The sequence below is a fragment of the Nonomuraea sp. NPDC001684 genome, assembly GCF_053596515.1.
This window is the reverse complement of the sequence record NZ_JBSFGJ010000040.1, coordinates 1-40553: the sequence shown is the minus strand read 5'-3', so window position 1 is coordinate 40553 and position 40553 is coordinate 1. Positions and strand designations below refer to the sequence as shown.

34 protein-coding genes are annotated in these 40553 nt (G+C 71.6%); 14 read left to right on the top strand and 20 right to left on the bottom strand.

Going from position 1 to position 40553, the window contains the following annotated elements:
- Nucleotides 1–101: 101 nt before the first annotated feature.
- On the top strand, nucleotides 102–1376 hold the full coding sequence (locus ACWCSD_RS11285) for a PTS transporter subunit EIIC (RefSeq protein ID WP_397164982.1): 1275 nt from the start codon (nucleotides 102–104) through the stop codon (nucleotides 1374–1376).
- A gap of 81 nt (nucleotides 1377–1457) precedes the next feature.
- Here the strand turns inward: ACWCSD_RS11285 and secA are convergent, their stop codons facing one another.
- Complete coding sequence (gene secA / locus ACWCSD_RS11280; RefSeq protein ID WP_358282774.1) at nucleotides 1458–4247, bottom strand: preprotein translocase subunit SecA; 2790 nt, start codon at nucleotides 4245–4247, stop codon at nucleotides 1458–1460.
- 225 nt (nucleotides 4248–4472) lie between these two features.
- On the opposite strand from secA, the gene ACWCSD_RS11275 reads away from it, so the two are divergent.
- Complete coding sequence (locus ACWCSD_RS11275) at nucleotides 4473–4733, top strand: HGxxPAAW family protein (protein ID WP_357970282.1); 261 nt, start codon at nucleotides 4473–4475, stop codon at nucleotides 4731–4733.
- A 262-nt stretch (nucleotides 4734–4995) separates the two neighbouring features.
- A complete protein-coding gene (locus tag ACWCSD_RS11270; RefSeq protein ID WP_364325729.1) occupies nucleotides 4996–6189 on the top strand; it encodes a winged helix-turn-helix domain-containing protein in 1194 nt (397 codons plus the stop codon).
- A gap of 149 nt (nucleotides 6190–6338) precedes the next feature.
- On the opposite strand, the gene ACWCSD_RS11265 is transcribed toward ACWCSD_RS11270, so the two are convergent.
- The 6 genes from ACWCSD_RS11265 to mtrA all read right to left on the bottom strand — a co-directional run bounded on the left by ACWCSD_RS11265 (nucleotide 6339) and on the right by mtrA (nucleotide 13591).
- Entirely contained in the window at nucleotides 6339–7037 is a 699-nt protein-coding gene (locus ACWCSD_RS11265) for a response regulator transcription factor (RefSeq protein ID WP_352326269.1), read from the bottom strand.
- Between the two features lie 264 nt (nucleotides 7038–7301).
- Nucleotides 7302–7967, bottom strand: a complete 666-nt coding sequence (gene hpf, locus ACWCSD_RS11260) for a ribosome hibernation-promoting factor, HPF/YfiA family (protein WP_358282772.1) — start codon at nucleotides 7965–7967, stop codon at nucleotides 7302–7304.
- A gap of 627 nt (nucleotides 7968–8594) precedes the next feature.
- Nucleotides 8595–9275 (bottom strand): ComF family protein, encoded by a 681-nt coding sequence (locus ACWCSD_RS11255; RefSeq protein WP_449914151.1) that lies wholly within the window; start codon nucleotides 9273–9275, stop codon nucleotides 8595–8597.
- 172 nt (nucleotides 9276–9447) lie between these two features.
- Complete coding sequence (locus ACWCSD_RS11250; RefSeq protein WP_397164988.1) at nucleotides 9448–11172, bottom strand: LpqB family beta-propeller domain-containing protein; 1725 nt, start codon at nucleotides 11170–11172, stop codon at nucleotides 9448–9450.
- On the bottom strand, nucleotides 11159–12895 hold the full coding sequence (mtrB, locus tag ACWCSD_RS11245; RefSeq protein ID WP_397164989.1) for an MtrAB system histidine kinase MtrB: 1737 nt from the start codon (nucleotides 12893–12895) through the stop codon (nucleotides 11159–11161). The genes ACWCSD_RS11250 and mtrB overlap by 14 nt, the downstream gene beginning before the upstream one ends.
- A gap of 18 nt (nucleotides 12896–12913) precedes the next feature.
- Entirely contained in the window at nucleotides 12914–13591 is a 678-nt protein-coding gene (gene mtrA, locus ACWCSD_RS11240; protein ID WP_043620615.1) for an MtrAB system response regulator MtrA, read from the bottom strand.
- A gap of 268 nt (nucleotides 13592–13859) precedes the next feature.
- Here mtrA and ACWCSD_RS11235 point away from each other — a divergent pair, with 268 nt between their 5' ends.
- Genes ACWCSD_RS11235 through ACWCSD_RS11215 form a run of 5 tightly spaced genes read left to right on the top strand, consistent with a single transcriptional unit; the run spans nucleotide 13860 to nucleotide 19526 of the window.
- Complete coding sequence (locus ACWCSD_RS11235; protein WP_449914149.1) at nucleotides 13860–15242, top strand: glycerophosphoryl diester phosphodiesterase membrane domain-containing protein; 1383 nt, start codon at nucleotides 13860–13862, stop codon at nucleotides 15240–15242.
- On the top strand, nucleotides 15239–15865 hold the full coding sequence (locus ACWCSD_RS11230) for a DUF4129 domain-containing protein (protein ID WP_397164992.1): 627 nt from the start codon (nucleotides 15239–15241) through the stop codon (nucleotides 15863–15865). Before ACWCSD_RS11235 ends, ACWCSD_RS11230 begins: the two co-directional genes overlap by 4 nt.
- Nucleotides 15862–17127: a DUF4350 domain-containing protein gene (locus ACWCSD_RS11225; protein ID WP_449914148.1), complete on the top strand. Its 1266-nt coding sequence runs from the start codon at nucleotides 15862–15864 to the stop codon at nucleotides 17125–17127. The genes ACWCSD_RS11230 and ACWCSD_RS11225 overlap by 4 nt, the downstream gene beginning before the upstream one ends.
- Nucleotides 17128–17140: 13 nt before the next feature.
- A complete protein-coding gene (locus ACWCSD_RS11220; RefSeq protein WP_358282759.1) occupies nucleotides 17141–18097 on the top strand; it encodes an AAA family ATPase in 957 nt (318 codons plus the stop codon).
- Nucleotides 18098–18152: 55 nt separating this feature from the next.
- The gene (locus ACWCSD_RS11215) at nucleotides 18153–19526 is read left to right on the top strand and encodes a DUF58 domain-containing protein (RefSeq protein WP_352349265.1); all 1374 of its coding nucleotides are present in this window, start codon (nucleotides 18153–18155) and stop codon (nucleotides 19524–19526) included.
- Nucleotides 19527–19537: 11 nt separating this feature from the next.
- Here the strand turns inward: ACWCSD_RS11215 and ACWCSD_RS11210 are convergent, their stop codons facing one another.
- Nucleotides 19538–20530 carry a stage II sporulation protein M gene (locus ACWCSD_RS11210; protein WP_358282754.1) on the bottom strand — a complete coding sequence of 331 codons (993 nt, stop codon included), beginning with the start codon at nucleotides 20528–20530 and terminating at the stop codon, nucleotides 19538–19540.
- 51 nt (nucleotides 20531–20581) lie between these two features.
- Here ACWCSD_RS11210 and ACWCSD_RS11205 point away from each other — a divergent pair, with 51 nt between their 5' ends.
- Nucleotides 20582–21574, top strand: coding sequence for an RDD family protein (locus ACWCSD_RS11205; protein ID WP_449914146.1), 993 nt, complete (start codon nucleotides 20582–20584; stop codon nucleotides 21572–21574).
- 27 nt (nucleotides 21575–21601) lie between these two features.
- On the opposite strand, the gene ACWCSD_RS11200 is transcribed toward ACWCSD_RS11205, so the two are convergent.
- A complete protein-coding gene (locus tag ACWCSD_RS11200; protein WP_449914144.1) occupies nucleotides 21602–23008 on the bottom strand; it encodes an LVIVD repeat-containing protein in 1407 nt (468 codons plus the stop codon).
- 168 nt (nucleotides 23009–23176) lie between these two features.
- Between ACWCSD_RS11200 and ACWCSD_RS11195 the strand changes: the two genes are divergently transcribed.
- Nucleotides 23177–23809, top strand: coding sequence for a DUF305 domain-containing protein (locus ACWCSD_RS11195; RefSeq protein ID WP_352349257.1), 633 nt, complete (start codon nucleotides 23177–23179; stop codon nucleotides 23807–23809).
- Between the two features lie 42 nt (nucleotides 23810–23851).
- Here ACWCSD_RS11195 and ACWCSD_RS11190 read toward each other — a convergent pair whose 3' ends face one another.
- Together ACWCSD_RS11190 and ahcY are read right to left on the bottom strand one after the other, a co-directional pair.
- Nucleotides 23852–25087: an adenosylhomocysteinase gene (locus ACWCSD_RS11190; RefSeq protein WP_387668802.1), complete on the bottom strand. Its 1236-nt coding sequence runs from the start codon at nucleotides 25085–25087 to the stop codon at nucleotides 23852–23854.
- Nucleotides 25088–25151: 64 nt separating this feature from the next.
- Nucleotides 25152–26585, bottom strand: a complete 1434-nt coding sequence (gene ahcY / locus ACWCSD_RS11185; protein WP_449914153.1) for an adenosylhomocysteinase — start codon at nucleotides 26583–26585, stop codon at nucleotides 25152–25154.
- A gap of 96 nt (nucleotides 26586–26681) precedes the next feature.
- On the opposite strand from ahcY, the gene ACWCSD_RS11180 reads away from it, so the two are divergent.
- Nucleotides 26682–27017 carry a MerR family DNA-binding transcriptional regulator gene (locus tag ACWCSD_RS11180; protein ID WP_352323391.1) on the top strand — a complete coding sequence of 112 codons (336 nt, stop codon included), beginning with the start codon at nucleotides 26682–26684 and terminating at the stop codon, nucleotides 27015–27017.
- Nucleotides 27018–27098: 81 nt separating this feature from the next.
- On the opposite strand, the gene ACWCSD_RS11175 is transcribed toward ACWCSD_RS11180, so the two are convergent.
- The 5 genes from ACWCSD_RS11175 to ACWCSD_RS11155 are packed head-to-tail and all read right to left on the bottom strand — an operon-like array spanning nucleotide 27099 to nucleotide 31103.
- Complete coding sequence (locus ACWCSD_RS11175) at nucleotides 27099–28025, bottom strand: cation diffusion facilitator family transporter (protein WP_397165002.1); 927 nt, start codon at nucleotides 28023–28025, stop codon at nucleotides 27099–27101.
- A 50-nt stretch (nucleotides 28026–28075) separates the two neighbouring features.
- Nucleotides 28076–29182 (bottom strand): SIS domain-containing protein, encoded by a 1107-nt coding sequence (locus ACWCSD_RS11170; protein ID WP_449914141.1) that lies wholly within the window; start codon nucleotides 29180–29182, stop codon nucleotides 28076–28078.
- Complete coding sequence (locus ACWCSD_RS11165; protein WP_352323388.1) at nucleotides 29179–29346, bottom strand: Trm112 family protein; 168 nt, start codon at nucleotides 29344–29346, stop codon at nucleotides 29179–29181. The genes ACWCSD_RS11170 and ACWCSD_RS11165 overlap by 4 nt, the downstream gene beginning before the upstream one ends.
- Nucleotides 29343–30692 carry a phosphomannomutase/phosphoglucomutase gene (locus ACWCSD_RS11160; protein WP_449914139.1) on the bottom strand — a complete coding sequence of 450 codons (1350 nt, stop codon included), beginning with the start codon at nucleotides 30690–30692 and terminating at the stop codon, nucleotides 29343–29345. The genes ACWCSD_RS11165 and ACWCSD_RS11160 overlap by 4 nt, the downstream gene beginning before the upstream one ends.
- A 42-nt stretch (nucleotides 30693–30734) precedes the next feature.
- A complete protein-coding gene (locus ACWCSD_RS11155; protein WP_352323386.1) occupies nucleotides 30735–31103 on the bottom strand; it encodes a DUF3499 domain-containing protein in 369 nt (122 codons plus the stop codon).
- 405 nt (nucleotides 31104–31508) lie between these two features.
- Between ACWCSD_RS11155 and ACWCSD_RS11150 the strand changes: the two genes are divergently transcribed.
- Nucleotides 31509–31868 carry a metallopeptidase family protein gene (locus ACWCSD_RS11150; RefSeq protein ID WP_221762053.1) on the top strand — a complete coding sequence of 120 codons (360 nt, stop codon included), beginning with the start codon at nucleotides 31509–31511 and terminating at the stop codon, nucleotides 31866–31868.
- Nucleotides 31869–31896: 28 nt separating this feature from the next.
- Here the strand turns inward: ACWCSD_RS11150 and ACWCSD_RS11145 are convergent, their stop codons facing one another.
- The 4 genes from ACWCSD_RS11145 to ACWCSD_RS11130 all read right to left on the bottom strand — a co-directional run bounded on the left by ACWCSD_RS11145 (nucleotide 31897) and on the right by ACWCSD_RS11130 (nucleotide 39103).
- Nucleotides 31897–33204: a DUF5719 family protein gene (locus tag ACWCSD_RS11145; RefSeq protein ID WP_449914136.1), complete on the bottom strand. Its 1308-nt coding sequence runs from the start codon at nucleotides 33202–33204 to the stop codon at nucleotides 31897–31899.
- Nucleotides 33201–36008: a glycosyltransferase family 2 protein gene (locus ACWCSD_RS11140; RefSeq protein WP_449914135.1), complete on the bottom strand. Its 2808-nt coding sequence runs from the start codon at nucleotides 36006–36008 to the stop codon at nucleotides 33201–33203. The genes ACWCSD_RS11145 and ACWCSD_RS11140 overlap by 4 nt, the downstream gene beginning before the upstream one ends.
- A gap of 104 nt (nucleotides 36009–36112) precedes the next feature.
- Entirely contained in the window at nucleotides 36113–36373 is a 261-nt protein-coding gene (locus ACWCSD_RS11135) for a WhiB family transcriptional regulator (RefSeq protein ID WP_020546325.1), read from the bottom strand.
- Nucleotides 36374–36694: 321 nt separating this feature from the next.
- Nucleotides 36695–39103 carry a hypothetical protein gene (locus ACWCSD_RS11130; protein ID WP_449914133.1) on the bottom strand — a complete coding sequence of 803 codons (2409 nt, stop codon included), beginning with the start codon at nucleotides 39101–39103 and terminating at the stop codon, nucleotides 36695–36697.
- A gap of 182 nt (nucleotides 39104–39285) precedes the next feature.
- Between ACWCSD_RS11130 and cofD the strand changes: the two genes are divergently transcribed.
- Entirely contained in the window at nucleotides 39286–40224 is a 939-nt protein-coding gene (cofD, locus tag ACWCSD_RS11125; RefSeq protein WP_397165013.1) for a 2-phospho-L-lactate transferase, read from the top strand.
- Nucleotides 40221–40553 (top strand): coenzyme F420-0:L-glutamate ligase (locus ACWCSD_RS11120; protein WP_449914132.1); only part of this gene is annotated, 333 nt, incomplete at its 3' end. The genes cofD and ACWCSD_RS11120, both read left to right, overlap by 4 nt.

Here is a 40553-nt window from a genome sequence, read left to right as displayed (position 1 = left end):
GCAGCCGCTCGCGGGTGTCCAGGTTGTAGACGTGGGCGACGACGACGAAGGCGTCGGGCGGCTCGTCCACGATGACGGACCACCGAGCGGGGGTGAGGACCATGGGCGCGTCGCCCTGGTCGGCGACGTTCGCGGTGCTGCAACGTATCGGCCGCTCGCTCATGATGCCCATCGCCGTGCTGCCCGCCGCCGGCCTGCTCTTCCGCTTCGGCCAGGACGACCTGCTCGGCAAGGACGGCCTCGGCGGCCTCCTGCCCTGGATGCTGCCCGTCGCCAACGTCCTGGCCGCGGCCGGCGGCGCCCTGTTCGACAACCTGCCCGTGCTGTTCGCGATCGGCGTCGCGATCGGGTTCGCGCGCAAGTCCGACGGCTCCACCGCCCTCGCCGCCCTGGTCGGCTACCTGGTGTTCGACCGCGTCAGCCGCACGCTCTTCTACGACGCGGGTCACGGCGCGGTCTACGACAAGGTCGTCGTCACCACCCCGCAGGGGCCGATGCTCAACCTGGGGGCCCAGAACCCCACCGGCGTGCTCGGCGGCATCGTCATCGGCATCACCGCGGCGCTGCTCTGGCAGCGCTTCTACCGGCTGAAGCCGCCCCCGTGGCTGGCCTTCTTCGGCGGACGCCGCTCGGTCCCGATCATCACCGCCGTCGCCGCCCTGCTGCTCGGCGTCGTGTTCGGGCTGGTCTGGCGGCCGGTGGGCGACTGGCTGTCCGGCGTCGGCGACTGGCTCTCGGCCCACGGCACCGTGGGCACCGGCATCTACGGCGTGGCCAACCGCCTGCTGATCCCCGTCGGCCTGCACCACTTCCTCAACACCATCGTCTGGTTCACGCTGCCCGAGTGCCACGCCGGCGTGAACGGCGCCACCCGGGACGCCGCCGGCGACCTGAACTGCTACTTCGCCGGCGAGCAGGGCGCCGGCATCTTCATGACCGGCTTCTTCCCCGTCATGATGTTCGGGCTGCTCGGGGCCGCCATCGCCATGTGGCGGGCGGCCCCGCCGGAACGCCGCAAGTCCGTGGGCGGCATCATGTTGTCGGCCGGGCTGACGGCATTCATCACCGGCATAACCGAGCCCCTGGAATTCGCCTTCATTTTCGTCGCGCCGGTGCTTTTCGTGGTGCACGCCCTGCTGACCGGGCTGTCGATGGCCCTGATGGCGGAATTGGGCGCGCGGCTCGGCTTCACCTTCTCCGGCGGCGCCATTGACATGCTGCTGAACGCCAGCAAATCGAACACCCACCGGCTCGGGCTGATCATCGGCTTCGGGCTGCTGTATTTCGTTCTCTATTATCTGATCTTCGCGTTCCTGATCCGCCGCCTGAACATCCCCACCCCCGGCCACGAACCCCCCGCCCCGCCGGCCCCCTAGGCGCCCCCGCGCCGACGACGAAGCCCCCGCCCTCCTGCTCGCGCAGGGGGACGGGGGCCCGTTCAGGCTCGCCTCAGCGGGTCAGACGGCGTTCTTCGGGTCGCCGTGGCAGCGCTTGTACTTCTTGCCCGACCCGCAGGGGCAGGGCGCGTTGCGCTCGACGTTCCCGTACGCGGCCCGCTCGGCCGACGTGGTGCGCACCCGCGTGTGCTCGACGTCGCCCTGCTCGCCCGGGGCGGAGTACTCAAGCTCGGCCGGGCGCTGCGGCGCGCGCAGGGCGGTGGAGATGATCGACCGCGTCTCGGTGACCGCGGCGTCCTCCTCCTCGACGATCGGGTTCTCCTGCACCTCGACCTCAAGGTTGAACAGGAAGCCGACGGAGTCCTCCTTGATGCCCTCCAGCATCGCGGAGAACATCTCGAAGCCCTCGCGCTGGTACTCGATCTGCGGGTCCTTCTGCGCGTAGGCCCGCATGCCGATGCCCTCGCGCAGGTAGTCCATCTCGTAGAGGTGCTCGCGCCACTTGCGGTCGAGCACCGACAGGATGACCTGACGCTCGAAGTTGCGCGTGGCCTCCGCCCCGAGCTGCTCCTCGCGCCTGGCGTACGCCTCCAGGGCGTCGGCCTTGATCTTCTCGGAGATGAACTCGGCGGTCAGCTCCTCGCGGCTGCCGGCCTCCTCGACGAGGTTGTCGATGGTGACCGTGACCGGGTAGAGCTCGCCGAACGCCTTCCACAGCCGGTCGAGGTCCCACTCCTCGGCGAAGCCCTCGGAGGTGGCGCCCGCGACGTAGCCGTCGATCACGTCGCCGATGAAGCCGCGCACCTGGTCGTGCAGGTCGGCGCCCTCCAGCACGCGGCGGCGCTCGGAGTAGATCACCTTGCGCTGCCGGTTCATGACCTCGTCGTACTTCAGAACTTCCTTGCGGATCTCGAAGTTCTGCTGCTCGACCTGGTGCTGGGCGGAGGCGATGGCCTTGGAGACGATGCCCGACTCGATCGGCTGGTCGTCGGGGATGCTCAGCCTGTTCATGATCAGCTCGACCCTGGCCGCGTTGAACAGGCGCATGAGGTCGTCGCCGAGCGAGAGGTAGAAGCGCGACTCGCCGGGGTCGCCCTGACGGCCGGAACGGCCGCGGAGCTGGTTGTCGATGCGGCGCGACTCGTGCCGCTCGGTGCCGAGGACGTAGAGGCCGCCGAGCTGGGTGACCTCGTCGTGCTCGGCCTTGACGGCCGCCCTGGCCTTCTCCAGCGCCTCGGGGTAGGCCTTCTCGTACTCCTCCGGCGTGTCGACCGGGTCGAGGCCGCGCTGGCGCAGTTCGAGGTCGGCGCGGAACTCGGAGTTGCCGCCGAGCATGATGTCGGTGCCTCGACCGGCCATGTTCGTGGCGACGGTGACGGCGCCCTTGCGGCCCGCCTCGGCGATGATCGACGCCTCACGCGCGTGGTTCTTCGCGTTGAGCACCTCGTGCGGCACGCCGCGCCGCTTGAGCGCCTTGGACAGCCGCTCGGACTTCTCCACCGACGTGGTGCCCACGAGGACCGGCTGACCGGCCTCGTAACGCTCCTTGATGTCCTCGACGACCGCGTTGAACTTGGCGTCCTCGGTCTTGTAGACGACGTCCGGCTGGTCCTTGCGGACCATCGGCCGGTTGGTCGGGATCGGGACGACGCCCAGCTTGTACGTCTGGTGGAACTCGTTGGCCTCGGTGGCGGCCGTGCCGGTCATGCCGGACAGCTTGGCGTAGAGGCGGAAGTAGTTCTGGAGGGTGACCGTGGCGAGAGTCTGGTTCTCGTCCTTGATCTTCACGCCTTCCTTGGCCTCGATGGCCTGGTGCATGCCCTCGTTGTAGCGCCGGCCGTGCAGCACGCGGCCGGTGAACTCGTCGACGATGAGCACCTCGCCGTCGGCGACGATGTAGTCCTTGTCCTTCTTGAACAGCTCTTTCGCCTTGAGCGCGTTGTTCAGGAAGCCGACCAGGTGGGTGTGCTCGGGCTTGTAGAGGTTGTCGATGCCGAGCCAGTCCTCGACCTTCTCGACGCCGGCCTCCAGGATGCCGACCGTGCGCTTCTTCTCGTCGACGATGTAGTCGCCGGTGCTCTCCTCGCCCGGGTTCTTCGCCTCGACGCCCTTGCGCAGCCGCGGCACGATCTTGGCGAACTCGCTGTACCACTTGCCCGACTGCTCGCCGGGGCCGGAGATGATCAGCGGCGTGCGGGCCTCGTCGATGAGGATCGAGTCGACCTCGTCGACGACCGCGAAGTTGTGGCCGCGCTGGACGCACTCCTCCAGCGACCACGCCATGTTGTCGCGCAGGTAGTCGAAGCCGAACTCGTTGTTGGTGCCGTACGTGATGTCGGCCTCGTACTGCTTGCGACGCTCGTCGGGCGCCTGCCCGGACACGATGCAGCCGACCTCCAGCCCGAGGAAGCGGTGCACGCGGCCCATGGTCTCGGCGTCGCGCTTGGCCAGGTAGTCGTTGACCGTGACCACGTGGACGCCCTTGCCGGACAGGGCGTTGAGATAGGCGGGCAACGTACAGGTCAGGGTCTTGCCCTCACCGGTGCGCATCTCGGAGATGTTGCCCAGGTGGAGGTTGGCGCCGCCCATGATCTGCACGTCGAAGTGCCGCTGGCCGAGCACGCGGCGAGCCGCCTCGCGGACGGTCGCGAACGCCTCGGGAAGCAGGTCGTCGAGGCTCTCGCCGTCGGCGTAACGCTGCTTGAACTCGTCGGTCAGCGCGCGCAACTCCGCGTCGGACAGGCTCGTGAAGTCGTCCTCGATGGAGTTGACCTGATCGGCGATCCGCTTGAGCTTGCGCAGAGTCTTGCCTTCGCCGGCACGTAGGATCTTGTCGAGAATGGCTGCCACTTTATGTAAAGCTCCTCGCAGGTCTACCCCGGCGGCGCCGCCAGGAGGAGAGGCCGAGACAAACTTCCCCGGTTGCCATCGTAGGCGGTTCCGCAACCAGACACAGCCACCGTGACGACGAGGGCGCCGGACACGTCTGGGAGAATGGGGCCAAGGCAGAGGGTATGCCGGTTGAGCGCCGGTTCGCACCAATAGCGGGATATCCGGCAAAGGAAGGATTTAGTCATGGTTGAGGGGAAGAAGTCCGAGCACACGGAGAATCTCGGCAACCACGGCGGGCGCGCCTCCTCGTGGCTGGCCGTGACTGTCATGGTGGTGGGCACCATCGTGGCCGGCTTCGGGCTGACGGCCGACAACTGGACGCTGGTCTGGGTCGGCGCCGGTGTGTTCGTCGTCGGCGGCATCCTCGCCCTCGTCTTCGACATCTTCACGGACGTGGTGATCGACGCGCCCCGCGTCGGCATGCGCGCCGAAGACCACCGCTGACCCACCCGGCACACGGCGGGCCCCGACGGACCGGGCGCCCGCCGTTCCCATGCCCGGCCCCTCCTGGACTCTTTCTTCTCGGCATCCAATTCCCCAACCCCGGTACATCGGCGTGTCGCCCCCGCCCCTCCTGCCCCTCGCCCGGCGCGTCTCTCCCCGGGCCGGCACATGCCGGGGAGCGGGCCGATTCTGTCGGTGGGCGCCGCTAAATTCCTCCCATGGATAGCCCTACCGTCCCCCAAAGCCTCCCGGGGTTCGCCGCATGACGAACGTGACCGACCTGACCGCCGACGAGGCGCGCCGGGTCATCCTGCGCGCCCAGGGGCTCATCGGCGCCGACGCGCGCAAGGGCGGGGTGCGCGGCATGCTCCGCCGGCTCGGCGCCGTACAGCTCGACACGATCTCCGTCCTGGCCCGCTCCCACGAGCTGGTCGCCTACGCGCGCCTGGGCGCGGTGGGCAGGCCCACGGTCGAGCGCGCCTACTGGCACGATCCCGCCCAGAGCTTCGAGTACTGGTGTCACGCCGCCTGCATCCTGCCCATCGAGCACTGGCCGCTCTACGCCTTCCGGCGCCGCGCCTACCGCGACCGGCGCTACCGCTGGCACGAGGTGCCCGACAGCGTCGACAAGCTGCTGCAGCAGGTGCGCGACTCGGGCCCGCTCACGACGTCCGACGTCGGCGGCGCCAAGAACGGCGGCCCGTGGTGGGACTGGTCCGACTCCAAGATCGGGCTGGAGTGGCTGCTCGACATTGGTGAGATCACCTGCGTGCGCCGCGTCGGCTGGCGCCGCGTCTACGACCTGACCGAGCGCGTGGTGCCCGCCGACCTGCTGGCCGACGACCTGCCCGACGAGGAGTGCGTCGTCCTCCTGGCCGCCATCGCGGGCCGGTCGCTCGGGGTGGCCAACCGTACCGACCTGCTCGACTTCCTGCGGCTCAAGGGCAAGTACGCGGCGATGCTCGACCAGGCCCTGCTCAGCGGCGCCGCCGGGCTGGTGCCGGTCAAGGTGGCGGGCTGGCCGGCCAAGAAGGGCCAGGCCAACGCGTGGGCCGATCCGCAGGCGCTGGAGTCCGAGCCGCGCGGCCGCCACCGCACGACGCTGCTGTCGCCGTTCGACTCCCTGATCTGGCACCGCGGCCGCACCGAGCGCGTCTTCGGCTTCAAGTACCAGCTTGAGCTCTACGTGCCCAAGGAGAAGCGCGTCCACGGCTACTTCACGATGCCGGTGCTGGCCGGGGGCCGCCTGATCGGCCGGGTCGACCCGGCTCGTGAGGGCACCACCCTGGTCGCCCGTCAGGTCCACCTGGAGCCCGGCCTGTCCCCGGCCAAGTGGGCCGACGCCTTCCGCGACGCCCTGTGGTCGGCCGCCGATTGGGTGGGCTGCGACGCCGTCCGCGTCGAACGCACCGACCCTCCGGAGCTCGCCCACCTCCTGACCGCGCCACGGCCGTAGATCATCAGCGGGCCGGCGCCACGGCCGCGCCCGCCACGGCCGGAGAAAGGGGAACAGCGAACGAGGGACGGCGATCGCGCCGGCTCACCGTCCCGGGAGGACAGATCCGGGGGCGCGGCCGGCGGCCTTCGCACATGCCCGCGCCAGGGTCAGGTGATCTCCAGCATGCGTTCGCGTACCGCGTAGACCACCGCTTCCATCCGCGAGTGCAGCTGAAGCTTGTCGAGGATGTTGCGGACGTGGTTCTTCACCGTGTTCTCGGAGATGAACAGCTGCTTGGCGATCTCGCGGTTGTTCATGCCCTTGGCGACCAGGCGCAGGACCTCCATCTCGCGGTCGGTCAGCCGGGGCACGGGGAGCTGCGGCGGGCGTTCGGCCTCCTTGCGGCTCATGTTCGCGAACTCGCTGATGAGCTTGGCGGCCATCGCCGGGTTGATTAAGGACTGGCCCTCGTGCACGCCCCGCACCGCGGCGGGCACGTCGTTGATCTGCACGTCCTTCAGCAGGTATCCGGTGGCGCCGGCCTTGATGGCCTCGAAGAGGTCCTCCTCCTCGTCGCTCACCGTCAGCATGATGATGCGGGTGCTCGGGACGGACGCCCTGATGCTCTTGGTCGCCTCGATCCCGTCCTGCCGGGGCATGCGCACGTCCATCAGCGCGACGTCGGGCATGAGGCGATCGGCCAGTTCGACCGCCTCCTGCCCGTCGCTCGCCTCACCGACCACCTCGATGTCGGGCTCCGCGGCCAGCGTCAACGCCAGGCTTCGCCGGATCAGCTCGTGATCGTCAACGATCAGCACGCGGATCGGCTCGCTGTCTGCCGTGCGGACCTCGCCGGACTCGGTCACGAGCCCTCCTCGGTCCGACTTGCGCCTGCCTTGCTCACGGGGAACCTGCTCATCGGACGGCCGCTCCGCTGTCACGCCCGGTCGGGGCCGTAGCGGCGGTCCGCATGGCGGTTGTCCCGTCAGTACCCTCGCTTCGCTCGCTCATCTGAACCTGACTGAGCTCGCTCACGTCTCCTCCTCGTCGGGGGGCCAGAGCCGTCGGACCGCCATGATGGCACGTATGGCACGGTCCTCGGGTGGTCGAGAAGATCTTCCGGTGTGCGATCAGGGCTCTACGAGCCGCAACACGCCGTAGTTGTACCCGCGCCGGTTGTAGACCACGCTCGGCAGGCCGCTCTCCTTGTCACGGAACAGGTAGAAGTCGTGCCCGACCAGTTCCATCTCGAGCATGGCCTGGTCGATGGTCATGGGTTCCGCTCTGTGGAACTTCTCCCGCACGACGAGCGGGCCGTCGCCGTCCATCTCGATCGGGACGATGTCGTCGTCGAGCTTGTCCTCCTGCACCGGCAGGTCCTCGTAGGACTCGGCCGGCTCGGGGACGGGCTTGGCTCCCCGGGACGGCGGGCCGGCGACGTCAGGGAGCGTCGCGGTGAGCTCCGCCACCGAGGGCGGGCAGTGGTTGCCGTGATGGACCTTGCGCCGGTCGGCCAGCCGGCGGAGGCGGCCTTCCAGCTTGTCGAGGGCCAGGTCGAGGGCTACGAACCGGTCGTCGGCCGAGGCTTCGGCGCGGATGGCCGGGCCTTTCGAATGGATGGTGAGTTCGACGCGCTCGCGCTGGTCGGCGAGGCGAGGGTTGCGTTCTTTGGACACCTCCACATCGACTCGGATGAGTTTGTTGTCCAGACGTTCGATCCTGGCCAGCTTGGTCGTCACCTGGTCTCGGAACCGGTCACTCACTCCTGTGTGCCGACCCTTGACGATGATGTCCATGCAACAGCCCCCCTTCGTCTAACGACTGAGCAAGAGCGCCCGACGATGTGCGTACCGGACGGGGTTTCCTGTCCGCCTCTCTGTCACCGCTACCCTCTTCCGCCACGACGTCACCGGGTTCTCGGGTGGCACCCGTCCGGCCGACCTGGTCTTCGACCCCACATTCGCCTGCTGAGGATTTCGCAGCTCTGTTGCCACTACTGCCCTTCTCTTCTGGCGAGGGACATCTGGACCCTCGGGAAGGCAGGACTTACCCCTAAGCCGCACCGTGATCGGTCGACAAAGAGTCGCCTTACGTGGACCGTTTTGCCTGCGGCTGGCCTCGGCTAGCAGAGCCGGGGACACCGACTCTGCGCAACCACGGACCCGGACGGGTGCCATGTCAGAACGCTATCCGCATCCTGGGCGAATGTCAGCCGGAGGCTCGGCCAAAGGATCACTTTCCGTGATTTTCCCGGAGTTCCGGACGTCCGAATGACCCCGGCGCCGTCGGTCGCCAACCCCTGCGGCCACGCGGCTTCCGGTCGCCTGAGCTGTGCCATCTCTTGTTCCCGGGAAGAGACATCCCCTCTTCAAGACGTCCCCAAGAATTGGATCTTTCTTTACCGACAGTGATGCAGAGCAGTTTCAAGATCTTCGGCGTGTCGCGGCGAGGGTGGCCGCCAACGGCACCCGCAGACCGGCGGCGCGCAGTGCTCGCGCGGCTTCGGTGAGCGAGGCGCCGGTGGTCAGGACGTCGTCCAGCAGCACCGCAGACGGCGCTGGAGGGCCTTTCACGCGCCCGGCCACACAGAGGGACCCGGCGAGGTTCGCGGCGCGCTGCGTGGAACTCAGGCCCGCCTGGTCGGCCACCCGCCGAGCCTGCCGCAGCGCCGCCCACGGCTCGGCCCGCACGCCGGACGCGACCAGATGACGGGCGACGAGCACCGCCACCCGGCCCATGGGATCGTGCCCACGGACCCGCAGCGCCCTCCTCGCGCTCGGCACCGGCACGACGGCGAACGGCCCCCGCGCCCATCCGGCCCCGGTCCCCGCCGCCGCGCCCAGCGCCGTGAGCACGGTGAACGCCAGCACCTGCGCCAGCACGCCGGCCAGCCCCACCGCCCCTCGCTCCTTGTACGCCAGGATCGCCGCGCGGGCCGCGCCCTCGTACGACGTGGCCGACCAGCACTCGGGCAGGCCGGGCGGGCCCGGCTCAGGCCCGCGCCTGGCGGGCGCGACCGCCATCCCGGCCGCGCATCCGGCGCAACACCGCGCCCCGGCACGCCCGCAGCCCACGCAGGACTGCGGCAGAAACACATCGAGCACCCCCGCCAACACGCCCCCAGCATGCCCCCCACCACCGACAGTTCCCCGGCTCCGCGCACGCGCCTCCAGCTCAGATGGGAGGCGGTCCGGGGGACGGGCCCCTCGCAGTCCCGGCGGAGGACCCACCCAAGGCACGACCGAACCCAGGTGGGAGGCGGTCCGGGGGACGGGTTCAGCCCAGGGGGAAGAAGGGGTTCTTGGCGTTGGGTTCGATCTTGCTGGTCCAGCCCTGGCGGTCCTGGTTGAGCTCGATGATCTTGGGGCCCTTCTCGGTGCTCGCCTCCGCGAGCACCCGCCCGTTCAGCGCCGTCACCCCCGCCAGCCGGTCCTTCAGCGGGATCCCGATGGTCTCGCCGTCGCCGATGTCGATCTCGTTCAGGATCTGCCCGGCCTTGCTCTTGATGAGGACGAGCAGGTGCTCGTCGTCCTCCCAGGCGATGTCCTCGATCTCGTACTCGACCTCCGTCGAGGTCAGCGTCTGGAGGTTGCCGAGCATGGGCCCGTTGAGCCCCTCGCTCAGCGCCCCGAGCTGCACGGTGTTCTTGCCGGTGCGCAGGGCCACCCGCACGCCGTCCCTGGCGATCCGGAACGCGGTGACGTCGAGGCCGTCGAGCCCGGGGGCGGAGACGCGCTCGGGGCCGCGTCCGCCGTTGGGGTCGTACCGCAGGACCACCTTGTTGTGCTGGTCGAACGTCCACAGGGAGCCGTCGCGGCGCCAGGTGGGGTCGGTGAGGTCGGCGCCCTCGACGACCTGCTGCCAGCGGCCCTCGGGGGTGAGCCCGGCGATCGAGATGCCGGTGGAGGTCCGGGCCGCGACGATCGCGCCGGTCTGCTGCGTGGACAGCGCGAACGCCTTGAAGTCGGTGTTCCCCTCCCCCGCCGGTCCGGACACGGCGACGCCCGGGCCCTCGTCGCTCATGACGTGCACGGACCCCTTGCTGGTGTAGTACGGCGTGCCGCCGCCGTTCTCCAGCCAGTGGGCCTCCAGGTTGGGCGGCTCGGTCCAGTACTGCTCGCCGTCGACCTGCACCTCGATGGTGCGGCTGTTGGCGACCTTGTTGCTGGTCAGGCTGTACTTGAGCTGCGCCACCAGGGCGGCCTTCTCGCCCAGGTCGAGCGGCAGGAGCGGGCCCGAGAAGTTGATCAGGACGCGGTCCTCGCCGGTGCCGACCGACTCGACCTGCGTGCCCTCGGGGAACACGGTGCCCACGGCGCCGCGCAGCGCGCCGCTCGGCCCCTTGAGCAGCCGCTTGACGATGGTCTGGGCGAAGGTCTCGGTCGGCTTGAGCCGCAGGCACACCCGGTCGACGACCAGGCGCTCGCGGGCGCTGTTGAGGTAGTACAGGTTGGTCAGCCGGTACGCCCGCGCCACGTCGGACTTGGTGAGCAGCAGCCCGTCCGGCAGGTCGTCGACCCGGTAGGCGCCGCGGGCGTCCTTCTTGAGCACGAACGACCGCTCGGGCGCGTTCCCCGACAGCGGCACGTACGCGTCGTCGGGGTCGATGCGGGCGACCTGCTTGCCCTTGAGCCCGTACGTCTCCGGCTCGTCGCCCTCCCCCGGGGGGTCCACCTGGTACGCGTCCTCGATCACCGTCACCGGCCCGGACGCCTTCCACTTGGCCTGGGCCTTGGGCGTCAGGTACCTGGCCAGCACGGTGGGGTCGTCGGGGTAGGCCGCCATGGCCGCCTGGAGCCCCTTGATCAGGTACTCGGGGTTCCAGTCGTCGCGCGGCGGGACGGCGATCATGCGCTGGAACGGCTTGTTCAGCGGATCGCCGCCCCCGGTGTCGCTCACCGTGTACGGCCCGCTCACCGGGATCACGGTGCACCCCGAGCCCGCGCAGGCCACGGCCGCGGCGAGGGCGACCGCGGCGCCCACCCGTCTAGTCCTCCTCATGGCCGCCTCCGTCCCCCGAGGCCGGGAGCAGCACCGGCGTCATGTGGCTGCGCCAGGTGCGCCGCATCTCGATCTCGGGCGGCACCAGCGACAGCGGCGAGCCCTTCAGGTCGGCCCCGGCCAGCCTGGGCAGCGTGAGGCGGAACTGCGAGCCCTCGCCCGGCTGCCCCCACGCCTGCAGCCAGCCGCCGTGCAGCGTGGCGTCCTCGCGGGAGATGGCCAGGCCGAGCCCGGTGCCGCCGATGGTCCTGGCCCTGGACGGGTCGGCCCGCCAGAACCGGTCGAAGACCATCGTCTCCTCGCCCGGCTTGAGCCCGATCCCGTGGTCGCGCACGGCGACGGCGACGGCGTCCCGGTCGGCCCCCACGGTCACCACGATCTCCCTGCCCTCGCCGTGCTCGATGGCGTTGAACAGCAGGTTGCGCAGGATGCGCTCGACGCGGCGGTTGTCGACCTCGACCATGCACGGCTCGTGCGGCAGGCGGATGTCGAAGCGGGTGGAGTGGCGCTCGGCCAGCGCCTCGGAGTCGGCGATGGCCCGGTGGACGACGTCGCGCATGTCCACGGAGTCGACGTCGAGCGTGGCGGCGCCGGCGTCGTAGCGGCTGATCTCCAGCAGGTCGGCCAGCATCGACTCGAACCGTTCGAGCTGGGCCTGCATCAGCTCGGCCGAGCGGGCGGCCATGGGGTCGAAGTCCTCGCGGGCGTCGTACAGCAGGTCGGCGGCCATGCGGACGGTGGTCAGCGGCGTGCGCAGCTCGTGGGAGACGTCGGAGACGAACTGGCGCTGGACCTGCGACAGCTCCTCAAGCTGGTGGATCTTGAGCGCCAGGTTGGCGGCCATCTCGTTGAACGAGTTCGCCAGGCGGGCCAGGTCGTCCTCGCCGCGCACCTTGAGGCGTTCGTCCAGCTTGCCGGCGGCCAGGCGCTCGGCGGCCTGGCGGGCCAGCCGCACGGGCGTGACGACCTGCCGCGCGACCAGGTACGCGATGGCGGCCAGCAGCAGCACGAGCCCGAGCCCCACCACGACGATGGCCAGCCGGACGTTGGACAGCAGCTCCTCTTCCTCGCTGAACGGGAAGAAGTGGTAGACCTGGTAGTCCTGGCCGGTCGTGGGCTCGTGCACGACGCCGCCGACCACGAACGTCAGCGTGGCCTGGCTCTGCCCGGCGAACCTGATCGACTCGATCTGGATCTCGGTCTTGCCGTACTCGGCCCGGTTCATGTACTTCTGCAGGCGCTGCCGGAGCGAGGCGGGCACGTCGGCCTGCACCACCCGGCCCGAGGCCCGCGACATGCCGGGCTTGGCCTCGTTGAGTATGAGCACGTCGTAGCGCTTCTTGGAGCCGTCCTCGCCCGACCCGGTGACGGTGTCCATGACCTCGTCGAGCGGGTTGACCTTCTGGTCGGTGTCGGGGGCCTTGGCGCCGTCGTCGGAGGGCGGGATCAGCGCGTCGGCGATCTGCAGCCGGTCGGCGTACGCCTCGTTGAGCGACGACTGCTGGCTGCTCGCGACCACGGACCGGTTGATCTCGTCGGACAGGAACGTGCCGAGGACGACCACGACGGTCACGGAGATCACCAGTGTGCTGGTGACCACCTGGAGCTGGAGCGAGCGCCGCCACACGCTGCGCACCCGGCCCGCCGCACGGCGCACCCTCCGGCGGACGCCGCCGAGAATCTGGCGGATCGTCCGTCGGCGGGCTTTTCTGGTCGGGGGCATGGCGGGGCGGGGCGAAGGCTAGGCGGGGCCGGCTTTGTAGCCCACGCCGCGGACCGTCACGACGATCTCGGGGTGCTCGGGGTCCTTCTCGATCTTGGCGCGGAGTCGCTGCACGTGCACGTTCACCAGCCGGGTGTCGGCGGCGTGCCGGTAGCCCCAGACCTGCTCCAGCAGGACCTCGCGGGTGAAGACCTGGCGCGGCTTGCGGGCCAGGGCGACGAGCAGGTCGAACTCCAGCGGCGTGAGGTTGATCGTCTCCTCGCCGCGCTTGACCGAGTGGCCGGCCACGTCGATGGTGATGTCGCCGATCTGCAGGATCTCGGGCGTCGGCTCGTCGGTGCGGCGCAGCCGCGCCCGCACCCGCGCCACGAGCTCCTTGGGCTTGAACGGCTTGACGATGTAGTCGTCGGCACCGGACTCCAGCCCGAGCACGACGTCGATCGTGTCGCTCTTGGCGGTGAGCATCACGATCGGCACCCCCGACTCCGCCCTGATCCTGCGCGCCACGTCGATGCCGTCGGCGCCCGGCAGCATCAGGTCGAGCAGGACAAGGTCCGGGCGTGTATCCCGGAACGCGTCGAGGGCCTTGTCGCCGTCGGAGACGAAGGACGGCTCGAAGCCTTCTCCGCGCAACACGATGCCGAGCATCTCGGCGAGAGCGGCGTCGTCGTCGACGACCAGCACGCGACCTTTCATGGCCCCTCATTCGTTCTACGCATTGTGGGACATACCCGCACGATCGCTGAAGGTTACCCTTGGTCGGCCCATGTGTGGGACATGAGCCCTACGAAAGGCGAATTTTAGGTTCCCCCGGCAACCACAAACCCAGTCTGCGGTAACGGAGCGACTTTCGGCCATCCCCGGCTGCCTTCCTTGCCCCGTTTCGCCGATAAATGAGGGCAAGATGAGCCGGCGAATCACCTCGGTGACACCAGCCACCCGCCCAGCGTGCCAGGATTGGGATATGTCAGACGGTCACGGACGCACGCCCGAGACGCCCCCAGGCTGGTCTGCCGAACAGCCCCCGCCCTACAGCGCCCCGCAGGCTTCACCGTGGACCGCGCCGGGATCGCCCACGCAGACGCCGTACGGCCAACCGTACGAGCCGCAGGGCGAAGCCCCCCAGCCGCCGCCCTACGGCCCGCCGGGGCCTCAGCCACCCTACCCCCAGCCGGGCCACCCGCAGTCCGGTCATCCGCAGCCGGGGTACCCCCAGCCCGGATACCAACAGCCCGGATACCAACAGCCCGGATACCAACAGCCCGGCTACCAGCAGCCCGGCTACCAGCAGGGCGGCTACCAGCAGCCCGGCTACGGCTACATGCCGCCGCCCGCGCTGCGGCCCGGCATCATCCCGCTGCGGCCGCTGGGGCTCGGCGACATCCTCGACGGCACGATCAAGCTGATCAGGTCCAACCCCAAGGCCGTGCTCGGCCTGTCCGCCGTCGCCGCCCTGCTCGGCGCGGTGCCGCTGGCCGTGGGACAGGCGGTCATGTTCGGCTCGATGGGCGACATCCTCGACGACCCGCAGGCCGCCTCCGCCGGTCTCGACAGCTTCTACGGCATCGTCGCCCAGTACGGCGGCATGCTGGTCTCGTACGCGATCCAGTTCGTCGTGGTCACGGTGCTGACCGGCGTGCTGACGCGCATCCTCGGCCGGGCCGTCTTCGGCGGCAACATCACCGCAGCCGAGGCCTGGCACCTCAGCAAGGGCCGGCTCCCGGCGCTGTTCGGGGTCGTCGGGCTGATGGCCGCCATGATGGTCGTGCCCCTGATCGTCCTCGCGCTGGTCGTGGTGGCGCTGGCGATGAACGTCTCCTCCTCCGAGGGCGTCGGACTGACCCTCGGCGTGATGGGGCTGTTCGTCCTGCTGTTCATCCCGTACTACCTGTTCATCACCACGCGCTTCGCGTTCGCCGCGCCCGCCGTGGTGCTGGAGGGCAGGGGCCCGATCGACGCGATGCGGCGCTCGTGGCACCTGGTGACCGGCGACTTCTGGCGGGTGCTCGGCATCCTGCTGCTGACGTCGCTGCTGGTCGGCCTGGTGTCGGGGGTGCTGTCGGTGCCGTTCTCGTTCGGCGGGACGCTGATCGGCATGCTCGGCGCCGGCTCGCCGGGCTCGGCCGTGATCGCGGCGGTGTTCATCGCCGCCGGCGCGACGCTGAGCGCGATGTTCTCCTACCCCTTCCAGGCCGGCGTCTCCGGCCTGCTCTACGCCGACCGGCGCATGCGCGGCGAGGCGTTCGACCTCGTGCTGCAGACGGCGGCGATCGAGCAGCAGCGCCAGGGTTGGGTGCACGCCTCGGCCGACGACCTCTGGCACCCGTCCAACTCAGCCAGGTCGTGAGCCCGGTCGGCCGGGAGGAGGCGGCGCGCAAGGCGGCCGAGGAACTCCTCAAGCCCGGATACGAGAAGGAATCCCTGTTCGACCAGCTCTACCGGCGTTTCGTCCAGTTCATCGGCGACCTGACCGACGCCGTGACGGGCGGCGGCCCGGCCGGCGGGATCATCGCCGCGGTCGTGATCACACTCATCATCCTGGGCGTGATCCTGCTGGTCGGCTGGCGGCTGCGCAGGACCGCCCGGCGGAACGCCATGGCCGTCGGCGGCCTCTACGGCGAGCGCGTGCTCAACGCCGCCGAGCACCGCAGGGCCGCCGAACGCCTGGCCGCCGAGGGCGACTGGACGCAGGCCATCCGCGAACGCCTCCGCGCCATCGCCCGCGACCTGGAGGAACGCGCGCTGGTGGACGGCATGCCGGGCCGCACGGCCGACGAGCTGGCCGCCGAGGCGGGCAGGGCGCTGCCCGGCTTCGCCGCCGAGCTGGCCGCCGCCGCGCGCTCGTTCGACGACGTCAGCTACGGCGGCGTGCCCGGCACGCAGGCCGCGTACCAGGCGATGAGCGACCTGGACGAGCGGCTGCGCCAGGCGCGGCCCGTCCCGCTCGCGGTGGGAGGCGGGCCGTCGTGAGCGTCTGGAACTCGGAGCCGGCCGCGGCCGGCAGCGCGCCGAGCGCGAACACCACCCCGGTCACCGCCCCGGCCACCACCTCGGTCACCACCTCCGCGCCGGGGCCCGCCGGGCCCTCCGCCGCCACCTCTCCCACCGCCCGCTCCACCTGGCGGGCGAGCCGCGTGATCGTCGTACTGGGCCTGGTCGTCGTCCTGGTCGCGGTGGCCGCGGTGCTGCTCGGCCCGCAGCGGGGGCCCTCGCGTTTCCTCGACCCCGCCGACACCTCGCTCGCCGGGTCCAAGGCGCTGGCGGAGCTGCTACGGGCGCGGGGCGTCCAGGTCGACCGGGTCGACTCGGTCGAGGCGGCCGCCGCCAAGGCCGCGGGCGGCGGCCGGCTGCTGCTGGTCACCGACCTGACCTACCTCGACGAGCACCGCCTCGCCGAGATCCCCGGCGACCGGCTGATCGTCGGCGACCTGCCCGGCCTCGGCGTGCTGGCCCCCGGCACGAGCACCGAGCGCGAGCCGTCGCGGGTGCGCTCCCGCGAGCCCGGGTGCGCACTGCCCGCCGCCACGCGGGCCGGCAGCGCGCACGTCGGCGGCCTGGTGCTGAACGGCCCGCCCGGCGCCGCCTCCTGCTACCCCGCGGGCGACGGCTACTCCCTGGTCAGCTACCGCACCGGCGACGGCGCCACCACCACGGTCGTCGGCGACGGCGCGTTCATGACCAACCTGCGCCTGCCCGAGGACGGCAACGCGGCCCTCGCACTCAACCTCGTCGGCACCGGCAGGCCCGTCACCTGGCTGGTCCGCCCGGACAATCCGCCCCCGCTCGACCTGCCCGGCTCCGAGGGCAAGTCGATGTACGAGCTGATGCCTCCGAGCGTGCCGTGGGCGATCCTGATGACCTGCCTGACCGTGGCGCTCGTCGCGTTCTGGCGGGGGCGCCGCCTCGGACCGGTGGTGACCGAGAAGCTGCCCGTCGTCGTGCGGGCCGCCGAGACGGTCGAGGGCCGCGGCAGGCTCTACCGCGCCAGGAGGGCCAGGCAGCGGGCCGCCGACTCGCTGCGCGCCGGCACGGTCGATCGGCTCACGCCCCGCCTGGGCCTGGCCCAGGGCGCCGGGCCGCACGAGCTGGTCGCGGCCCTGGCGGCGCGGATCGCCGACGACCCGCAGGTGGTCGGCGCCGCACTGTACGGCCCGCCGCCGGCCGACGACGCCGGGCTCGTCGCGCTGGCCGGGTACTTGGACTCCATCGAAAGGCAGGTCAGTGAACTCTGAGGAGACTTTCCGCGTGGCCCCCTCGGGCGAGGCGGCCAGGGAGGCGCTCGGCGCGCTGCGGGCCGAGGTGTCCAAGGCCGTGGTCGGCCAGGACGCCGTGGTCACCGGGCTCGTCATCGCCCTGCTGTGCCGGGGGCACGTGCTGCTCGAAGGCGTGCCGGGCGTGGCCAAGACGTTGATGGTGCGCACTCTCTCAGCGGCCCTGTCGCTCGACTTCAAGCGCGTGCAGTTCACGCCCGACCTGATGCCGGGCGACGTGACCGGCTCGCTGATCTACGACGCGAAGTCCAGCGAGTTCGAGTTCAGGGAGGGGCCGGTCTTCACGAACCTGCTGCTCGCCGACGAGATCAACCGAACCCCGCCCAAGACGCAGGCGGCGCTGCTGGAGGCCATGGAGGAGCGGCAGGTGAGCGTGGAGGGCGCGGCCCGTCCGCTGCCCGACCCTTTCGTGGTCTGCGCGACCCAGAACCCGGTCGAGTACGAGGGCACCTACCAGCTCCCCGAGGCCCAGCTCGACCGGTTCCTGCTCAAGCTCACCGTGCCGCTGCCGCCGCGCGACCACGAGATCTCGGTGCTCGAACGGCACGCGCGCGGCTTCGACCCGCGCGACCTGTCCGACGTCAAGCCCGTGGCCACGGCCGAGGACCTGGCGGCCGGCCGCGAGGCGGTCTCCCAGGTGCACGTGGCCCCCGAGGTGCTCGGCTACATCGTCGACGTGGCCCGTGCGACCAGGAGCTCGGCGTCGCTGCAGCTCGGCGTCTCGCCGCGGGGCGCGACGGCGCTGCTGGCCGCCTCCAGGGCGTGGGCGTGGCTGTCCGGGCGTCCCTACGTGACGCCCGACGACGTGAAGGCGCTGGCCAGGCCGGCGCTGCGGCACCGCGTCCAGCTGCGGCCCGAGGCCGAGCTGGAGGGCGCGACCGCCGACGGCCTGCTCGACGGCATCCTGGCCTCGGTCCCGGTCCCGCGCTGATGGCCGGCTGCGACGCACGCGAGAGGTCCGCGGCGGGCTCGGCCGGGAGGCGCCGATGGCTCTGACGGGACGCGCCGGGCTGCTCGCTGCGGCCGGGATCGTGGTCGTGCTGCTCGCGCCGCAGCCCGGGGCCGCGCTGGCCGGGGTCTGCCTGCTGCTGGCCGCCGCGATCATCGTGGACCTGGTGTTCGCGGGCGCCGTGCGACCCCTGCGGTTCCACCGTTCGGGCGACACGCTCGTACGGCTGGGGCAGACGGCCACGGTGGAGCTGATCGTGGAGAACCCGGGCCGCCGACGGGTGCGCGGCCGCATCAGGGACGCCTGGCCGCCCTCGGCCGGGGCCGTCCCCCGGGTCGCCGAGCTCGACGTGCCGGGCGGCGAGCGGCGCAGGATCGTGGTCACGCTCAACCCGACCAGGCGCGGGGACCGGTCGTCGGTGGCGGTGACCGTGCGCTCGGTCGGGCCGCTCGGCCTGGCCGCCCGTCAGGGCAGCCACCGTTCGCCCTGGTCGGTGCGGGTGCTGCCGCCGTTCCTGTCGCGCAAGCACCTGCCGTCCAGGCTGGCGCGGCTGCGCGAGCTCGACGGCCGGCATCCGGCGCTGGTGCGCGGGCAGGGCACCGAGTTCGACTCGCTGCGCGAGTACGTGGTGGGCGACGACGTGCGGTCCATCGACTGGCGGGCCACGGCGCGCCGCAACGACGTGGTCGTGCGCACGTGGCGGCCGGAGCGCGACCGGCGCGTGCTGATCGTGCTCGACACCGGCCGCACGTCGGCGGGCCGGGTGGGCGACGCGCCGCTGCCCCTGGCCGGGGCCGCCGCGCAGGGTCCGGGGCTGCTGGTACGTCCCGACCCGCGGCCCGCCCCCGGCTGGCCGCGGCTCGACTGGTCGATGGACGCGGCGCTGCTGCTGGCCGCGCTCGCCGCCAGGGCCGGCGACCAGGTCGACTTCCTGGCCTACGACCGGGCGGTGCGCGCGTGGGTGAGCGGCGCGTCCCGTACCGAGCTGCTGTCGTCGCTGGTCAACGTGATGGCGCCGATCGAGGCCGAGCTGGTCGAGGCCGACGGGCAGGGCATGGTGGCCGCCGTCCTGTCCCGGGCCAAGCGGCGCTGCCTGGTCGTGCTGCTCACCGACCTCAACGCGGCGGCGCTCGACGAGGGCCTGATGCCGGTGTTGTCGCAGCTGTCCTCGCGGCACCTGGTGCTCGTCGCGGGCGTGTCCGACCCGCGGGTGGCGGCCATGGCGGCCAGGCGCGGCAGCACCGAGGAGGTCTACGACGCGGCGGCGGCCGAGCAGGCCCAGCTCGCGCGCCGGCGCATCACGGCCAGGCTGCGCCGGCACGGCGTCGAGGTCGTGGACGCGCCGCCCGAGGACATCGCGCCCGCGCTGGCGGACGCCTACCTGGCGCTGAAGGCCGCGGGCCGGCTCTAGACCGGGGGCCGCTAGGCCGTGGGGGCGACGTCGGGGGCGCGTTCGACGTCGCCGGTCTCGTTCTCGCGCAGGGCTCTGCGGCCGAAGACGATCACGTACGTCAGGAAGGCCGCCTCGGCGAGCACGCCGATGCCCACCCGCACGGCCGTGGGCAGCCCGGACGGCGTCACGAACGCCTCGATCAGGCCCGACACGAACAGCACCACGACCAGCCCGAGCGCGACGCTCATCACCGCCCGGCCCTGCTCGGCCAGCGCCTCCAGCCGTTTGCGCGGCCCTGGATCGATCACCGTCCAGCCCAGGCGCAGGCCGACGGCGGCGGCCAGGAAGACGCCGGTCAGCTCCAGCAGGCCGTGCGGTGTGATCAGGCCGAAGAAGATGTCCAGCTTGCCCCTGGAGGCCATCAGCCCGGCCGAGACGCCGACGTTCTCGGCGTTGCTGTAGAGGATGAACGGGATGGGGATGCCGAGCAGGATGGCGTAGATGATGACCTGGGCCGACACCCAGGCGTTGTTGACCCACACGTGGCTGGCGAAGGAGGCGGCGGGGTGCTCGGAGTAGTAGTCGGCGAAGTCGTGGTCGACGAGCTGGGCGATCTCGTCCGGCGAGGCGATCGACGCCTGCACGTCGGGGTTGGCGGCCACCCACGCCCCCAGCACCCACGCGACCGCGATGCTGGCCAGCGCCGCGGCCAGCCACCACCACCGCGCCCGGTAGGCCACCACGGGGAAGGAGACGGTGAAGAAGCGGGCCAGCTCCCGCCAGGCGGGCGTGTGCGCGCCGGTCACCGCCGACCTGGCCCTGGCCACCAGCGCCGACAGCCGTCCGGCCAGCACCGCGTCGCGGGAGGAGGAGCGCACGATGGACAGGTGCGTGGACACCCGCTGATAGAGGTCGACCAGTTCGTCCACTTCCGCGCCGGTCAGCGAGGAGCGGTTCTTGACCAGGTGGTCGAGCCGGTCCCAGACGGGGCGGTGTGCTGTGACGAACGCATCGATGTCCACCCGACCATTGTGGCCGCTCGATCAATGCGGCATTGCCGTTAGGCTCCACATATGTCAGAGGTTGTGACCGGGGACGCCGTCGTCGTCGAGGTGCGGGTGGCCCAGATGCCCTCGCGCGCGCTGGCGTTCGTCATCGACATGACGGTGCAGCTCGTCGTGCTGATCGGCGCGTACATGCTCCTGGGCGCGTTCGCGGTCGTCTCGGACGACGCCATGCTCGGCGCGGCCATGATCGTGCTGCTGGTGCTGGTCATGATCGGCTATCCGGTGCTCTTCGAGACGCTCAGCAGGGGGCGCAGCCTCGGCAAGCTGGCGCTCGGCCTGCGGGTGGTGGCGGACGACGGCAGCCCGGAACGCTTCCGGCAGGCGCTGTTCCGCGGGCTGGCCGGGCTGGTGGAGTTCTGGATGTTCTCCGGCGCGCCCGCGCTGATCTCCTCGCTGGTCTCCCAGCGGGGCAAGCGGCTCGGCGACATCTTCGCCGGGACCATCGTGATCTCCGACCGCGGGCCGCGCGAGAGCGGGCAGGCCATCCTCATGCCGCCGCCGCTGGCCGCGTGGGCCGCCACCCTGGAGCTCTCCCAGCTTCCCGAGGAGGTGGCGCAGGCCGCCCGCCAGTACCTGATGCGCTGGCACGACCTCACGCCGCAGGTCCAGCACGACATGGGGGTGCGCATCGCGACGCAGACCGCGGCCTTCGTGTCGCCGGCCGCGCCCGCGGGGGTGCCGCCGCACGCGTACCTGAGCGCGGTGCTGGCCGAGCGCCGGCGCCGGGAGGAGGCCCGCTTCGCGCGCCAGGCCGCCCTGGCAGCCGGCGCCGCGCCGCGGTCCACGCCGTACGCGCCGTACCCGCAGCCGGGGCCGTACCAGCAGCCGGGGCCTTATGCGCCGCAGCGGCCGTACCAGCAGCAGGGGCCGTACCCGCAGGCGCATCCGCAGGCGCCGTATCCGCAGGCGCAGCCGCAGGGAGCTCCGCGGCGGCCTCAGCCGGGGCCCGCGCCGGAGCCGCCGAAGGCGACTCCGGGCGGGTTCGCGCCGCCGCAGTGAGCCGGCGGCGCGGGATCATGCAGCGGGTCAGTTGCCGCCGGGGACGCCGCGCCCGTGCTCGGGGTACGAGCCCTGCGTCTGCGCGTTCAGCTGGCCCATCTTGACGCTGTTGGCCTGGTTCGTCCGCGGGTCGTTGAGCTTGAGCACGTCCAGGCCCAGGTTGAAGTCCGAGCCGTAGATGTAGCCGTTGTAGTAGTACGCCGACCAGAAGCCCCCGTCGAGCGGCGGAGCGGTCTCGTCCGGCCCGCGCTCGAAGTAGGCGATCTCCTGCGGGTGGGCGGAGTCGGTGAAGTCCACCACCGAGATGCCGCCCTGGTACCACGCCTGCACCATGACGTCGCGGCCCTTGACCGGGATCAGCGAGCCGTTGTGCGCGACGCAGTTCTCGGTGTCGGCCTGATGCCGGGCGATCTTGAAGTAGCCCTTGAACACGAGCTGCCCGCCGACGATGTCGTAGTAGGCGTTCGCGCCCTTGTTCGGGCCGATGGCCGCGTTGCAGGTGGCCCGGCTGCCGCCGCCCAGCTCGTCGGTGAAGACGACCTTCGTGCCCTCGTTGTTGAACGTGGCCGAGTGCCAGAACGCGAAGTTCACGTCATCGCGCACCTTCGCGGTGACCTTGGGCTGCTCGGGGTCGGAGATGTCGAGCAGGATGCCCTCGCCCATGCAGGCGCCCGCGGCGATGCCCTTCTCGGGGTAGGCGGTGATGTCGTGGCAGCCGGTGGTGGCCGACTTGCCGTTCGGGTACGGCAGCGGCAGGCCGGGGTTGCCGCCGTCGGGGAACAGGTTCGGCGTCGCGATGACGGCCGCGGCGGCCGGGTTGTCCAGCGGGACCTTGATGATCGAGATCAGGTCGTGCGGCGGCTTGCAGTCCGGGTAGTTCGCGTTGGGGCCGTAGGAGGAGACGTAGATGTAGACGTTCTTGCCGTCGCGGCCGGGCACCAGCGTGTTGGTGTGCGAGCCGCAGTTGGTCTCGACCGACTTGACGTACTTGGGGTTGGACTTGTCGCTCACGTCGAAGATGCGCATGCCCTCCCACGACTCCTTGACGGAGGCGCTCTGGGAGGTGCTGCTGCACGAGTCGTCGTTGCGCGAGGAGTCGACGGACCCAAACAGCAGGTTGCCGTAGACGGACATGTCCATCTGGCCGCCTGGGCACACGACCGAGCTCACCAGCGACGTCTTCTTCGGCTGCTTGATGTCGTAGATCGAGAAGCCGTAGTAGTTGCCGACGAAGGCGTAGTCGCCCTGGAAGGCCATGTCGGTGTGGATGTCGGACAGCGCCTGTGGCTTGGGCACGTTCGTGACGTGCGTGATGTTGGAGCTCATGACGATCTCGCCGGGAGCCGGGATGTCCGCAGCCTGGGCGGGCAGTGTGGCGCCCGTTGCCGCCACGAGGGCGGCGACCAGGATGAGGGCCCTGCGGGGGGTGAACACTCCGTGGTCCTCCTATAAAGGGGGCATAAATCTCCGTCATCGTCGCTCACGCCGCCAGGACCTGGCCAGTGTCCAATGTGTCAAATCTTGTTCCGTTTCAACCTCTTTCGCTGGAGCGGTATATGGCCTAGAGTCCGCATTCTCGTCCCGAGCCAGTCAGGAGGCCGAGTGCGCGGCGCGCTCATCGTCATCGCGGGCACGCTGATTGCCCTGTCCGGCTGCTCCTCCGGCGCGTCCTCCGCGCCGCGGGCCGACTCCACCGCGCCGGTGCTCGCCCCAGGCCGTCCTGGCGAGCAGGCCCGCACGCTGGCCCCGGGCGAGGCGGCCACCGCCGTCCCCGGGCCCACGGCCAACGCCGCCGACATCACGTACGTCCAGGACATGATCGTCCATCACCGGCAGGCCCTCGACATGGCGATCCTGGCTCCCACCAGGGCGGACTCCGTCAAGCTCAAGGGCCTGGCCGACCGGATCAAGACGGCCCAGGGCCCGGAGATCCAGTTCATGACCACCTGGCTCAAGGAGCAGGACCAGAAGGTGCCCGACCACCACGCGGCGCACGGCGACATGCCCGGCATGGCCACGCCCGAGCAGATGGCGGCGCTGAAGGCGGCCACGGGCAAGGACTTCGACCGGCTGTTCCTGGAGCTCATGATCAAACACCATCTGGGCGCCCTTGAGATGTCCGACCGGGTCCTGACCGCGGGCTCGCACATCAAGATCGAGGAGCTGGCCACGGACGTCAGCGTCACCCAGACGGCCGAGATCCGCCGCATGCAGGAGATGCAGGCGGCCCTCTAGCCTCCTAGAAGCTCCGGTCTCCCAGGAGCTCTGGTCTGTCTCCTAGGAGCCGACCCGCCAGGAGTGGAGGTAGTCCTCCTGCTCCGGGGTCAGCGTGTCGATGCCGATGCCGGCGGCGGCCAGCTTGAGCTTGGCCACCTCGTGGTCGATCTCCTCCGGCACGTCGTACACGCCGGGCACCAGGCCCGCCCGCTGCCCCGCCAGCCAGGCCACGGCCAGCGCCTGCGCGGAGAACGACATGTCCATGACGGCCGCCGGATGGCCCTCGGCGGCGGTCAGGTTGACCAGGCGGCCCTCGGCCAGCAGCAGCAGGCGGCTGCCGTCGGGCATGACGTACTCGTCGGTGTTCGGGCGCACCCCCCGGTGCACCTCGCGCGCCATCTCGTCGAGGGCCCGCACGTCGATCTCGACGTCGAAGTGGCCGGCGTTGGCCAGGATCGCGCCGTCCTTCATCACGGACAGGTGCTCGGCCCTGATGACGTCCCGGTTGCCCGTCACGGTGACGAACAGGTCGCCGATCATCGCCGCCTGGGCCATGGGACGCACCTCGTAGCCCTGCAGGGTGGCGTCGAGGGCCTTGACGGCGTCGATCTCGGTGACGACGACCCGCGCGCCGAGCCCCTTGGCCCGCTCGGCCACGCCGCGCCCGCAGAACCCGAACCCGGCCACCACGACCGTACGGCCCGCGAGCATGGTGTTGGTGGCGCGCATGATCCCGTCGAGGGTGGACTGCCCGGTGCCGTACCGGTTGTCGAACATGCGCTTCGTACGGGTGTCGTTGACGGCCACGACCGGGAAGCGCAACGCCTGCTCGGCCGCCATCTGCCGCAGCCGGATGATGCCGGTCGTGGTCTCCTCGCACCCTCCGCTCACGCCTTCGAGCAGGTCGGTGCGCTCGGTGTGCAGGATGTTCACCAGGTCGCAGCCGTCGTCGAGCACGAGGTCGGGGCCGAGGTCGAGGGCCTGGTGGATGTGCAGGTAGTAGGTGGCGCGATCGACCCCGGCCCGCGCGTGCACGGCGATCCCGTACGCGCGCAGGGCCTCGGCCACGTCGTCCTGGGTGGACAGCGGGTTGGAGGCGGCCAGCGCGATCTCGGCGCCGCCCGCCTTCAACGCGCCCATGAGCACGGCCGTCTCGGCGGTGACGTGCAGGCAGGCCGCGATCTTGAGCCCGTCGAGCGGGCGTTCGAGCGCGAACCGCTCGCCGATGGCGGTCAGCACCGGCATCGAGCGCGCGGCCCAGGAGATCTGCCGCTCGCCGCTTTCCCAGAGATCCATGCCCAGCCCCTCGCGAAAAAGCACGGCTCCGGGAGGGACCCCCCTCCCGGAGCCGCCCAGCCGATCAGTAGCGGTAGTGGTCGGGCTTGTACGGGCCCTCGACGTGCACGCCGATGTAGGCCGCCTGCTCCTTGGTCAGCTCGGTGAGCTTGACGCCGAGCGCGTCGAGGTGGAGGCGGGCGACCTTCTCGTCGAGGTGCTTGGGCAGCGTGTAGACGCCGATCGGGTATTCGGCCGTCTTGGTGAACAGCTCGATCTGCGCGATCACCTGGTTGGTGAAGGAGTTGGACATGACGAAGCTGGGGTGGCCGGTGGCGCAGCCCAGGTTCATCAGGCGGCCCTCGGCCAGCACGATGATCGAGTGACCGTCGGCGAAGACCCACTCGTCGACCTGCGGCTTGATGTTGTTCTTCACGATGCCGGGCAGCTTGGCCAGGCCGGCCATGTCGATCTCGTTGTCGAAGTGGCCGATGTTGGACACGATCGCCTGGTGCTTCATCTGCGCCATGTGCTCGGCGGTGATGATGTTGAAGTTGCCGGTGGTGGTCACGAAGATGTCGGCGATGCCGACGACGTCCTCCAGCGTGGTGACCTGGAAGCCGTCCATGGCCGCCTGAAGGGCGCAGATCGGGTCGATCTCGGTGACGATGACCCGGGCGCCCTGGCCGCGCAGCGCGTCGGCGCAGCCCTTGCCGACGTCGCCGTAGCCGCAGACCACGGCCACCTTGCCGCCGATGAGCACGTCGGTGGCGCGGTTGAGGCCGTCGATCACGGAGTGGCGGCAGCCGTACTTGTTGTCGAACTTGGACTTGGTGACCGAGTCGTTGACGTTGATCGCCGGGAAGAGCAGCTGGCCGTTCTTGTACATCTCGTAGAGACGGTGCACGCCGGTGGTGGTCTCCTCGGTCACGCCCTTGATGCTCTCGGCGATGCGCGTCCAGCGCTTGTCCTCGCCGACCGTGCGGGTGAGCAGGTCGATGATGACGTGCCACTCCTCCGGGTCGTCGGCGCCGGCGGGCGGCACGGCCCCGGCCTTCTCGTACTCGGCGCCCTTGTGCACGAGGAGCGTGGCGTCGCCGCCGTCGTCGAGGATCATGTTGGGGGCGTCACCGCCGGGCCAGGTGAGGGCCTGCTCGGTGCACCACCAGTACTCCTCCAGCGTCTCGCCCTTCCAGGCGAACACGGGGACGCCCTTCGGGTCTTCGACGGTGCCCTCGGGGCCGACGACGACCGCGGCGGCGGCGTGGTCCTGGGTGGAGAAGATGTTGCAGCTGACCCAGCGGACCTCGGCGCCGAGCGCGACCAGCGTCTCGATGAGCACGGCCGTCTGGATCGTCATGTGCAGCGAGCCCATGATCTTCGCGCCGCGCAGGGGCTGGGAGGCCGCGTATTCCTTGCGCATCGCCATGAGGCCGGGCATCTCGTGCTCGGCGAGCCGGATTTCCTTACGGCCGAAGTCGGCAAGTGAAAGGTCGGCGACCTTGAAGTCCATCGGGATTCCCCTCGCGTCACGATTGCTGTCGCGGACGAGTTTAGGCGGCGCTCGGGCAGCCCCGCATCTCCGAGACAGCGAAACTGACGTAAGAATGTAAGGATGCGCATCACGGAAGCGGCCAAGCGGCTCGGCATGTCCCCACGAATGCTCCGATACCGGGAGGCGCTGGGCCTGCTGCCGCCGGTCCGTGAGCGGGGGGCGCACCGCAGATTCGGGCCCGAGGAGCTGGCCGCCGTGGCGCAGGGGGTGGAGCTGGAGAAACGATTCGACGTCTCGCCCGCCGAGCTGGCGTTCGCGTTGCGCGTACTGAGCGAGCCGCAGGTGGCCGCGGCCGTGCGCGACCTGGGCGTGCGCATCGGCCGCATCCAGGTGCCGCGCCGGGCTCTGGACTTCGAGAAGGAGAAGGCCCTGAGGCTCCTGCGACCCCAGGGCTGAGCGTCATACGCCCCGCGAAGCGTCAGCCGCCCGGCGAAGCGTCGGCCGGCCGTCGTGCGCGGCCGGCCTCCGGGACGAGCGTCAGCTCGTCGTCGTGCGCAGCCGGTCGAGGTCGGGCTCCAGGTAGATCACCCGCGCGATCGGCACGGCGTCGCGGATGCGCCGCTCGGCCTCGTCGATGCCGCGGGCCACCTCGCCGGCCGTGTCGTCGTGCTCGACCGCGATCTTGGCGGCCACCAGCAGCTCCTCGGGGCCGAGGTGCAGCGTGCGCATGTGGATGATCCTGGCCACCTCGGGCGCCCCCTCCAGCGCGGCCCGGATCTGCTCCTCGACCTCGGGCGAGGCGCCCTCACCGAGCAGCAGCGACTTGGTCTCGACGGCCAGCACGACGGCGATGATCGCCAGCAGCACGCCGATCATGAGGGTGCCGATGCCGTCCCAGACGCCGTCGCCGGTGATGACGGCCATCGTCACGCCGAACAGCGCGAAGATCAGACCGAGCAGCGCGCCCAGGTCCTCCAGCAGGATGACGGGCAGCTCGGGCGACTTCGACCGGCGGATGAAGGCGAACCACGACTGCTTGCCGCGCAGCGGGTTGGACTCCCTGATCGCCGTACGGAAGGAGAAGCCCTCGGCGATGATCGCGAAGATCAGCACCGCGAACGCCCAGATGGGCTTGTCGACCTCGGCCGGTTCGGAGATCTTGTGCCAGCCCTCGTAGAGGGAGAAGACCGCGCCGATCGTGAACAGCACGACGGCGACCACGAACGCGTAGAAGTAACGCTCGCGCCCGTAGCCGAAGGGGTGGGTCTTGTCGCTGGCCCGCTGGGCCCGTTTCCCGCCGATCAGCAGCAGGAGCTGGTTGCCCGAGTCGGCGACCGAGTGGATGCCCTCGGCCAGCATCGAGGACGACCCGGTGAAGAACGCCGCCACGAACTTCGACACCGCGATCGCCAGGTTGGCGCTCAGCGCCGCAATGATTGCCTTCGTGCCACCACTCGCGCTCACCGGACGTCTCCACTCATAAAGATCACCTAAAAAGACCCTGACATGGGATCCTATTGGGAAATCCTGGCCCGAAGCTCATTGATCGTGGCCACAGGCGTCGGATCGACGGCGTAGCCGAGGGCCAGGTAGGTGGCGGCGTAGTCGGCCAGGCCGATGAGCGTGGCCAGCCGTTCGAGCGGATGCACGCCCTCCGCGGTCAGCTCGGTGACCGGCACGTCACGGTCGTGCGCGAGCCGCAGCGACGCCTCGCGCTGCCGCGTGACCTGGGGATGTTCCTCGACGTCGCGCAGCATGACGAGCCTGAGCGTCGGCCCGGCCTCGTCGGCGAAGATGTCCCGCTCGGCCAGCGGCCCCTCCAGGGCCGCCACCTGGTTGTGGCCGGCCTCGGGCAGCTGACCGAAGACCGCGGGGTACTTGCCGGTCTCGTTGAGCTGGCAGGCCAGCCGGTACGCCGCCGCGCAGGCCACCGGCGAGGAACCCCAGATCATCGGAATGCTCTCGGCCAGGTCCGTGGCGAGCGACTTGCCCGGATTGACGAAGGACTCGCTGGAGGGACGGCAGCGGTTGGCGATGTCCTCCAGGATCGCGGCCACCCGCTCGAACACCTCGGGCCCGGCGGTGACCAGCCCGATCGCGGACGCGGCCACGATCACCGGAACCGTCAGCAGCCACAGCCCCGACCTCGGCTGCCCCTCGACCCGCACCGGGACGTGGATCGCCGACGCCTGCACGGCCACGGCCTCCAGCGGTGAGCCCGGCGGGCACACGGCCAGCAGCCCGCACCCCCGCCGGACGGCCTGGACGGCGACGGAGACCGTCTCGTCGTCGTCGCCGGTGGCGGAGACGGCGATGACCAGGTCGGTCGCGCCGACCCAGCCCGGCAGCTGGTAGGACCGCAACGTCACGATCGGCGCCGGCACGCCGTTGCCGCACACCGCCGCGAGGATGTCTCCGGTCAGGCCCGCCGTGCCCATGCCCGCGACCACGACGGCCCGCGGGCGGCCCTGGGCGGACAGCCGGTCGACGCCGGCCTCGACCGCGGCACGGTGACCCGTGCGCACCTGGGCGGCCGAGGCCGCGACCGCGAGCAGCATGCCGCCCGGATCGGCCGCGGTGAGGTGTTGCTGGTCATCGAGCCGCCCGGGCTCCCAGGTCACGGCTTCCTTGCCTCATCGACCAGCAGGACGGGGATGTCGTCGCGCACGGGGTAGATCAGACCGCAGTCCGTGCAGACCAGCTCCTCGGTCTCGGCCTCGGCGCGCAGGGGCGCCTTGCAGGCCGGGCAGGCCAGGATCTCCAGCAGCCAGTCGTCGATCTTCACAGTGACACCCTTCCCACGATGGCGAGGACCTCGTCCTTGATCGCCTTCATCTTGCTCTCGTCGGCCGCCTCGGCGTTCAGCCTGAGGAGCGGCTCGGTGTTGGACGCGCGCAGGTTGAACCACCAGTCGGGGCCGGTGATCGTCAGGCCGTCGAGCTCGTCGACCTCGCCGCGGCCCGCGAAGGCCGCGCGGACGAGCGCCAGCGCCGCATCCTGGTCGGCGACCGCGCTGTTGAGCTCGCCGGAGGCGTGGTAGCGCGAGTAGGCCGCCACCACCTGGGACAGCGGGCGCTCCTGCTCGCCGAGCGCGGCCAGCACGTGCATCGCGGCGAGCAGGCCCGAGTCGGCGAACCAGAAGTCGCGGAAGTAGTAGTGGGCGGAGTGCTCGCCGCCGAAGATCGCGCCGGTGCGGGCCATCTCCGCCTTGATGAAGGAGTGGCCGACGCGCGTGCGCACGGGCGTGCCGCCGTGCTCGCGGACGATCTCCGGCACGCCGAGCGAGGTGATCACGTTGTGGATGATCGTGCCGCCGGGGTCTTTGGCCAGCTCACGGGTGGCGACCAGGGCGGTGACGGCCGACGGCGAGACGGACGCGCCCCGCTCGTCGACCACCCAGCAGCGGTCGGCGTCGCCGTCGAAGGCGAGGCCCAGGTCGGCGCCGCTCTCGACGACGGCCCGCTGCACGTCGAGGAGGTTCTGCGGCTCCAGCGGGTTGGCCTCGTGGTTGGGGAAGCTGCCGTCGAGCTCGAAGTAGAGCGGGACCAGCTCCAGCGGCAGGCCCTCGAACACGGCCGGGACGGTGTGGCCGGCCATGCCGTTGCCGGCGTCGGCGACGACCTTGAGCGGCCGGATCGCCGACAGGTCGACGAGCCCGCGCAGGTGGGCGGCGTAGCCGGACAGCAGGTCCTTCTCGATCAGCGACCCGGTCGGGGTGGCGGGGGCGCCCAGCAGCTCGGCCGCGCGGTCGCGGATCTCGGCCAGCCCGGTCTCGCCGCCGATCGGCACCGCGCCACCGCGGCACATCTTCATCCCGTTGTAGCGGGCCGGGTTGTGGCTGGCGGTGAACATCACGCCGGGCAGGCCCAGGCTGCCGCTGGCGTAGTAGAGCAGGTCGGTGGAACCGAGCCCGGCGAACACGACGTCGGCGCCGCGCGAGCGGGCCCCTCTGATGAACGCCTCGGCCAGCGGCACGGAGGACTCTCGCATGTCATGGGCGACCACGACGGACGCGGCTCCGGTCACCTCGACGAACGCCGCGCCCACGGCCTCGGCGATCGGCTCGTCGAGCTCGTCGGGAACCACCCCGCGAACGTCGTACGCTTTGAAGATCTTGGCGAGGTCGCCCACTCTCCAGCTCCGCCCCTAGGTCGTTTGTCGTGTGAAACGAGCCTACCGGTCGCGGTGCTGCTGGGCCGACCGAAGAACGCGCAGGTGGCCCCTGCGCCCGACCTCGACCCCTTGGCCGACCGGCTCGCCGCTGCCGGACGGGGTGGGCCTGGCGGCTTCCCTGACCGCGTTGGCCAGCGCCTCCAGGTCGTCTGAGCTGGGGGAGTTGCCGTCGGTGGGGAGCCGGACGACCTCCCAGCCGCGGGGAGCGGTCAGCCGCTCGGCGTGTTCGGCGCACAGGTCGTAACAGTGTGGCTCGGCGTACGTCGCCAGAGGGCCGAGAACTGCGGTCGAGTCGGCGTATACGTACGTGAGCGTGAAGACGGCAGGCTGGCTGCAAGCGGTGCGGGAACAGCGGCGGACGGGGCTCACGGAGGGACCGTATCTGGTAAGAGTGCGAGGCGCCACTATCTGAGCGCTCTTAACGAGCGTGTCGCCACAATTCGGACACCTGTCGCAGGCTTTCCACCCACATGCGCCGATGCGCGCGCCTGAGGGACAACCTTGCCCCCTCGCCGCTGACGCCACACCGGTCGCGCCGTACTTTCCTGATTCCTTGATCGACGACCGAGGAAGGTGACCGGCCGGAACGGACAGTCGGGCGCGAGGGCGTCCGTCGGAACCCACGCCCCCTGACGGCGGCGACGCGGGCGGGGGTTCCGGGGGTTCGCGGGCACGTGCCCTTACACTTGGGCGGTGACTCCAAAGCGCGGTCCCAGACGGCGCGATCGCCACGGTCGTGGCCTGCGCGGCCCCCTCGCCCCCTCCCACGTCCCCATGGCCCGTTCCCGCAGCGAGCGCTTCGACGACCTCGTCCTCGACGCCGTCGACCGGCTGCGGCCCCGGTGGGACAAACAGCTGTCCGCCGTGGAGTTCGCGGTCGAGGAGGTGCCGCCGCTCAACGAGCTGGGCGACGGCCCGAGCATGGGCACCGAGCCGATCCCGTTCGGCCGGGCCGACGCGGCCAGCGGCCAGTCACCGGCCGCGGTGGTGATCTACCGCCGCCCGCTGGAGGCGCGCGCCCGCGACCGCGACACCCTGGGCGCGATGGTGCACGACACGGTGGTCGAGCAGGTCGCCACGCTGCTCGGCCTCGCCCCCGAGACCGTCGACCCGGGCTACGACGACCGCCGCTGACCCGCGGCTCAGCCGGGCAGCACGCGGCTCAGCCGGGCAGCACCACGCGGGGGCTGTCGGTCAGCGCGGGCAGCACGGTCCACACGCGCGCGGGCGCGAGCGGCTGGGCGGTGACGAGCAGGCCGTCCTTCTCCCGCTCCTCGATGACCCGGCCGCCGTAGACCTGGCCCGACACGGGCGTGACGACCACGGCGAACTCGCCCTTGCCGCGCAGCCGCACCTCCTTGGTCCGCCCGGCGGGCACCGCCACGTCGTACGGCCTGCCCGCCGCGCCCTTCGCCGGCACCTCCTGCACCCTGACCTCGCCCGGCCCGTCCGGCGCGGTGAACAGCAGCCGCGTGCCCGGACCGTTGCCCGCGACCGCGCTGCCCAGGTCGAGCGGGGGCGTGCCCGCCGTGAACGCCACGTCCAGCCGCTGCCCGGTGCCGGTGGCGACCAGCCCGGCCACGATCGGCGCGGGCGCGGTGAGCACGAGCGCGGCCGCCTCGCCGCCGATCCCGGTGGTCACGTCCAGCGCGACCACGCTGCCGGCGGGCACGTCCACGCTCTCGCGGCCTCTCATCGCGTACGCGGCGTCCTCGCTGACCGCCTTGACCTGCACGGACACGTCGTTCTCGCCGGGAGCGGCGACCAGCAGCTCGCGCCGCCCGCCGCCGCCGGGGATGCCGGGCACCACCACGCGGGTGGCCGGGGGCGCGGCGAGCGGCAGCCAGTCCACGCCGCCGCCGCGCATCGACGCCCTGGCCGCGACCGCGAGCCGGCCGAAGACGGTGGTCACGCCGACGGCCATGACGTCGGCCGAGGGCGCGAGCGTCTTGAGGTCGATCTCCTTGTGCTCGCCGGGCGCGATCTCCAGACCGCGGCCCGCGTCGCCGGAGACCAGGCCCTCGGCCGCGTACACCTCGACGTCGGCCTGGGCCGGGGCCTTGTCGGCGTTGGTGAGGTGCAGGATCACGTCGGCCGCCGCGGGGCCGGGGCCGGCCAGCCAGGCCGACTGCGCCGGCTCGGTGCAGCGCACCCCGGACAGCCCGCGGGCCGCGCCCGAGGTCACCCGGGTGGTGTATCCGGCTTCGAGCGCTCCCGGGCCGTTCGTCACGTACGGCTCGGCGTTCTTCATGACCTCGTGGGACAGGCGTCCGGGCAGGTAGACGTTCATCCGCGCGCCTTCGGCGCCGGGGCAGACGGCCGTCACCGACTCGACGGCGACCTTCCGCGGCCCCTCGGCCCGGGCCGGGACGGGGGCCGGGCGGGTGACGAGGGCGACGCCGTACAGGGCGGACAGGGCCACCACGACCAGCACCAGCAGGCCGAACCTGTTCTCCACGAACGCCTTCATCGCACCCCCGCGGGCACGGGGACGGCCGCCTCGACGCCCTCGACCGCGCCGCTCCCCCGGCGTCCCGGCGTGGCCAGGACCAGCACGATCAGGGCCAGGACGCCCTGGGTCCACAACCAGGGCGCGTGCAGGACGTCCGCCGGCTGGGCGGGCACGCGGGTGAACGGCTCGGTCAGCCGCCACAGGCCGCCCGCCTCCGACAGGCTCATGCGTTCCAGCGACGGCTGGGAGTCCAGCGACCTGGCCAGCGGCGGCGGCACCGGCGCGGCCACCGCCAGCATGGCGATCCCGTGCTGGGCCAGCGTCGCGGCGTCGGTTCCGCCACGGCCGCCGACCAGGCCGCGCGCCGCGTCCGCCACCTTCGACCGTCCCTCGGAAGCGACCGGCAGCTCGGCCTCGCCGATCAACGGGGTACGGCCGTGCAGCACGGTGAAGGCGTCCCCCTTGACGACCAGCGTGCGCTCGCCGTGCCGGGTGCTCCACGCGGCCAGCGCGGGCAGCACGCCGGGGGCGTGGGCGGTCAGCGGGCCGCGCACCCCGTACGCCACCCAATAGCCGGCGGCCAGGATCGGCGTGCTCACCGCCGCGGCCACCACCAGGGACGCGCCGATCCTGCGCAGCCCGCCGTCGGCCCGCAGCTCGGCCAGCCGGTGCGCGGTCAGGCCGACGAGCACCAGCAGCCCGGTCCCCGCGAACGCCAGCGGCACGCCGGGCCAGGCCCGCGCCCCTTCGACGCTGATCCGGCTGACCAGGACGGCCGCCAGCACGCCGTACAGCGTGACGCCCCAGCCGATCGCGACGATCAGCCGCTGGCGGCGCATGAGCAGCGCGGCCAGCGCCGTCACCACCAGCCCGGCCGTCACCCAGAACGGCGGCAGCCCCGGGCCTCCCGGGCTGAGCGCGAGCAGCGACTCCGGCGCGAGCCCCGCCGCCACCAGGGCGGGATCGTGCAGGCCCGCCTCCAGGAGGATCCGGCCCGGGTCCGTGACCAGCCCGGCCAGCCACGGGAGCAGCAGCGCGACGGGCACCGCGAGCGCGATCACCATGGAGGTCACCACGCCGCGCCGCACCCCGCCGTACGCGACGGCGGCCAGCACGCCGAGCACCGCGAAGAGCGGGTACACCAGCGGGACGAACGCCGTCCCCACGGCCAGCAGCAGCCCCAGTGCCCAGGCCGCGCGCCGCGCGCCGCGCCGTTCCCCGGACAGCAGCGTGGTGCCGAGCGCGGCGTACACCGGGACCAGCACGAACACCACCGCCGTGCCGAGCCGTCCGGAGGCGATCGCGCCGGTCGCGACGGGCAGCAGCGCGTAGGTGCCCGCCGCCCACGCCCGCGCGGGCACCGCCGGGATGACGTGCCGGGTCGCCAGGTACGCCGACGCCCCGGCCAGCGGCACCGAGCCGAGCAGCAGCACGGACACCGCCAGCCACGTCTTGCCGAGCGCGAGCGTCGAGGCCAGTGCCAGCAGCGCCACGTACGGCGGCGCCCAGTCGGTGGAGCCGAGCCCGATGTCGTGGAAGCCCTCGGTGTAGAACCGCCACAGATCGCCCGCACCGCCCGTGACCGGGACCAGCGCGCCGCCGCCCAGCCGGTCGCCGCCGAGCAACGACCGTTCGGCGGCCACCGAGATCACGGCCAGGGCGATCATGAGGACGACGCCGGGCCGCCGGAGGAAGCCCTTGACCGCGCCGGTGTCGGCGGGCGCGCCGTCCTCGTCGTCCTCCGGGGTGGAGTGGTGGTGGCGGCCGGCGGAGTCGACGGGGCCCGCGCCGGCGAGGAAGCTCTGCACCATGTCGGTCAGCCGCCGGTAGGCCGCCCCCGGCGGCGTCAGCAACCGCTTTATACGACTAAATCCCTTTTTACGGCCTTCGCGGCGGGCCCCGCGCGCCTTCAGCAGCCGGAACGGGTGCGCCAGGATCGACCCCAGCGCCACCATCTCGTCCAGCGCGTTCGCCGGCTGCTTGCCCACCAGGAACAGCAGCGTGCGCAGGGCCGACCCGGCCAGGTTCCGCAGCAGCGCCCACACCATCACGCGGAACGGCAGGTTCGCCATGACGACGAACATCGCATTGCGCCGGTCGAGCCTGCGCGGATGGTCGCCGCTGACCGTGATCCGCCGCCGTCTGCGGGCCGCCGCCTCGGCGTGCCAGGCCACCGCCGAGGTGACGGCCAGCACCCGGTGCCCGGCGTTGCGCACCCGCCAGCACAGGTCGAGGTCGTCGCGGAAGAGCGGGAACAGCGGGTCGAGGCCGCCGAGCCGCTCCCAGACGTCGCGGCGGACCAGCATGCCCGCCGTGGAGACCGAGAGCACCTCCCGGGTGCCGTCGTGCTGCCCCTGGTCGAACTCGCGCGGCTCCAGCCCGGTGTCCCTGCGCCCGGTGAGGCCGACGGTCACGCCCAGTTCGAGCAGGCGCCTGCGGTCGAGCCAGTCGCGCAGCTTCGGGCCGAGCACCGCCGCCTTGGGATCCTGCTCGGCCGCCATGAGCAGGGCCTCCAGCGCCCGCCGGTCGGGGGCGCAGTCGTCGTGCAGCAGCCAGAGCCACTCGTCCTGGCCGCACGGCGGCAGCCGGTCCAGCACCTCCGCCACCGCGTCGCCGAAGGAGGCCGAGCGCGGGAGCGTGAGCACGTTGGACGCGCCGAGCGCCTGCGCGAGCAGGTCGGCCGAGCCGTCCCTGCTGCCGTTGTCGACCCCGGCGACGCGCTCCGGCCTGCGGCTCTGACCAGCCAGCGCGCGCAAGGTGTCCCCCAGCCAGCGGCCGCCGTCATGGGCGACGACGATCGCGGTGACGAGGGGGCGTGACATGGGCGGGCGACTCCAGCGTTGATCAGGCGCGCCCACCCTACAGGTGACATCACACGCGAAAAAGGGCCACGCGGGCTACCGCGTGACCCTTTCGCTCATATCCCCTAAACGGCCTGGCGCTTGATCCGTCTGCGCTCCCGCTCCGACAACCCACCCCAGATGCCGAAGCGCTCATCGTGTTCGAGCGCGTACTCCAAGCACTCGGCACGGACCTCGCACGATCGACAAACCTTCTTGGCTTCTCGGGTGGAGCCGCCTTTTTCCGGGAAGAACGCCTCCGGATCGGTCTGCGCGCACAAAGCACGCTCCTGCCATCCGAGTTCTTCAGCGTCAAGCTGATCCTGTGCGATGACCGGATCGGTCACTGCACACCTCCCTGCCGCCCGCCCGCAATGGAGCCCCCCATGGACGCCTTCCTCCTACCCACCCACGGGAAGGCGTAACAACATGGTTGTAATTACACGCGCGTGCCGTACGTGACGTCAAGCGGCATGACGGTATCCGGGGAAAGACCGACTCTCGCCCCGGTGTGCTCGGCATGTGGTGTTCGCACCAGGCCGAGACCCCCTGCACAGCAAGGCTTCGACCCGGTTCGTTCAACGCTGTCAGCGGTCGGAACCGTACCAGGGCGGGGTAGACGCCCGCCCTTTGGGCCACCTTCTCTCTAGCCGTCGTTTGCCGGTCCGTTACCTGCGTGGCTCGTTGGGCGTGTATATGGCCGTTGGGTCGATTGGGTCGTCACCCGGGCGGTTCTGGGCGCCCAGGGCGTCCCCGAACTGCGAGGGGTCGAGCCGCATCGTCGACTCGCTCTGCGCCTCATTCCAGCCGGCCGGGGCCTGGTGGGTGGGGCGGTAGGTCTGGGGCTGCTCGTACTGGCCCTGCTGGGGCTCGTACGCGTTCTGCTGCTGCTGGTACGGCTGGGCCTGCTGCGGGTGGCCGAACGGGTCGTCGTACGGCCTGGCCGGCTGGCCGGCATAGTCGGGCACCCGCAGGTCGGGCTGGGTGCCGGAGGCGGCCGTCGAGCTCTGGTAGGTCTCGGCCTGCTGGTAGGCGTCCAGGAGCTGCTGGGAGCGCGGGTCCACGGGCGGGTCGGGCTCCTGGAAGGCGGGGGTGGCGTACTCGTGGCCGGAGTAGCCGGTGAACGGCTGGCCGCCCTGCTGGTCGAAGGCGTTCTGCCGGTCCTGGTACGGCTGCTGCTGCTCCGCCTGCGGGTACGGGACGCTCGGGCTGGTCTCGCCGCTCGGGTACGCCTGGTCGGCGAAGGCGTTCGGTGAGCTGTTGCTCGGGGCGTACGGGTTCTCCGGGGTGGGGTAGCCGGACTGGCCGTACGCGCTGGGCTGACTGTCGGCCGGGACGTACGGCGCGGGGGTGTACTCGCCGGCCGGCGGCTGGTAGCCGGAGTCGGGGAGCGTCTCGGACGGGGTGTAGGCGGCCGGGGTGTACCCCTGATCCTGGCCGAAGCCCTGCGGCTGCGCGAACGGCTGACCGGCCGGTGCCTGGGGGTTGCCGAACGGCTGCTCGGCGGACGCGGCGGGAAGCGCGGCCCTGGCCGGCTGGTAGGGCTGCTGCTGGTACGGCTCGGACTGCTGGCCGTGCGAAGGCTGGCCGAAGGGAGCCTGGTCAGGCTGGCCCTGGGCGGGCTGGCCGAACGGGGGCTGTTCGGGCTGGCCGTAGGCGGGCTGCTGGCCGTGCCCCTGGCCCTGGACCTGGCCGTAGGCGGGCTGAGCCTCGGGGGTCTGGGGGGCGTAGGGGGACTGCGCCTCGGCCGCGTGCGGGACGGGGGTCTCCTGCTGGTGGCCGTAGCCGGGGGCGTCGGACTGGCCGAAGCCGGGCGCGGAGGGCGCGGTCTGACCGTAACCGGCGGGGTCGGGCTGGCCGAAGGCGGGAGCGGCGGGCTGGCCATAGCCGGGGGTGGCGGGGTCGGGGTGGCCGCCATAGCTCGGGGGCTGCTGGCCGTAGCCGGGCTGCGCGCCGGGGTTCGGCGCCTGTCCGCCGCCGTAACCCGGCTGCTGCCCGAAGGCGGCCTGCTGGTCCTGACCGTAAGGGGCCTGCTGGTCCTGCTGCCCGAAGGAAGCCTGCGGGTCCTGCTGGCCGTACGGAGCCTGCGGGTCCTGCTGGCCGTACGGTGCCTGCGGGTCCTGCTGGCCGTACGGAGCCTGCGGGTCCTGCTGGCCGAAGGCGACGGTGGCGTGCTGGCCGGACGGGGGCTGGGGCGCGTACCCGGCGGAGGCGGCCTGGGGCTCGTAGCCCGAGGACGGGGGCTGCGGCGCGTAGGCCGGGGACTGCTGGCCCGACGGCGGCTGGGGCGTGTAGCCCGAGCCTGCGGGGACCTGGCCCGACGGCGGTTGCGGGGCGTAGCCGGAGGAGGCGGGCTGGCTGTCGGGAGCCGGGGGCTGGGCGTCCTGGCCCGGGGGGAGCTGGGCGAGCGCGGGCTGCTGGCCGTAGGGGGTCGGCGCGGCGTGCGGCTGCGCGTACGCGGGCTGGGGCGCGGGGTCGGGCCGGCCCTGGGAGGGCTGGTCGGGCTGGCCGTAGGCGGGCTGGTCCTGCTGGCCGAACTGCTGGGGGCGGCCGTACTGGGGCTGGTCCTGCTGGCCGAACTGCTGGGGCTGGCCGTAGTGGGTGGTGGGGCGGCCGTACCCGTCGAGGGTGGGGATGGGGGTCCGGCCGGGCATGACCTCGGGGAGCAGGTAGACCAGTCCGACGGCGGTCAGCGCGAGCAGGGGCACGCCCGTGAGCACGTGCTCCACCACGCCGCGGAAGCCGCCACCGGCGAACAGCCCGACGATCAGCGCCAGCGCGCCGAACACGGCGGCGAGCAGCAGGCCGGCGGCCGAGCCGTAGGCGATGAGCCGGGCCTTGGGCGAGCGCTCGCCCGTCCTGGTGACGAGCAGCACGGCGCCCACGAGCAGCGCGGTCACGACCGGGCTGGTCAGGCCCGTCAGGTTCGCGGCGGCACGGGTGGCGAACCCGCCGCCGAGCGGGCTGCCCGAGCCGATCAGGATGTGGCCGATCGTCAGGACGACGTCCACCAGCCCGGTGACGAGCATGATCCAGGCAGCCGGCTCCCGTAGTCGGGCGGCATTTACTTTGCTCATGAGTAACCCCCATCGGACCCTTTGGCCCGAAGGGAGTTTGCCACATTGCCGACTTTCGCGGCGGATGTCCCAAGAACCTCTTCCATCCCATTTACCCCTATACCTGGAGCTTCATTGCTCCGAAGTGGGGCAGAACCACTCCCCCCACGGGGATGTCGGACGCCGATGGAAGACTGGGACGCATGCACATCGTGTCACTCGCCGGCGGCATCGGCGGCGCCCGTTTCCTGCGCGGCCTGCGCGCCACCGCACCCGACGCCTCGATCACCGTCATCGGCAACACGGGCGACGACATCACCCTGTTCGGCCTGCGCGTCTGTCCCGACCTCGACACCGTCATGTACACCCTGGGCGGCGGCATCGACGAGGAGCAGGGCTGGGGCCGGGCCAAGGAGTCCCACGTCGTCAAGGAGGAGCTGGCCGCCTACGGGGTCGAGCCGCAGTGGTTCGGGCTCGGCGACCGCGACTTCGCCACCCACATCGTCCGCTCGCAGATGCTGGAGGCGGGCTATCCGCTCTCGCAGATCACCGAGGCCCTGTGCGTGCGCTGGCAGCCGGGCGTGCGGCTGCTGCCGATGACCGACGACCGCTGCGAGACGCACGTGGTGATCTCCGACGAGCGCGGCAAGCGGGCCGTGCACTTCCAGGAGTGGTGGGTGCGCCTGCGCGCCTCGGTCCCGGCCGAGTCGTTCGCGCTGGTGGGGGTCGAGAGCGCCAAGCCCGCGCCGGGTGTGCTGGAGGCGATCGAGCAGGCCGACGTGGTCATCCTGCCGCCGTCCAACCCGGTGGTGAGCATCGGCACGATCCTGCAGGTCCCCGGCATCCGCGAGGCGGTCGCGGCCAAGACCGTGGTCGGCGTCTCCCCCATCATCGGCGGCGCGCCCGTGCGCGGCATGGCCGACGCCTGCCTGACGGCCATCGGGGTGGAGACCACGGCCCAGGCCGTGCTCGACCTCTACGGCGCCGGCCTGGTCGACGGCTGGCTGGTGGCCGAGGAGGACTCCGGGGTGGCGCTCGACGGCGTGCGCGTGGTGTCCCGTCCGATCCTCATGCACGACGCCGAGACGGCCGCCGACATCGCCCGCACGGCGCTCGACCTGGCGCTGGAGCTGGCCCGATGAGCTCGCGACGGGTCGAGGTGATCGCCGTCACCGGCATCGGCGAGGTCCGGCCGGGCGACGACGTGGCCGCCCTGCTCAAGGACGCCGACCTGCGCGACGGCGACATCGTGGTGGTCACCTCCAAGATCGTCAGCAAGGCCGAGGGCCGCGTCCGCCAGGCGCCCGACCGCGCGAGCGCGATCGAGGAGGAGACCGAGCGGGTCGTCGCCAGGCGCGGCGACACGGTGATCGTCCAGACCCGCCACGGTTTCGTCATGGCCGCGGCGGGGGTCGACGCCTCCAACACCGAGCCGGGCACCGTCCTGCTGCTGCCCGAGGACCCCGACGCC

Excerpts from the sequence above, each read along its gene's own strand:
- ACWCSD_RS11285 (WP_397164982.1), top strand. The coding sequence starts at position 102 with ATGGGCGCGTCGCCCTGGTCGGCGACGTTCGCGGTGCTGCAACGTATC.
- ACWCSD_RS11150 (WP_221762053.1), top strand. The coding sequence starts at position 31,509 with ATGGCCCGTTCCCGCAGCGAGCGCTTCGACGACCTCGTCCTCGACGCC.
- mtrB (WP_397164989.1), bottom strand. The coding sequence starts at position 12,895 with ATGCCCCCGACCAGAAAAGCCCGCCGACGGACGATCCGCCAGATTCTC.
- ACWCSD_RS11205 (WP_449914146.1), top strand. The coding sequence starts at position 20,582 with ATGTCAGAGGTTGTGACCGGGGACGCCGTCGTCGTCGAGGTGCGGGTG.
- hpf (WP_358282772.1), bottom strand. The coding sequence starts at position 7,967 with ATGGACATCATCGTCAAGGGTCGGCACACAGGAGTGAGTGACCGGTTC.
- ACWCSD_RS11140 (WP_449914135.1), bottom strand. The coding sequence starts at position 36,008 with ATGTCACGCCCCCTCGTCACCGCGATCGTCGTCGCCCATGACGGCGGC.
- ACWCSD_RS11190 (WP_387668802.1), bottom strand. The coding sequence starts at position 25,087 with ATGGATCTCTGGGAAAGCGGCGAGCGGCAGATCTCCTGGGCCGCGCGC.
- ACWCSD_RS11145 (WP_449914136.1), bottom strand. The coding sequence starts at position 33,204 with ATGAAGGCGTTCGTGGAGAACAGGTTCGGCCTGCTGGTGCTGGTCGTG.
- ACWCSD_RS11235 (WP_449914149.1), top strand. The coding sequence starts at position 13,860 with ATGTCAGACGGTCACGGACGCACGCCCGAGACGCCCCCAGGCTGGTCT.
- cofD (WP_397165013.1), top strand. The coding sequence starts at position 39,286 with ATGCACATCGTGTCACTCGCCGGCGGCATCGGCGGCGCCCGTTTCCTG.
- ACWCSD_RS11275 (WP_357970282.1), top strand. The coding sequence starts at position 4,473 with ATGGTTGAGGGGAAGAAGTCCGAGCACACGGAGAATCTCGGCAACCAC.
- ACWCSD_RS11130 (WP_449914133.1), bottom strand. The coding sequence starts at position 39,103 with ATGAGCAAAGTAAATGCCGCCCGACTACGGGAGCCGGCTGCCTGGATC.
- ACWCSD_RS11215 (WP_352349265.1), top strand. The coding sequence starts at position 18,153 with ATGGCTCTGACGGGACGCGCCGGGCTGCTCGCTGCGGCCGGGATCGTG.
- ACWCSD_RS11250 (WP_397164988.1), bottom strand. The coding sequence starts at position 11,172 with ATGAGGAGGACTAGACGGGTGGGCGCCGCGGTCGCCCTCGCCGCGGCC.
- ACWCSD_RS11270 (WP_364325729.1), top strand. The coding sequence starts at position 4,996 with ATGACGAACGTGACCGACCTGACCGCCGACGAGGCGCGCCGGGTCATC.
- mtrA (WP_043620615.1), bottom strand. The coding sequence starts at position 13,591 with ATGAAAGGTCGCGTGCTGGTCGTCGACGACGACGCCGCTCTCGCCGAG.
- ACWCSD_RS11180 (WP_352323391.1), top strand. The coding sequence starts at position 26,682 with ATGCGCATCACGGAAGCGGCCAAGCGGCTCGGCATGTCCCCACGAATG.